Annotated in this window: 51 protein-coding genes and 1 tRNA gene; 33 read left to right on the top strand and 19 right to left on the bottom strand. The window is 65.9% G+C overall.

Annotation, left to right across the window (positions count from 1 at the left end; genetic code table 11):
- Nucleotides 1-263: 263 nt before the first annotated feature.
- Complete coding sequence (locus VNQ78_RS12770; protein WP_325690286.1) at nucleotides 264-782, top strand: DUF4177 domain-containing protein; 519 nt, start codon at nucleotides 264-266, stop codon at nucleotides 780-782.
- Between the two features lie 73 nt (nucleotides 783-855).
- On the opposite strand, the gene VNQ78_RS12765 is transcribed toward VNQ78_RS12770, so the two are convergent.
- On the bottom strand, nucleotides 856-1,071 hold the full coding sequence (locus tag VNQ78_RS12765) for a SlyX family protein (RefSeq protein ID WP_325690284.1): 216 nt from the start codon (nucleotides 1,069-1,071) through the stop codon (nucleotides 856-858).
- A gap of 48 nt (nucleotides 1,072-1,119) precedes the next feature.
- On the opposite strand from VNQ78_RS12765, the gene hisS reads away from it, so the two are divergent.
- The 4 genes from hisS to VNQ78_RS12745 are packed head-to-tail and all read left to right on the top strand — an operon-like array spanning nucleotide 1,120 to nucleotide 4,764.
- Nucleotides 1,120-2,604 (top strand): histidine--tRNA ligase, encoded by a 1,485-nt coding sequence (gene hisS, locus VNQ78_RS12760; RefSeq protein WP_325690282.1) that lies wholly within the window; start codon nucleotides 1,120-1,122, stop codon nucleotides 2,602-2,604.
- Nucleotides 2,601-3,668: an ATP phosphoribosyltransferase regulatory subunit gene (locus VNQ78_RS12755; RefSeq protein ID WP_325690281.1), complete on the top strand. Its 1,068-nt coding sequence runs from the start codon at nucleotides 2,601-2,603 to the stop codon at nucleotides 3,666-3,668. The genes hisS and VNQ78_RS12755 overlap by 4 nt, the downstream gene beginning before the upstream one ends.
- Complete coding sequence (gene hisG / locus VNQ78_RS12750) at nucleotides 3,665-4,342, top strand: ATP phosphoribosyltransferase (protein WP_325690279.1); 678 nt, start codon at nucleotides 3,665-3,667, stop codon at nucleotides 4,340-4,342. The genes VNQ78_RS12755 and hisG overlap by 4 nt, the downstream gene beginning before the upstream one ends.
- A gap of 53 nt (nucleotides 4,343-4,395) precedes the next feature.
- Nucleotides 4,396-4,764, top strand: coding sequence for a hypothetical protein (locus VNQ78_RS12745; RefSeq protein WP_325690277.1), 369 nt, complete (start codon nucleotides 4,396-4,398; stop codon nucleotides 4,762-4,764).
- 57 nt (nucleotides 4,765-4,821) lie between these two features.
- Here VNQ78_RS12745 and ftsY read toward each other — a convergent pair whose 3' ends face one another.
- Complete coding sequence (ftsY, locus tag VNQ78_RS12740) at nucleotides 4,822-5,892, bottom strand: signal recognition particle-docking protein FtsY (RefSeq protein ID WP_325690275.1); 1,071 nt, start codon at nucleotides 5,890-5,892, stop codon at nucleotides 4,822-4,824.
- Nucleotides 5,893-6,027: 135 nt separating this feature from the next.
- Nucleotides 6,028-6,957: a class I fructose-bisphosphate aldolase gene (locus VNQ78_RS12735; RefSeq protein ID WP_325690274.1), complete on the bottom strand. Its 930-nt coding sequence runs from the start codon at nucleotides 6,955-6,957 to the stop codon at nucleotides 6,028-6,030.
- A 203-nt stretch (nucleotides 6,958-7,160) separates the two neighbouring features.
- On the opposite strand from VNQ78_RS12735, the gene VNQ78_RS12730 reads away from it, so the two are divergent.
- Nucleotides 7,161-7,343 (top strand): hypothetical protein, encoded by a 183-nt coding sequence (locus VNQ78_RS12730; protein ID WP_325690272.1) that lies wholly within the window; start codon nucleotides 7,161-7,163, stop codon nucleotides 7,341-7,343.
- Between the two features lie 47 nt (nucleotides 7,344-7,390).
- Here VNQ78_RS12730 and VNQ78_RS12725 read toward each other — a convergent pair whose 3' ends face one another.
- Nucleotides 7,391-8,587 (bottom strand): phosphoglycerate kinase, encoded by a 1,197-nt coding sequence (locus VNQ78_RS12725; protein WP_325690270.1) that lies wholly within the window; start codon nucleotides 8,585-8,587, stop codon nucleotides 7,391-7,393.
- Nucleotides 8,588-8,750: 163 nt separating this feature from the next.
- On the opposite strand from VNQ78_RS12725, the gene VNQ78_RS12720 reads away from it, so the two are divergent.
- From VNQ78_RS12720 to VNQ78_RS12705, 4 genes are all read left to right on the top strand, one after another.
- Nucleotides 8,751-9,260 carry a peptidylprolyl isomerase gene (locus tag VNQ78_RS12720; RefSeq protein ID WP_325690268.1) on the top strand — a complete coding sequence of 170 codons (510 nt, stop codon included), beginning with the start codon at nucleotides 8,751-8,753 and terminating at the stop codon, nucleotides 9,258-9,260.
- A complete protein-coding gene (locus VNQ78_RS12715) occupies nucleotides 9,250-9,843 on the top strand; it encodes a peptidylprolyl isomerase (RefSeq protein ID WP_325690266.1) in 594 nt (197 codons plus the stop codon). Before VNQ78_RS12720 ends, VNQ78_RS12715 begins: the two co-directional genes overlap by 11 nt.
- Before the next feature lie 71 nt (nucleotides 9,844-9,914).
- Nucleotides 9,915-10,370 (top strand): YaiI/YqxD family protein, encoded by a 456-nt coding sequence (locus VNQ78_RS12710; protein ID WP_325690264.1) that lies wholly within the window; start codon nucleotides 9,915-9,917, stop codon nucleotides 10,368-10,370.
- Between the two features lie 48 nt (nucleotides 10,371-10,418).
- Entirely contained in the window at nucleotides 10,419-10,988 is a 570-nt protein-coding gene (locus VNQ78_RS12705) for a DUF2585 domain-containing protein (protein ID WP_325690262.1), read from the top strand.
- 2 nt (nucleotides 10,989-10,990) lie between these two features.
- On the opposite strand, the gene VNQ78_RS12700 is transcribed toward VNQ78_RS12705, so the two are convergent.
- Both VNQ78_RS12700 and tyrS read right to left on the bottom strand, forming a co-directional pair.
- Nucleotides 10,991-11,407: a GFA family protein gene (locus VNQ78_RS12700; protein ID WP_325690260.1), complete on the bottom strand. Its 417-nt coding sequence runs from the start codon at nucleotides 11,405-11,407 to the stop codon at nucleotides 10,991-10,993.
- A gap of 51 nt (nucleotides 11,408-11,458) precedes the next feature.
- Nucleotides 11,459-12,703 carry a tyrosine--tRNA ligase gene (gene tyrS, locus VNQ78_RS12695; RefSeq protein WP_325690258.1) on the bottom strand — a complete coding sequence of 415 codons (1,245 nt, stop codon included), beginning with the start codon at nucleotides 12,701-12,703 and terminating at the stop codon, nucleotides 11,459-11,461.
- 56 nt (nucleotides 12,704-12,759) lie between these two features.
- On the opposite strand from tyrS, the gene VNQ78_RS12690 reads away from it, so the two are divergent.
- The 9 genes from VNQ78_RS12690 to VNQ78_RS12650 all read left to right on the top strand — a co-directional run bounded on the left by VNQ78_RS12690 (nucleotide 12,760) and on the right by VNQ78_RS12650 (nucleotide 19,082).
- Complete coding sequence (locus tag VNQ78_RS12690; RefSeq protein WP_325690257.1) at nucleotides 12,760-13,881, top strand: anhydro-N-acetylmuramic acid kinase; 1,122 nt, start codon at nucleotides 12,760-12,762, stop codon at nucleotides 13,879-13,881.
- Nucleotides 13,882-14,045: 164 nt separating this feature from the next.
- Nucleotides 14,046-14,834 (top strand): PRC-barrel domain-containing protein, encoded by a 789-nt coding sequence (locus VNQ78_RS12685; RefSeq protein WP_325690255.1) that lies wholly within the window; start codon nucleotides 14,046-14,048, stop codon nucleotides 14,832-14,834.
- Nucleotides 14,835-15,006: 172 nt separating this feature from the next.
- Nucleotides 15,007-15,083 (top strand) — tRNA-Asp (locus tag VNQ78_RS12680).
- 184 nt (nucleotides 15,084-15,267) lie between these two features.
- Nucleotides 15,268-15,741, top strand: a complete 474-nt coding sequence (locus tag VNQ78_RS12675; RefSeq protein WP_325690290.1) for an SspB family protein — start codon at nucleotides 15,268-15,270, stop codon at nucleotides 15,739-15,741.
- A 64-nt stretch (nucleotides 15,742-15,805) separates the two neighbouring features.
- Complete coding sequence (locus VNQ78_RS12670) at nucleotides 15,806-16,360, top strand: methyltransferase type 12 (protein ID WP_325690253.1); 555 nt, start codon at nucleotides 15,806-15,808, stop codon at nucleotides 16,358-16,360.
- A gap of 83 nt (nucleotides 16,361-16,443) precedes the next feature.
- Nucleotides 16,444-17,838 (top strand): class II fumarate hydratase, encoded by a 1,395-nt coding sequence (gene fumC / locus VNQ78_RS12665; protein ID WP_325690251.1) that lies wholly within the window; start codon nucleotides 16,444-16,446, stop codon nucleotides 17,836-17,838.
- Between the two features lies 1 nt (nucleotide 17,839).
- The gene (locus VNQ78_RS12660) at nucleotides 17,840-18,034 is read left to right on the top strand and encodes a DUF4169 family protein (protein ID WP_325690249.1); all 195 of its coding nucleotides are present in this window, start codon (nucleotides 17,840-17,842) and stop codon (nucleotides 18,032-18,034) included.
- Complete coding sequence (locus VNQ78_RS12655; RefSeq protein WP_325690247.1) at nucleotides 18,027-18,275, top strand: ribbon-helix-helix domain-containing protein; 249 nt, start codon at nucleotides 18,027-18,029, stop codon at nucleotides 18,273-18,275. The genes VNQ78_RS12660 and VNQ78_RS12655 overlap by 8 nt, the downstream gene beginning before the upstream one ends.
- Before the next feature lie 66 nt (nucleotides 18,276-18,341).
- On the top strand, nucleotides 18,342-19,082 hold the full coding sequence (locus VNQ78_RS12650) for a YebC/PmpR family DNA-binding transcriptional regulator (protein ID WP_325690245.1): 741 nt from the start codon (nucleotides 18,342-18,344) through the stop codon (nucleotides 19,080-19,082).
- A 39-nt stretch (nucleotides 19,083-19,121) separates the two neighbouring features.
- Here the strand turns inward: VNQ78_RS12650 and VNQ78_RS12645 are convergent, their stop codons facing one another.
- Nucleotides 19,122-19,982, bottom strand: a complete 861-nt coding sequence (locus VNQ78_RS12645; RefSeq protein WP_325690243.1) for a LysR family transcriptional regulator ArgP — start codon at nucleotides 19,980-19,982, stop codon at nucleotides 19,122-19,124.
- 87 nt (nucleotides 19,983-20,069) lie between these two features.
- Between VNQ78_RS12645 and VNQ78_RS12640 the strand changes: the two genes are divergently transcribed.
- Both VNQ78_RS12640 and VNQ78_RS12635 read left to right on the top strand, forming a co-directional pair.
- Nucleotides 20,070-20,666, top strand: a complete 597-nt coding sequence (locus VNQ78_RS12640) for a LysE/ArgO family amino acid transporter (protein WP_325690241.1) — start codon at nucleotides 20,070-20,072, stop codon at nucleotides 20,664-20,666.
- 39 nt (nucleotides 20,667-20,705) lie between these two features.
- Nucleotides 20,706-21,620, top strand: coding sequence for a DMT family transporter (locus tag VNQ78_RS12635; RefSeq protein ID WP_325690240.1), 915 nt, complete (start codon nucleotides 20,706-20,708; stop codon nucleotides 21,618-21,620).
- On the opposite strand, the gene VNQ78_RS12630 is transcribed toward VNQ78_RS12635, so the two are convergent.
- The 4 genes from VNQ78_RS12630 to choX all read right to left on the bottom strand — a co-directional run bounded on the left by VNQ78_RS12630 (nucleotide 21,617) and on the right by choX (nucleotide 25,185).
- Nucleotides 21,617-21,832 carry a hypothetical protein gene (locus VNQ78_RS12630; RefSeq protein WP_325690237.1) on the bottom strand — a complete coding sequence of 72 codons (216 nt, stop codon included), beginning with the start codon at nucleotides 21,830-21,832 and terminating at the stop codon, nucleotides 21,617-21,619. The two genes, VNQ78_RS12635 and VNQ78_RS12630, sit on opposite strands and share 4 nt — an antisense overlap.
- 342 nt (nucleotides 21,833-22,174) lie before the next feature.
- Nucleotides 22,175-23,215 carry a choline ABC transporter ATP-binding protein gene (gene choV / locus VNQ78_RS12625; protein WP_325690235.1) on the bottom strand — a complete coding sequence of 347 codons (1,041 nt, stop codon included), beginning with the start codon at nucleotides 23,213-23,215 and terminating at the stop codon, nucleotides 22,175-22,177.
- Nucleotides 23,208-24,059 (bottom strand): choline ABC transporter permease subunit, encoded by an 852-nt coding sequence (choW, locus tag VNQ78_RS12620; protein ID WP_325690233.1) that lies wholly within the window; start codon nucleotides 24,057-24,059, stop codon nucleotides 23,208-23,210. The genes choV and choW overlap by 8 nt, the downstream gene beginning before the upstream one ends.
- A 172-nt stretch (nucleotides 24,060-24,231) precedes the next feature.
- On the bottom strand, nucleotides 24,232-25,185 hold the full coding sequence (gene choX / locus VNQ78_RS12615; protein WP_325690231.1) for a choline ABC transporter substrate-binding protein: 954 nt from the start codon (nucleotides 25,183-25,185) through the stop codon (nucleotides 24,232-24,234).
- Between the two features lie 118 nt (nucleotides 25,186-25,303).
- Here choX and betI point away from each other — a divergent pair, with 118 nt between their 5' ends.
- The 3 genes from betI (at nucleotide 25,304) to betA (ending at nucleotide 29,034) form a co-directional block, all read left to right on the top strand.
- Nucleotides 25,304-25,873, top strand: coding sequence for a choline-binding transcriptional repressor BetI (gene betI / locus VNQ78_RS12610; protein ID WP_325690228.1), 570 nt, complete (start codon nucleotides 25,304-25,306; stop codon nucleotides 25,871-25,873).
- Nucleotides 25,870-27,315 carry a betaine-aldehyde dehydrogenase gene (gene betB, locus VNQ78_RS12605; RefSeq protein WP_325690226.1) on the top strand — a complete coding sequence of 482 codons (1,446 nt, stop codon included), beginning with the start codon at nucleotides 25,870-25,872 and terminating at the stop codon, nucleotides 27,313-27,315. Before betI ends, betB begins: the two co-directional genes overlap by 4 nt.
- A gap of 66 nt (nucleotides 27,316-27,381) precedes the next feature.
- Nucleotides 27,382-29,034 (top strand): choline dehydrogenase, encoded by a 1,653-nt coding sequence (betA, locus tag VNQ78_RS12600; RefSeq protein ID WP_325690224.1) that lies wholly within the window; start codon nucleotides 27,382-27,384, stop codon nucleotides 29,032-29,034.
- Nucleotides 29,035-29,037: 3 nt separating this feature from the next.
- Here betA and VNQ78_RS12595 read toward each other — a convergent pair whose 3' ends face one another.
- A complete protein-coding gene (locus VNQ78_RS12595; RefSeq protein ID WP_325690222.1) occupies nucleotides 29,038-29,559 on the bottom strand; it encodes a DUF177 domain-containing protein in 522 nt (173 codons plus the stop codon).
- Nucleotides 29,560-29,672: 113 nt separating this feature from the next.
- Here VNQ78_RS12595 and VNQ78_RS12590 point away from each other — a divergent pair, with 113 nt between their 5' ends.
- Nucleotides 29,673-30,128, top strand: a complete 456-nt coding sequence (locus VNQ78_RS12590; RefSeq protein WP_325690220.1) for an outer membrane protein assembly factor BamE — start codon at nucleotides 29,673-29,675, stop codon at nucleotides 30,126-30,128.
- 32 nt (nucleotides 30,129-30,160) lie between these two features.
- Here the strand turns inward: VNQ78_RS12590 and msrB are convergent, their stop codons facing one another.
- A complete protein-coding gene (gene msrB, locus VNQ78_RS12585) occupies nucleotides 30,161-30,553 on the bottom strand; it encodes a peptide-methionine (R)-S-oxide reductase MsrB (RefSeq protein ID WP_325690218.1) in 393 nt (130 codons plus the stop codon).
- A gap of 111 nt (nucleotides 30,554-30,664) precedes the next feature.
- Between msrB and VNQ78_RS12580 the strand changes: the two genes are divergently transcribed.
- The 3 genes from VNQ78_RS12580 (at nucleotide 30,665) to rnd (ending at nucleotide 33,899) form a co-directional block, all read left to right on the top strand.
- Entirely contained in the window at nucleotides 30,665-31,423 is a 759-nt protein-coding gene (locus VNQ78_RS12580) for a GNAT family N-acetyltransferase (protein ID WP_325690216.1), read from the top strand.
- Between the two features lie 44 nt (nucleotides 31,424-31,467).
- Nucleotides 31,468-32,598 carry a tRNA guanosine(34) transglycosylase Tgt gene (tgt, locus tag VNQ78_RS12575; protein ID WP_325690214.1) on the top strand — a complete coding sequence of 377 codons (1,131 nt, stop codon included), beginning with the start codon at nucleotides 31,468-31,470 and terminating at the stop codon, nucleotides 32,596-32,598.
- Nucleotides 32,599-32,726: 128 nt separating this feature from the next.
- Nucleotides 32,727-33,899, top strand: coding sequence for a ribonuclease D (rnd, locus tag VNQ78_RS12570; protein ID WP_325690288.1), 1,173 nt, complete (start codon nucleotides 32,727-32,729; stop codon nucleotides 33,897-33,899).
- On the opposite strand, the gene VNQ78_RS12565 is transcribed toward rnd, so the two are convergent.
- From VNQ78_RS12565 to hisA, 4 genes are read right to left on the bottom strand one after another with little or no spacing between them, the layout of a single operon-like run.
- Nucleotides 33,896-34,381 carry an MgtC/SapB family protein gene (locus tag VNQ78_RS12565; protein ID WP_325690212.1) on the bottom strand — a complete coding sequence of 162 codons (486 nt, stop codon included), beginning with the start codon at nucleotides 34,379-34,381 and terminating at the stop codon, nucleotides 33,896-33,898. The two genes, rnd and VNQ78_RS12565, sit on opposite strands and share 4 nt — an antisense overlap.
- A 4-nt stretch (nucleotides 34,382-34,385) precedes the next feature.
- The gene (locus VNQ78_RS12560; protein WP_325690210.1) at nucleotides 34,386-34,697 is read right to left on the bottom strand and encodes a phosphoribosyl-ATP diphosphatase; all 312 of its coding nucleotides are present in this window, start codon (nucleotides 34,695-34,697) and stop codon (nucleotides 34,386-34,388) included.
- Nucleotides 34,694-35,455: an imidazole glycerol phosphate synthase subunit HisF gene (gene hisF / locus VNQ78_RS12555; RefSeq protein WP_325690208.1), complete on the bottom strand. Its 762-nt coding sequence runs from the start codon at nucleotides 35,453-35,455 to the stop codon at nucleotides 34,694-34,696. Before hisF ends, VNQ78_RS12560 begins: the two co-directional genes overlap by 4 nt.
- A gap of 10 nt (nucleotides 35,456-35,465) precedes the next feature.
- Nucleotides 35,466-36,182, bottom strand: a complete 717-nt coding sequence (gene hisA / locus VNQ78_RS12550) for a 1-(5-phosphoribosyl)-5-[(5-phosphoribosylamino)methylideneamino]imidazole-4-carboxamide isomerase (RefSeq protein WP_325690206.1) — start codon at nucleotides 36,180-36,182, stop codon at nucleotides 35,466-35,468.
- 168 nt (nucleotides 36,183-36,350) lie between these two features.
- Between hisA and VNQ78_RS12545 the strand changes: the two genes are divergently transcribed.
- Entirely contained in the window at nucleotides 36,351-36,737 is a 387-nt protein-coding gene (locus tag VNQ78_RS12545; protein WP_325690204.1) for a DUF2147 domain-containing protein, read from the top strand.
- Between the two features lie 68 nt (nucleotides 36,738-36,805).
- On the opposite strand, the gene hisH is transcribed toward VNQ78_RS12545, so the two are convergent.
- The gene (hisH, locus tag VNQ78_RS12540; protein ID WP_325690202.1) at nucleotides 36,806-37,435 is read right to left on the bottom strand and encodes an imidazole glycerol phosphate synthase subunit HisH; all 630 of its coding nucleotides are present in this window, start codon (nucleotides 37,433-37,435) and stop codon (nucleotides 36,806-36,808) included.
- Entirely contained in the window at nucleotides 37,435-38,022 is a 588-nt protein-coding gene (gene hisB / locus VNQ78_RS12535) for an imidazoleglycerol-phosphate dehydratase HisB (protein ID WP_325690200.1), read from the bottom strand. The genes hisH and hisB overlap by 1 nt, the downstream gene beginning before the upstream one ends.
- Nucleotides 38,023-38,232: 210 nt before the next feature.
- Here hisB and VNQ78_RS12530 point away from each other — a divergent pair, with 210 nt between their 5' ends.
- The 4 genes from VNQ78_RS12530 to VNQ78_RS12515 all read left to right on the top strand — a co-directional run.
- A complete protein-coding gene (locus tag VNQ78_RS12530) occupies nucleotides 38,233-38,856 on the top strand; it encodes a hypothetical protein (protein ID WP_325690198.1) in 624 nt (207 codons plus the stop codon).
- Nucleotides 38,857-38,859: 3 nt separating this feature from the next.
- Nucleotides 38,860-39,222 (top strand): cell division protein ZapA, encoded by a 363-nt coding sequence (locus tag VNQ78_RS12525; RefSeq protein ID WP_325690196.1) that lies wholly within the window; start codon nucleotides 38,860-38,862, stop codon nucleotides 39,220-39,222.
- A 269-nt stretch (nucleotides 39,223-39,491) separates the two neighbouring features.
- Nucleotides 39,492-40,637 (top strand): sulfate ABC transporter substrate-binding protein, encoded by a 1,146-nt coding sequence (locus tag VNQ78_RS12520; RefSeq protein WP_325690194.1) that lies wholly within the window; start codon nucleotides 39,492-39,494, stop codon nucleotides 40,635-40,637.
- A 4-nt stretch (nucleotides 40,638-40,641) separates the two neighbouring features.
- Nucleotides 40,642-41,140, top strand: a 499-nt coding sequence (locus VNQ78_RS12515) for an ABC transporter permease (RefSeq protein WP_414694065.1), incomplete at its 3' end; no start/stop codon positions are given.

Here is a 41,140-nt window from a genome sequence, read left to right as displayed (position 1 = left end):
GCCGTGGCTCTTGGGAAAGAAGGGCCTTAGCCGCTCCATCTGCGCCTCGCTCAGCCAGAAAAAATTGCCCATCGGTCAGTTCTCCTTGCGGAGCCTGAAACACGCCAAAGGCACGAAATCAATGGGTCTGGAGCCTAGCCTTTCCCCGGTTTCCCGACGAACAGGGCCGCCACGCCCCGCGCCGCCGCACCTTCGCCTCACCGGCCCCGCTTTTCTTGCGCGCATATCTCGCCTAACCTCTGGCACAAAGGAAAGGCCAGACGATGAGCAGCTACGAATACACCGTCATCCCCGCACCGGGGCGCGCAGAAAAATCGAAAGGCGCCAAGGCCGGGATCGAACGCTTTGCCGCCACGCTCGGCGACGTGCTGAACACGATGGCCCGCGACGGCTGGGAATATGTCCGGGCCGAGGTGCTGCCGGCCGAGGAACGCTCGGGCCTGACCAGCCGCACGACCATCTATCACAACCTCCTGATCTTCCGCCGCCCGACGGGGCCGGTGCCGCTCCGCGAACCCACCCCGGCCGCCGCCAACGCCGCGCCCGAGGCTCCGCCCGCCGCTCCGGCCCCGGTGACCGCGCCGGCGCCCGAGCCTGCGATGCAGGAACGTCCCGCTCAGGTGGTGGTCGATCTTCCGGCCGATGCGCCGGTCCGCGCGCCCTTCAGCCAGCCGATGCGGTCGAATGCGCGCCCCACGCCCGCCCGCGTCACCGAACCGCCGCTCAGCGCCCCCGAAATTTCCGCACCAGCGGGCCCCCGGCTCGGCCCGGCCAGCCGCTGACGGCTTCACTGTTTCCGAAATACCCCGGGGTGAGCCCCCGGCACGGGGGCGAGGGGCAGCGCCCCTCCCTCCGTCACCAATGCGGCGGACGCTGATCGGCCAGGGGAATCGTCCCGCCCTCGGCTTCGCGCTCGGCCTCCCGCTCCATCAGCATGTCGAGGCGTCGCATGATGCGCGCGATCTCGCCTTCCTGCCGCGCGACGATGCCGGACAGGTCCTCCGCGATGCGCGTCAGATGCGCCACCGCTTCCTCGAGCCGCTCGGTTCTCTCCAGCGCCTGCTTGTCCATGCATCCTCCATCCGTTAGACCCCCGCATGGAAAAGCCCGAGGCGTACCATGGCGAAAGATCAGAAAAAGCAACCCCGACCCAAGGCAGAGACGCCCAAGGGGTTCCGCGACTATTTCGGCGCGGATGTGACCGAGCGCAAGCAGATGCTCGACCACATCGCCGAGGTCTATCATCGTTACGGCTTCGAGCCACTGGAAACCAGCGCGGTCGAGACCGTCGAGGCGCTGGGGAAATTCCTGCCCGATGTGGACCGCCCCAATGCCGGCGTCTTCGCCTGGCAGGAGGCCGAAGTCCCGGGCGGCGGGGCAGGCGACTGGCTCGCGCTGCGCTATGACCTGACCGCACCGCTCGCCCGCGTCGCGGCGCAATTCCGAAACGACCTGCCATCCCCCTATCGCCGCTATGCGATGGGCCCGGTCTGGCGCAACGAGAAACCCGGTCCCGGCCGTTTCCGCCAGTTCTACCAATGCGACGCCGATACGGTGGGCAGCGCCTCGGTCGCGGCCGATGCCGAGATCTGCGGGATGCTCGCGGCGGCGCTCGAACATGCCGGCATCCAGCGCGGCGATTATCTGATCCGCATCAACAACCGCAAGGTTCTGAACGGCATCCTCGAGGCGATGGGGGTCGAGCCGGGCAAGCCTGCGGATGACGTCCTGCGCACCATCGACAAGTTCGACAAGGTCGGCGAGGCAGGCGTGCGCCAGCTCCTGACCACCGGCCGCAAGGACGAATCCGGGGCCGAGATCGAGGGCGTCGGCCTCTCGCCCGAACAGGCCGATCCGGTCATCGCCTTCCTGACCTCGAAGGGCGCGGACAATGCCGCGACGCTTTCGAACCTGCGCGCGGCGGTGGGGGCATCCGCGACCGGCGCCGAGGGCGTCGAGGAACTGGCGCAGATCTCGGACATGCTCGCCGCGATGGGCGTGGGCGAGGATCGGGCAGTCATCGACCCCTCGATCGTGCGCGGCCTTGGCTATTACACCGGCCCGGTCTTCGAGGCCGAGCTGACCTTCGAGATCCTCGACGAAAAGGGCCGCAAGCGGCAATTCGGAAGCGTCGCCGGCGGCGGGCGCTATGACGGGCTGGTCGAACGCTTCACCGGCCAGAAGGTGCCCGCGACCGGCGTTTCGATCGGCGTCGACCGCCTCCTGGCCGCGCTCCGCGCCAAGGGCCTGATGGGCGGCGAGGATCAGGGCCCCGTCGTCGTCACCGTCATGGACCGCGACCGGATGCCCGACTATTACGCCATGGCGGCCGAACTCCGCGCCGCCGGCATCCGGGCCGAGGTCTATCTGGGTAACCCCAAGAATTTCGGCAACCAGCTCAAATATGCCGACAAGCGCAACTCGCCCATCGCCATCATCCAGGGCGGCGACGAGGCGGCGCGCGGCGTGGTTCAGGTCAAGGATCTGGTCCTTGGCGCGAAAATCGCGGCTGAGGCCAGCCACGAGGAATGGAAGGCCCAGCCCGCCCAGACCGAGGTGGCGCGCGGCGACCTCGTCGCCGAAGTCCGGCGTATCCTCGGATGAGCAAGCGCGAGAAACAGGCAATTGGCCAGCGGATCCTCAGCGCCTTCCGCGAGGCGGGGGCCGAGGAGGTCGCGCCCGACATCCTGCTGCCGGCCGAGACGCTTCTGGACCTTTATGGCGAGGACATCCGCGCCCGCGCCTATGTCACCCAGGATCCGATCCGGGGCGAGGTGGTGCTGCGTCCCGATTTCACGGTTCCCGTCGTCCAGATGCATATGGAGAACGGCGCCGAGCCGGCGCGCTATTGCTATCTGGGCGAGGTCTTCCGCAAGCAGGACCACGGTGAAACCCAGCCCGAGCATCCGCGCGACAACGAATATCTTCAGGCCGGGTTCGAGCTTTTCGCCCGCGATCCCGATGCCGATGCCGAGGTCTTCGCGCTTTTCCACCGCATCCTCGCGCCCCTGAACCTTCAGGCGAGCATGGGCGACATGGACCTGCTGATGGATGCGGTGCGCGCGCTGCCGCTTTCGGGCGCGCGCCGCGCGGCGCTTCTCCACCATATCTGGCGGCCGAAACGCTTCACCCGGCTGCTGCGGCGCTTCAGCGCCCCCGCAGCCGCCCGCGATTTCGAACCAACGGAAGCACCGTGGACCGGGCTTCGCTCGCGGGACGAGATGCAGGCGCGGCTCGACCGGCTGCGCGCCGATGCCGCCGAGGTTCCGCTGGCCCCGCAATGGGTCGATCGTCTCGACCGGCTCTTCGCCGTCAATGCCGCCGCGCCCGAGGCTCTGGCGGAACTGCGCCGGCTCGCGGCCGAGATCCCCGACATCACCGAGGCCGTCGACCGGCTGGAACGCAACCTTGCCGACCTGTCCCGTCGCGGCGTCGATGTCGCTTCCATCCGTTTCGACGCGAGCCACGGCCGCCACACGATGGAATATTACGACGGGATGACTTTCAGCTTTGCCGCGCCGGGCAGGGCGGACTGGCCCCCGGTCGCCTCAGGCGGGCGCTATGACGCGCTGGCCGCGATGCTTGGCCAATCGCGCGGCCGCTCGATCCCGGCGGTGGGCGGCATCATCCGCCCCGGCCTGATCCACGAACTCGGGGGGCTCCAATGATCCGGCTCGGCGTGCCGTCCAAGGGACGGCTCATGGAGCAATGCTTCGAATGGTTCGCCGAACGCGGCGTGCGCCTCTCGCGCGCGGGGTCGGAACGGGAATATGCGGGTTCGGTCGAGGGCGCGGGCGATGTCGCGCTGGTCCTGCTCTCGGCGGGCGAGATCCCGCGCGAACTCAAATCCGGGCGCATCCATCTGGGCGTCACCGGCACCGACCTGATCCGCGAAAAGCTCTCGGGCTGGCGGAGCCATGTCGAGGAAGTGGTTCCGATGGGCTTCGGCCATGCCGACCTGATCCTCGCGGTGCCGGCCTGCTGGATCGATTGCGACGACCTTGACGACCTTGCCACCATCGCGCGGGACTTCCGGGCCGAGCATGGCTTCCGCTTGCGCATCGCGACCAAGTATCACCGGCTGGTCCGGGCCTGGCTCTCGGAGGCGGAAGTGGCCGATTATCAACTCGTCGACAGCCAGGGTGCGACCGAGGGGACGGTGGCCAATCTGACCGCCGATGCGATCGCCGACATCACCTCCTCGGGCGAGACGCTGCGCGCCAATCACCTGAAGATCATCGGAGGGGAGCCGATCCTGCGTTCGCAGGCGACGCTCTTGCGTTCGATCGCGGCTGGGGACGAGGACGAGGTGCGGGCCTTCATCCGGCAATTGGGGTTCTAGAAACCCGCCGCCGCCTTGCGACGTTGGGCTTGTCTCAGAATGGGAGAAAGTCCATGCGCCTGCCGATCCTTCTGGCAGTTCTTGCCGCCAGCCCCGCCTATGCCTCTTCCGAGGACGCGTGGGAGGAGTTCCGCGCCGCTGTCGAGACCGCCTGCACCGCGCTTGCCCCCGCGGAAGGGGAAACCGCGATCGAGGTGAATCCCTTCGGCTCGGAAAGCTACGGGGCGGCGCTGCTGATCACCACGCTGCCCGATGGTGGGGCCGATCGCTATGTCTGTATCTATGACAAGAAGGCCGGAAAGGCAGAGCTGACAGCGCCCTTCACCCCGCCGCAGGACGTCTCCATGCCAGCAGCCGAAGCCTCCGGCAATGTGGCACCGGAAACGACGACGAAGACGGATTCGCATTTGGTGAAACCCTGAGGGCGATGCCGGTTGCGCCGTCGCGAATGGGTATTTGAAAAACGGTGAATGGGCGGGCTATTCGCCCAATCCCACCAGAGCGCGGGCGAAATCGCGGGCGTCGAACGCGTCGAGATCGTCGATCTGTTCTCCGACGCCGATCGCGTGGATGGGCAGGCCAAATCGGTCGGCGAGCGCGACGAGGACGCCGCCCCGCGCGGTGCCGTCAAGCTTCGTCATCACGAGGCCGGAGACATCGGCCAGTTTCTGGAAGGTCTCGACCTGGTTCAGCGCGTTCTGACCGGTCGTCGCATCGAGGACCAGAAGCGTGTTATGGGGCGCCGAAGGGTCGCGCTTGCGGATGACGCGAACGATCTTCGCCAGCTCTTCCATGAGATCCTGGCGGTTCTGCAGGCGGCCGGCGGTGTCGATCATCAGAAGATCGGCGCCCTCGGCCTCGGCCCGGGCCATGGCGTCGAAAGCGAGGCTCGCCGGATCAGAGCCCTCGGGCGCGGTCATGACCGGCACCCCGGCGCGCTGGCCCCAGATCTGCAACTGCTCGACCGCGGCGGCGCGGAACGTGTCGCCGGCGGCAATCACCACGCGCTTGCCTGCCGACTTGAACTGGCTGGCGAGCTTGCCGATCGTCGTCGTCTTGCCCGCGCCATTGACGCCGACGACCAGCACGACCTGCGGGCGCTTGGGATAGAGGGGCAGGGGTTTTGCAACCGGTGTCATGATCCGCGCGATCTCGTCCGCAAGCAGTTCCTTCAACTCCGTTGCCGAGACGCGGCGGCCCATCCGGCCCTCGGCAAGATTGGCGGTGACGCGCAGCGATGTCTCGACCCCCATATCGGCCTGGATCAGCATCTCCTCGAGATCTTCCAGCATCGCGTCGTCCAGTTCGCGGCGCGGCTCGTCACTGCCGCCGCGACCGAATAACCGGCCCAGCATCCCGGGGCGCAGAGCAGGATCAGGCGTCGCCGGAGCCTCGGGCTGAGGCTCAGGGGCGGCTGGCGCGGCAGGGGCAGGGCGAGTTACCTCCTCCCCGGCCGTCGTCCCCCCCTCCGCGACGATATCGTTCAACCCCTCGTCGATCTTCGACGAGGACCGCGTCAGCCGGTCGCGCAGCTTCGAGAAAAACGACATGCACCCATCCTTCATTCTTTGGCGCAGAACCTAGGGCTTATCGCCCCAAAGGAAAAGGGCGCCCGGTGGACGCCCCCTCTTCACTGTTTCGGAAAATACCCCGGGGTGTGGGGCAGAGCCCCACGAACCGCGCAATCAGGCCTTGCCGAGGTAGATGTCGACCAGCTTGTTCAGCATCTCCAGCGCATCCTCGCGCGAACGCTGGAAGCTGTTGCGGCCGATGATCGAGCCATTGCCGCCGCCATCGCGGATCGCGCGGGCGTCGTCATAGACGGCATCCGCACCCTTGGCCGCGCCACCCGAGAAGACGACGATGCGGCGACCGTTGAACGACGCCTGCATGCAATGCTCGACACGCTTCGCCTGGGTCGAGATGTCGATCTTCTTCTCCTCATAGACCTTCTTCGCTTCGGGCAGCATCAGGTGGTCGGTCGAGAGTTTGATCTTGATGATATGAGCGCCGATCAGGGCCGCGATCTGGGCGGCATAGGCTGCGATGTCGATCGCGGTCTCGCCGTCCTTGGTGATCGCCTCGCCGCGCGGATAGGACCAGATGACGGTCGCGACGCCCTTGGCGGCGGCTTCCTTGCGCATCTCGACGATCTCTTCGAACATGTCGAGCGCCATGTCCGAACCCGGATAGATGGTGAAGCCGATCGCGGCGCAGCCAAGGCGCAGCGCGTCATCGACCGAGGCGGTGATGGCCTGGTTCTTGCCGGCGGTGTCCGACATCAGCGAATTGGCCGAGTTCACCTTGAGGATGGTCGGGATCTGGCCGGCAAAGGTGTCGGCGCCTGCCTCGATCATGCCCAAGGGCGCGGCATAGGCGTTCAGGCCCGCGTCGATCGCCAGTTGGTAGTGGTAATGGGGGTCATAGCCCGCCGGGTTCGGAGCGAAGCTGCGCGCCGGACCGTGCTCGAAGCCCTGGTCCACGGGCAGGATGATCATCTTGCCGGTACCCGCAAGCTTGCCGGTCATCAGCATGCGCGCCAGTTGCGCTTTCACGCCGGGGGTCTCGCCTTCGTAATTGGCGAGGATCTTGCGGACAGTATCGGTCATCTGCATCTGAAACTCCAATCCAGTTCGGGCGTGACTTAACAAAACCACCAGCAAGGGCAATTCGGATTGCGCTAACACGTCCCTGACTTTTCAGTGCCTAAGCGGAGAACCTTACAGTTGGGAGAAATTGTGCCGATTGGGACGGCAATAGCGGAACCGGTTCGGCGGAAAGGCGTTTCCGGTGATGGCATCAAGGTGTGGAAAGACCCATGGCCAATGAAGACCCCGACAGCATTCCCGACCAGTTCCGGCACAACCGGCCGTTCTTTCTGGTATTCGCGCTGGCTTTCGTGATCGCGGCAGGGACATTCATGTATATCCTGTTCCGCGATACCGAGGCGCGCGACATCGAACGCAACCTGCCCGTCGCGGCGGCCCCCGCGACGAGCTAGGCGGGAATGAAAAAGGGGGCCTCGCGGCCCCCTCGATCCCGTCGCGATCAGCGCTTTTGCAGCGCCGCGACGCCGGGCAGTTCTTTGCCTTCCATCCATTCGAGGAAAGCGCCGCCCGCCGTCGAGATGAAGGTGAAGTCGCCCGAGACGCCCGCCTTGTTCAGCGCCGCCACCGTATCACCGCCACCCGCGACCGAGATCAGCTTGGCCTCGCGGGTCAGCTTCGCGGCCTCGCGCGCGGCGTCATTGGTCGCGGTATCGAAGGGCGCGATCTCGAAGGCGCCGAGCGGGCCGTTCCAGATCAGCGTGCGCGACTGGCCGAAGACCTCGCAGATCTTCTCGACCGTGGCGGGACCGGCATCGAGGATCATCGCATCGGGCGGGCAGGCATCGGCGGCGACGGTCTCGTTCTCGGCCCCGGCCTTGAACTCGCGCGCGACGACGACGTCGACCGGCAGATGGATGGTGCAGCCCGCGCCGCTGGCCTTGGCCATGATCTCGCGCGCGGTGTCGGCCATGTCGCGTTCGGCCAGCGACTTGCCGACCTCGATCCCTTGAGCGACCAGGAAGGTATTCGCCATGCCGCCGCCGATGATCAGATGGTCGACCTTGCTGATGAGATTGCCGAGCAGGTCGAGCTTGGTCGAGACCTTGGCCCCGCCGACCACTGCCGTGACCGGGCGCTGCGGGTTGCCGAGGGCGGCGTCGAGGGCCTTCAGTTCGGCCTCCATCAGGCGACCGGCCGCGGCGGGCAGCAGCCGCGCGATGCCCTCGGTCGAGGCATGGGCGCGATGCGCGGCCGAGAAGGCGTCATTCACATAGGCTTGCCCCAGCGCCGCAATCGAGGCGGCGAAGGTCGGGTCGTTCGCTTCCTCGCCCGGATAGAAGCGGGTGTTCTCGAGCAGCAGCACATCGCCGGGCTTGAGGTCGGCGACCGCGCGCTTGGCGACGCCGCCGATGGCTTCCTCGGAGAATTTCACCGGCTGGCCCAAAGCCTTTTCCAGCGCCGGCAGCACGACCTTCAGGCTCATGCTTTCGACGCGCTGGCCTTTCGGGCGGTCGAAATGGGCCAGCAGGACCGGGATCCCGCCCTTGGCCTGGATGTCCTTGATCGTGGGGACGATCTTTTCGATCCGGGTCGCATCGGTCACCACGCCATTCTCGACGGGGACGTTCAGGTCCACGCGGGTCAGGACCACCTTGCCGTCAAGGTCGAGGTCGTCGATCGTGTTGAAATCCGTCATGCTTGTCCCTTTCATTGCTCCGTTCGCGCAGCCGTGGGCGTTGTCACGCAACTTGACATTTTCGTCAACCTGCACCGGCGGTGGACCGCTGGGCAATGGTGGCGTTGAACGAACCGGCCGAAATGCTTATGCCTTTTCCCGAGCCATCAGAAGGAGACCCCCCATGGCCGAGATCAAGGATCCGGAAAACACGGTGATCATCGAGCTGAAGGACGGCCCGGTCGTGATCGAACTGCTGTCTGACGTCGCCCCGAAGCATGTCGAGCGGATGAAGGAACTGGCCCGCGCCGGAAAATACGACAATGTCGCCTTCCACCGCGTGATCGAGGGCTTCATGGCCCAGACCGGCGATGTCGAGCATGCCAACATGGAAAACAACTACAATCCGGGCCGTGCCGGCACGGGCGGTTCGGACCTGCCGGATCTTCCGGCCGAGTTCTCGCGCCTGCCGCATGACCGCGGCACGCTGGGCGCGGCGCGGTCGATGAACCCGAACTCGGCCAACAGCCAGTTCTTCATCAACTTCAAGGACAACCATTTCCTGAACGGTCAATACACGGTCTATGGCCGCGTGATCGAGGGCATGGAGCATGTCGACAAGATCGCCCGGGGCGAGCCGCCGGCGAATCCCGACCGCATGATCTCGGTCAAGGTGGCGGCTGATGTTCAGTAAGGTTCTGGTTCCGGCGCTTCTGCTTGCCGCAGGCGCCGCCCATGCCGAGGGCCTGCCGGGCGTCAGCGACGGTCCCGGCCCGAATCTGGTGATCGAGGTCGCGGATGCGACCGGCGCCGCCAAGGGCAAGATCGTGCTGGACCTTTACACCGACAAGGCTCCGAAGCATGTCGAGCGGCTGGTGACGCTGGCGAAATCCGGCACCTATGACGGTGTGGTCTTCCACCGCGTCATCGACGGTTTCATGGCCCAGACTGGCGACGTGGAATTCGGCAAGCACGGCGCGGATACGGCGCGCGCCGGCATGGGCGGCTCGTCCATGCCGGACCTCGCGGCCGAGTTCAACGATGTGAGCTTCCAGCGCGGCACGGTCGGCATGGCCCGCGCGCAGGATCCGAACAGCGCCAACAGCCAGTTCTTCATCGACCTCGCCCCGGCCGAGTTCCTCGACGGGCAATATACCGTCGTGGGCCAGCTGGTCGAAGGCTGGGAGGTGCTGAACGCGATCAAGAAGGGCGACCCCGCCGCCAACGGTTCGGTGGTCGAGCCGGACTACATGGTCAAGGTGACCGTGCAGGAGTGATCCTGCCGCCCCCGCGAAATCTGGGAAGCCCCGCCCGCGCGGGGCTTCTTGCTTGCAGCAGAGGAATGCCCATGACCACGCTTTACGTCGATGCAGATGCCTGCCCGGTCAAGGCCGAGGCCGAGCGCGTCGCCACCCGGCTGCGCCTGCCGATGGTGCTGGTCTGCAATGGCGGGTTGCGCCCGTCCCCAAATCCTTTCGTCTCGCTGGTGATCGTCCCCGAAGGCCCGGATGTCGCCGACAAGTGGATCGCCGAGCATTGCGGGCCGGGCGATGTGGTGGTGACGACCGACATTCCGCTGGCCGATCGCTGCCTGAAGGCCGGCGCGCAGGTCGTCCAGCCGAATGGCGAAGTGCTGACGCTGGCGAATATCGGCGGGCGCCTTGCCACGCGCGACCTGATGCAGGACATCCGCGCGGCGGATCCCTTCCATCAGGGCAAAGGCGGCGGCTTCACCAAGGCGGACCGCGCGCAGTTCCTGCAATCCCTCGACCGTGTGATGGTGGCGGCACAGCGCATCGGCTGAACCTGCGCAGGTTATGGACAGCGTGGCCCGAACATGGTCTGTCGGGCCATGAACCAGCGCCGCCTCGCCCCTTATCTGGCCACCGCCCTCATCATCGCCGCCGCCGCGGCGTGGCTGCTCTGGATCGGGCGAGAGCCGATCTGCAAATGCGGCTACGTCAAGCTCTGGCATGGCGAGACGATGAGTTCCGAGAACTCGCAGCATCTCACCGACTGCTATACGCCCTCGCATATCATCCACGGCATCCTGTTCTATGCCGGGCTGTGGCTGGTGGCGCGGCGGCTGCCCTTCGGCTGGCGGCTGGCGATTGCCACGCTGGTTGAGGCGGCATGGGAGATCGTCGAGAATTCCGATGCCGTGATCGAGCGCTATCGCGCGGTGACGATCTCGCTGGATTACTTCGGCGACAGCGTGATCAACTCGGTCTCGGACATTCTGGCGATGGTGCTGGGCTTCTTCCTCGCCTCGCGCCTGCCGATCTGGGCCTCGGTCGCGATCGTGGTCGGGTTCGAGCTGCTCACGACATGGCTGATCCGCGACGGGCTCACGCTGAACGTGCTGATGCTGGTCTGGCCGCTCGACGCCGTGCGCGACTGGCAGGCCGCGCTGGGGCAATAGGTTCAGGCGCGGGTAAAGCGCAGCATTCCCGCGATCCCCGAGGGGCCGTCCGAGGGGTGGTGGACCCCGTCGGTCACGACGACCTCGGCAAAGTCGAAGGGGCTTTTCCCCTCGATACAGGCGACATTGATGCCGAATTGCGTCGGATCGGAGCGGCGCTGGTGATGCGTGTAGATGCCGCAGGTCCGGCAGAAATAATGCTTCGCCGCCCCGGTGTTGAACTGATAGAGCGAAAGGTTCTCCTCGCCCGCGGTGATCTCCAGATCGCCGATGCGCGCGGTGACGGCGACCGCGCCGCGCATGGCGCAGAACGAACAGTCGCAGCGGCGCGCCGTGTTGAAGCCGTCCGCCAGCCGCACGCGGAAACGCACGGCCCCGCAATGGCACGCGGCATCGAGCGGGGCGTTATCGTCAGTCATCTTGCGGTCCTTCCATGAGGAAAAGGCCGGGGGATCGCCCCGGCCTTCCGATCATCCGATCTGCACCATGCGGTGCTTCTTCTTGCCGACCGAGACCTTCAGCCCGTCCCCGATCAGCCCCGCATCGACGGCAAGCTGCGGATCGCTGACGGCTTCGTTGTTGAGCCGCAGCCCACCCTCGGCGATCAGGCGCTTGGCCTCTTTCCCCGAAGGCGCGATGCCGGTCTGAACCAGAAGCTGCACGACCGACAGACCCGCGCCAAGCGCATCGGCGCTGATCGTCGCGACCTCCAGATCGCCACCGGCGCCGCCCTGCTCGAAGACCTCGCGGGCGGTCGCCTCGGCGCTGGCGGCGGCTTCCGCGCCGTGCAGCAGCGTCGTGACCTCATTCGCGAGGATGATCTTGGCCGCGTTGATCTCGGACCCCTGCAGCGCGCCCAGACGGTCGCATTCATCCACCGGCAGATCGGTATAGAGCTTCAGGAACCGCCCGACATCGGCATCGGTCGAGTTGCGCCAGAACTGCCAGAACTCATAGGGAGAAAGCATCGCGCCGTTCAGCCAGACCGCGCCGCCCGCCGACTTGCCCATCTTGCGCCCGTCCGAGGTGGTCAGCAGCGGCGAGGTCAGGCCCCAGATCTCGCTGTCGAGAACCCGCCGGGTCAGGTCGATGCCGTTGACGATATTGCCCCATTGGTCCGAGCCGCCCATCTGCAACCGGCAGTCGTAGCGGCGGTAGAGTTCGAGGAAGTCGTAGGCCTGCAGGATCATGTAGTTGAACTCAAGGAAGCTCAACGATTGCTCGCGATCCAGCCGGGACTTCACCGATTCAAACGACAGCATCCGGTTGACCGAGAAATGCCGCCCGATGTCGCGCAGGAAATCGAGGTAGTTCAGGTTGTCGAGCCATTCGGCATTGTTGAGCATCTTCGCCTTGCCCTCGCCGTAATCGAGGTAGCGGGCAAAGACCTGTCCCATCCCGTCGATATTCGACTGGATGGCATCCGGGGTCAGCAGCGGGCGTTCCTCGCTGCGGAAGCTGGGGTCGCCCACCTTGGTCGTGCCGCCGCCCATCAGCGTGATCGGGCGGTTACCGGTCTTCTGGAACCAGCGCAGCATCATGATGTTCAGGAGGTGCCCGACATGCAGGCTGGCTGCGGTCGCGTCATAACCGATATATGCCGTGATCGGTCCGTTGATCAGCGCCTCGTCCAGCGCCTGCAGGTCAGTGCAGTCCGCCAGATAGCCGCGCTCGATCATGACATGGAGAAAGTCCGATTTGGCATGGTAGGTCATGAGCTTTTCCTTTCGAATGGCGCGGATATACCGGGCAATGGGGCAAAGGGAAAGCGATGACAGCGGACGGAACCATTCGCGCATTGGGGATGATGTCGGGAACCTCGCTGGACGGGGTGGATGCCGCGATGATCGAAACCGATGGCAGCCGCATCGCGGATTTCGGCCGCAGCGCCTATCGCGCCTATTCCGGCAATGAATCGGCGATGCTTCATGCCGCGCTGGGGCAATGGCCCGGCGGGCCGGACGTGGCCGAGGCGGCGGAGCTTTCGGTCGCGGCCCATGCCGCGCTGGCCGAAACCTTCCCCGAGGCGGAACTGGTCGGCTATCACGGCCAGACGCTGGCCCATGACCCGCAGGGGCGGGGCACGCATCAGGCCGGCGACGGCGCGGCGCTGGCGCAAAGGCTGGGGCGGCCGGTGGTCTGGGATTTCCGGTCCGAGGATGTGCGGCAAGGGGGCGAGGGCGCGCCGCTTGCGCCCTTCTTCCATTGGGCCTGCGCCGAATGGGCGATAGGGCAGGGGTTTCTGCCACCCGAGCCGGTGGCCTTCCTGAACCTCGGCGGGGTCGGAAACCTCACCTGGGTCGATCCCGCAGCCAGCGCGCCCGAAGCGCACGGCGCGTGCATCGCCTTTGACACCGGCCCCGCCAATGCGCCGCTGAACGACCTGATGCGGCTTCGTCGCGGCAGCGTCCGCGACGAGGGCGGCGCGCTGGCCTTGCAGGGGCAGCCGGACGAGGGGGTGCTGGCGCGTTACCTCGCCCATCCGCATTTCGCGCGGCCGGTGCCGAAATCCTTGGATCGCGATGCCTTCCCCGGCCTGCTGACCGAGGTCGCGGCGCTGGGCGACGCCGGTGCCGCCGCGACGCTGACCCATGCCGCCGCCGCTGCGGTGGCTGCGGGCATCGCGCTTTTGCCGGCCCTGCCGGCGCGGGTTCTGGTCTGCGGCGGTGGGCGGCACAACCGGGCGATGATGGATGCGCTGGCGCATCGCCTGCCGGTTCCGGTGGCGGCGGTCGAGGAGGCCGGGCTTGATGGCGACATGCTGGAGGCGCAGGCCTTCGGCTGGCTCGCCGTGCGGGTGCTGCGCGGGCTTCCGACCTCGGGGCCGGGCACGACCGGGGCACCGGGGCCGGTCTGCGGCGGACGGATCAGCCATCCCCGCCTTCGTTTTTAGCGGGCGGCTGGAAGAGGATTTGCGGCAATCCCTTGTTGATCCTACTTTTTCGTGATCGGAATTACTGAAGTTGTCGCGGAACGATGACGGAATTCGCGGCGTTTCAATGCCATCGGACGGCAAGGGCCGTTCCCCAGAAACGACAACCGGAAAGGACATCGTCCATGAAACCTCTTGTCATCGCCGCGACTGCGCTTGCCCTCGTCGCACCGGCCTATGCGCAGACCACCCCCGCCGAGACCGAGCAGCCGCCTGCCGCGACCGCCCCCGCCGCTCCATCGGCCGAGGAAGCTGCCGACATGGCTGAGAGCGCGGCCGAAAGCGCCGCTGAAGCGGCCGAGACCGCTGCCGACGAGGCCGGGGCCGCCGCCGCCGATGCCGCGGGTGACGCGGCCGCTGCCGCGGATACCGCCGCCGATGCCGCGGCAACCGCCGCCGACGATGCGGCGACCGCCGCGCAGGGCATGTCCGAGGACGCGGCCGAAGAAGCGGCCGACGCGGCGGACAGCGCCGAATCCGCCGCCTCGAGCGCGGCTGACGCCGCCGCCGATGCCGCCGGGAAGGCCCCGGTCGCGCCGCCGGACGTCAATCCGCCGATGATCTCGGAAGCGGATCCGGGGGTCCTCGGCTCATGGGTGACGAGCCGCCGGATCTGGACCACGAACGAGCCGTCCTCGACCGAGTGGAGCCAGCCCGAGTCGCTGGAGGAGCGCCCGGCCGAGTGGCAGGACATCGCCAAGGTCAACGATATCGTGCTGGACGATTCGGGGCAGGTCGTGGGCTATATCGCCGATATCGGCGGCTTCCTTGGCATCGGGGCCAAGAAGGTGCTGCTGGGCGTCGATGCGATCCACATGATTTCGGTCGGAAACGACACCTTCTTCGCCACCAACTACACCAAGGAAGAATTGCAGGCCCTGCCGGATTTCGACGAGAAGACCGTCCGCAGGTAATGCCCGCACGGGTCGGATCAGCGAATGCGGGGGGTGCCGGGAGGCGCCCCCTTTTTCCTGCCGGAGGGAATTTCGCGCGGGCGTGATTTTTCCTGAAACTTGCCCTTGACGCGCCACTCCCCCATGCGTAAACCGCCCGCACTCCAGAGGCGATCTGGGGAAAGTGTTCTGCGCGGTTGTAGCTCAGTTGGTTAGAGTACCGGCCTGTCACGCCGGGGGTCGCGGGTTCGAGCCCCGTCAACCGCGCCATCATCCTTTTCAATTCATCTTTGTGAAGCCTCCCGCCCGGCGGGCGCGATGGTGATTCCGGCGCTGTCGCATGGGTATTTATGAAACGGTGAAACGCTGCCGGATCGCGCCGGGGGCGGACCGCAGGGGGCTTTTCATCGGGACGCAATTCCCTATGCTGACCCAGAACGAAGGGGGAAGGCCAATGGCGCGTGGAATAGATTACGGCGGGATGATGCATCGGGCCATGCAACGGCTGATTGCTGATGTCCTGCAGGCCGTGGCTGATGAAGGGCTTCCGGGCGATCATCATTTCTTCATCACCTTCGATACGCGCGATTCGGATGTCGAGATGGCGGACTGGCTGCGCGAGCGTTATCCCGAGGAGATGACGATCGTGATCCAGCACTGGTTCGACAATCTGGAGATTCGGCCGGACGGTTTCGCGATCACGCTGAATTTCGGCAATTCGCCCGAGCCGCTTTATGTCCCCTTCGACGCCGTCCGCACCTTTGTCGACCCTTCCGTCGAGTTCGGCCTGCGCTTCGAGAACCAGCCCGATTCCGATGAGGATGACGAGGAAGAGGACGAGGAGGACGGGATCGAGGATGACGACGGCGGCGACGATGCCCCGAAGGGCGGCGCCGAGGTCGTCAGCCTCGACAAGTGGCGCAAATAGGGGCGTCACGCCCCTGTCACGCAGGAATAATAGAGGCGGTGTCGCGCAATAGCCGGAGGCCGCCTTGTCCGATCTGTCGCTGTTCCTCTCGCAGTTCCTTCGCCGTCCATCCGAAATCCGCGCCGTAGCGCCCACCGGCCGCGCCACCGCCCGCGAAATGGCCCGGCTGGTCATGCCCGGCATGGAGGCCGTGGCCGAAATCGGCGCCGGCACCGGCACGATCACCGAGGCGATCCTTGGCCGTGGATTGCCCCCCGAGCGGCTGGAGCTTTACGAGCTGAACGCCGCCTTCTGCGACAGGTTGCGCCAGCGGTTTCCACGCGCGCGGGTGCATAATCTGTCCGCGCAGGAGATGGTCAATGTCGGTCGCCGGGATCTGGATGCCGTGATCTCGGGCGTGCCGACCCTGCCGATGCCCGACGCGCTGCAATCGGCGATCGTCGGTGCGGCGCTGGCGATGATGAAGCCGGGCGCGCCCTTCGTGCAGATCACCTATGGCCCCGTCGCGCCCCTCTCTGAGGCGGTTCGGGCGCAGTTCGGGCTTGGCCATGTCAGGAGTCGGCGGATCTGGGCGAACCTGCCGCCGGCGCGGGTCTATGTGTTCCGGCAGGAGCCGTGACTGCTGCGGCATACATTCGCATACCATTTGCGAATCCGACGCCGCGGCGATAGAACCCCCGCAAAACCGCGAGGGAATATGACATGACCAATACCCGCACCGAGACCGACAGCTTCGGCCCGCTGGAAGTTCCTGCCGACAAGTACTGGGGCGCGCAGACCCAGCGTTCGATCATGAACTTCCCGATCGGCTGGGAAAAGCAGCCCGTCCCGATGATCCGCGCGCTTGGCATCATCAAGCAGGCGGCGGCACAGGTGAACATGGCGACCGGCAATCTGGACGCCACGATCGGCAAGGCGATGGTCGAGGCGGCCTCGGAAGTCGCGGCCGGCAAGTTCGACGACAACTTCCCGCTGGTGGTCTGGCAGACCGGCTCGGGCACCCAGTCGAACATGAACGCGAACGAGGTCATCTCGAACCGCGCCATCGAGATTCTGGGCGGCGTCATGGGCTCGAAGAAGCCGGTCCATCCGAATGACCATGTGAACATGGGCCAGTCCTCGAACGACACCTTCCCGACCGCGATGCATGTGGCGATCGCCATGCAGGCGCGCGACGTGCTGCTGCCGGGGCTGGAGAAGCTGCGCGCGGCGCTGGCCGCGAAAGCGGAAGAGTTCAAGGATATCATCAAGATCGGCCGCACCCATACGCAGGATGCGACGCCGCTGACCTTGGGTCAGGAATTCGGCGGCTATGCCCATCAGGTCCAGAAGGGCATCGAGCGCGTCAACCTGGCGCTGGCGGATATCTATGAGTTGGCGCAGGGCGGCACCGCCGTCGGCACCGGGCTGAACACCAAGAAGGGCTGGGACACGGCGATTGCGGCCGAGATCGCCAAGATCTCGGGCCTGCCTTTCGTCACTGCGCCCAACAAGTTCGAGGCGCTGGCCGCGCATGACGCGATGGTCTTCTTCTCGGGCGCGCTGAAAACCGTGGCGGCCTCGCTCTTCAAGATCGCCAATGACATGCGGCTGCTGGGCTCGGGCCCGCGCTCGGGTCTGGGCGAGCTGATCCTGCCGGAGAACGAGCCGGGCTCCTCGATCATGCCGGGCAAGGTGAACCCGACGCAGGCCGAGGCGCTGACCATGGTTTGCGCCCATGTCATGGGGAACGACGCGGCCGTGGGCTTTGCCGGTTCTCAGGGTCATTTCGAGCTGAACGTCTATAACCCGATGATGTCCTATAACGTGCTGCAATCCATGCAGCTTCTGGGCGATGCCGCGGGTTCCTTCACCGACAACATGGTCGTCGGCACGCAGGCGAACCTGCCCCGCATCGACAAGCTGATGAAGGAATCGCTGATGCTGGTCACGGCGCTGGCGCCGACCATCGGCTATGATAACGCGACCAAGGTGGCCAAGACCGCGCATAAGAACGGCACCACGCTGCGCGAGGAGGCGATTGCGCTTGGCTTCGTCGATGGCGAGACCTTCGACCGCGTCGTCCGCCCCGAGCAGATGGTCGGGCCGGAGGACTGATTTGACCGGCAACGGGAAAATCATCAATCTGCGGGCGGCGCGCAAAAGCGCCGCCCGTGACGCCGCCCGCAGGCAGGGCGACGAAAACGCGGCGAAATTCGGCCGCAGCAAGGCCCAGAAGCAGGTCGAGGAGACCGACCGCGACCGGGCCGCGCGGCATCTGGACCAGCACCGGCGCGAGGATGGCGATGCCTGATTTGCCCGCGATGTCGCCTCCGGTGAAAAGATCCGTCACCATTGGCGGGCATCGCACCTCGGTCAGTCTCGAGGATGCCTTCTGGCGGGAATTACGCAACATTGCGCGGGCGCGCGAGGAAACCGTCGCCGCGCTGATTGCCGTCATCGACAGCAAGCGGCCCCCGGAGGTCGGTCTGGCCACCGCCTTGCGGCTTTATGTCCTCTCCGAGGTGCTCCGGCGCGGGGCCGATCGGGCGTAGTGCTTGCGGCGGCGGGGCTGGATGACTAAAAGCCAGCAACAATCCGCAGCAGATATGGGTAGAACCATGGCAGGCCATTCCAAATGGGCCAACATCCAGCACCGGAAGGGCAAGCAGGACAAGCTCCGCTCCAAGCTGTTCTCGAAGCTGGCCAAAGAAATCACCGTCGCCGCGAAGATGGGCGATCCCGATCCCGACAAGAACCCGCGCCTGCGCCTTGCGGTGAAGGAAGCCAAGTCGAGCTCGGTCCCGAAGGACGTGATCGACCGTGCGATCAAGAAATCGCAGGGCGGCGATGCCGAGAACTATGACGAGATCCGCTATGAGGGCTATGGCCCGAATGGCATCGCGATCATCGTCGAGGCGATGACCGACAACCGCAACCGCACCGCCTCGAACGTGCGCAGCTATTTCGCCAAGCATGGCGGCGATCTGGGCCAGACCGGCTCGGTCAGCTTCATGTTCGACCGCAAGGGCGAGATCATGTATGCGGCGAGCGCCGGCGACGCGGATACGGTGATGATGGCCGCGCTGGAAGCCGGCGCCGAGGATGTCGAGAGCGACGAGGACGGCCACTGGATCTATACGTCGGACACCGATCTGGCAGAGGTTTCGAGCGCGCTGGAAGCGAGCCTGGGCGAGTCCGAGCACGCGAAGCTGATCTGGAAGCCGCAGGCTCCGACCGAGATCGACCTCGAGACCGCCACGAAGCTGATGAAGCTGCTGGATGCGCTGGAGGAAGATGACGACGTCCAGAACGTCACCGGGAATTTCGACATTCCCGAGGATGTCGCAGCCCAGCTTTGATATTCCGCCTCCGGCGGGGGTATTTGGGAAACAGTGAAATCAGGGTCGCAGTTCTGCTGCGGCCCTTTTTCTTATCGCCGCGGTCAGCGGTGCGAGCGCCGGGCGCAGGGCGCGCTGGACATGCCAGAAGAGCGGGACGTCGAGGGGCAGGGGATCGAGAAGGGCGAGCCGGCCGGAAGCGATGGCGGGGCTGGCCATCACCTCGGGGATCATGCCCCAGCCGAGACCCAGTTCGACGACCCGCGCGAAGGGTTCGGAGGCCGGGACGCGATGGCCGTGGAGATGCAGGCGCCGGCCTGTGAGCATGGCCGCCCAGCGGGACTGGGCGGCGTCCTTGCTGTTGAAGATGACGGCGGGCGCGGCCTCGAGTGCTGCGGCGTCGAGGCCCGTGGCGAAATGGCGGTGCAGAAATTCCGGCGTGGCGCAGGCGAGGTAGCGCATGTGTCCGAGCGGCAATACGTCCGAGCCCGGCACCGCGGCGCGGTCGGAGGAGATCGCGGCCGAGACCTCGCCCTTGCCCAGCCAGTCGCGGGCATGGTCCTGGTCATCGACGACGAGATCGAAGATCGCGTCGAGCGCGGTCATCGCCGGGGGAAACCATGTCGCGAGGCTGTCGGCATTCACAGCGATGCGCAGGATGGCGGGCGGGGCATCCGCTGTCCCGTCGAGATTGCGTTCGAGGAGCCGCACCTGATCGAGATGCTGCATCAGGCGCATGCCGCGCGGCGTGCCCTGGGCCGGGGGGCCGCGATGGATCAGCACCTCTCCCATGCGCTCCTCGAGGCCCTTGATCCGCTGGGAGATGGCGGAGGGGGTAACGCCGAGCGCGGCCGCAGCCGCCTCGAAAGAGCCGCGGCGGATGATTTCGGACAGGGCGGCGAGGGCAGGATAGTCGAGCATAAGGATAACTTAATCTGGATCAGATTTATGAATTTGCCTTAATCATGGCGGTTGTTGCAAGAAGCATCCCGCAAGGAGATGTTGAGAATGCAAAGCTATATGGCGGGTTTGGGAACCGGGTTGTCGCTGATCGTCGCGATCGGGGCGCAGAATGCGTTCGTGCTGAAGCAGGGGCTGATCGGGCGGCATGTCTTTGCCACCTGCGCCTTCTGCGCGTTGTCGGATGCGCTGCTGATCACCCTAGGCGTGGCCGGGGCGGGGACGATCGCGCTGCATGCGCCGGGGTTTCTGGCGGCGATGCGCTGGGGCGGCGTGATCTTCCTGCTGGTCTATGGCGCGCGCGCCATGCGGCAGGCTTTGCGCGGCGGATCTGCGCTCGAGGCCGGGGCGGGTGCCACGGGCCTTGCCGCGACGCTCGCTGTCATTGCGGCGTTGACCTGGCTCAACCCCCATGTCTGGCTGGATACGGTCGTCCTCCTCGGCGCGATCTCGACCGGGTTCGAGAACAAGGCGGGCTTCGCCGCGGGGGCGATCAGCGGTTCGGTCCTGTTCTTCTTCGGCCTTGGCTATGGCGCGCGCCTGCTGGCTCCGGTCTTTGCGCGGCCCATCGCCTGGCGGGTGCTGGACGTGGCTGTGGCGCTGGTGATGTGGTCGATCGCTCTTGGCCTTGTCCTCAACGGGTGAAGGCTTGCGCCGGGCAAGGCAAATCGTCATGTCTAGGGCATGATCTCTGTCGCGACCTCGACCCGCCGTGACCTGACCGGCATTTTCTGGATGCTCGTCACCGGCCTTTGCTTCGTGGCGGTGAACGGCACCGTGCGCTGGCTGGGGCAAGCATTGCCGGCGGCGGAGGGGGCGTTCATCCGTTTCGCCATCGGCCTCGTCTTTCTGTTGCCTGCGCTGGTGCCGGCGCTGCGGCGCGGGTTCTCGCCTCGGATCTGGGGGCTTTTCGCGATGCGGGGGGCGCTGCATACCGTGGCGGTGATCCTGTGGTTCTTCGCCATGGCCCGGATCACTGTGGCCGAGGTGACGGCGATCGGCTTCATGAATCCGATCGTGGTGACGGTGGGGGCGGCGCTGCTGTTGGGTGAGCGGATCTCGTGGCGGCGCGCGACGGCCATCCTTTTCGCGCTGCTGGGGGCGATGATCGTGCTGCGCCCCGGCCTGCGCGTGCTGGAGCCGGGGCATCTCGCGCAGCTTGGCGCCTCGGTCACCTTTGGGGCCTCTTATCTTGTCGCGAAGCGCCTGTCGGACGAGGTGCCGGCCAGCGTGGTGGTGGCGATGATGTCGCTGACGGTCTGTATCGGGCTGGCGCCCTTTGCGGCGATGAACTGGGTCGCGCCGAGCCTTGGGCAATGCGCGGTCTTGGCCTGCACGGCGCTTTTCGCGACGGCGGGGCATTATACGATGACGCGGGCCTTCGCGGCCGCGCCCCTGACGGTGACGCAGCCCGTGGTTTTCCTGCAGCTGATCTGGGCCAGCCTGCTGGGCGCGCTGGTCTTTGCCGAGCCGATCGACATCTGGGTGCTGATCGGCGGCGCGGTGATGATCGGGGCGATCTGCTATATCACCTGGCGCGAGTCGCGGTTGCGGCGGGGCCTTGTCACCCCGCCGCCTGACGCCCTGAAGGACGGCTAGAACAGGTTCCGCCCGCTGCGTCGCGGCGGCTCAAGCCCGATGTCGCGCAGCAGATGGTCGGAGAGTCCCGATACCGGCGGAGGGCGGTTCTTTCCCCGCCGCAGCGCCGCACGCAGCAGCGCGAAGCTGACCCGCAGCAGGCCGTGATCCTCGATCAGTTCGTTCAGTGGTGCGCGGAGATCCCGCGCCGGACGCAGTGAAATGGTACGCATTGGAGGATGTCCGCCGCCCGCGAATGCGGAACGGCCCCTATGTTGGAAAAGGATAAGGTGATGACGCGACCCGCCGCGCGTCAGCGCGGTCGGCAGGCGTCACGGATGATCGGTGAAATGCCCGCTCGGGCGGTTCAGATCGCGTTCCGGTCCTGACGCCAGTTGCGTCGATGGCGTCGAACGACGCCGGAATGGGCGGCCGGAATGGCGGTGATGTCGGTCATGCCAGTGCCCTTTCCTGTTGAGGGTTCGAAACAGGGGATTGATAGGCAGGGATCCTGATTCGAAGCAAGCCCGTTTCGCATCGGGGGCGAAACGGGCCAGCATGCGTGGCGCGGCGGATCAGACCTCGGACGCGCCGCCGCGTGGTCCCTGCGAGATAAGGCGCTGCATGATGCTTTGCTGGGTGACGCGCCCGCCGCCGGCGAGGGGCAGGATCTCGGCCCCGGTCTCGGTCATGATGCGCATGACCTCGCGGATCGGCATTTCGCGGTCGATGGGCGTGCCGGGGGCGCCTTCGGCTTCGGCCATGTCCTCGGCGGTCAGGACGCCCAAAGGGTTCATGTGGGTCACGAAATCCTCGACATAGGCATTGGCCGGATTGGCGATGATCTCGCGCGCGGTGCCGATCTGGACGATGCGCCCGCCCTCCATCAGGGCGATGCGGTTGCCGATGCGGAACGCCTCGTCGAGGTCATGGCTGACGAAGATGATCGTGCGCTTGGCCGCCTTCTGAAGCTCCAGCAATTCATCCTGAAGCCGGTTGCGGATCAGCGGGTCCAAAGCCGAGAAGGGTTCGTCCATCAGGAGGATCGGCGCCTCGGTCGCGAAGGCGCGGGCAAGACCGACGCGCTGCTGCATCCCGCCCGAGAGGTCGCCGACCTTGCGATCCGCCCAGTCGGCAAGGCCCACGGTCTCAAGCTGCGCCTCGACCCGCCTTTCACGCTCGGCTGCGGGAATGCCGGCGAGTTCGAGGCCAAGCCCGACATTCTCGCGCACCGTCCGCCAGGGCAGCAGCCCGAATTGCTGGAAGACCATCGCGACGCGGCTGCGGCGCAGGCGGCGCAGCTCGGCCTCGCCGGCTTTGGTGACCGAGGCCATGTGGTCGCCGTCCCAGATCCTGACCTCGCCCCGGCAAACCGCGTTGAGGCCGTTCACCGCGCGCAAGAGGGTCGATTTGCCCGAGCCGGAGAGGCCCATCAGCACCAGGATCTCGCCCTCGCGTACCGAGAGCGAGCAGTTATGGACCCCCAGAACCTGCCCGGTCTCGGCCTTGATCGCGGCGCGGGCCTGCCCCTTGTCCATCAGGGGCAGCGCGGCCTCGGGATCGTCCCCGAAGACGATGTTCACATTGTCGAATTCGACGGCAATCCGGTCAGTCATCGTGTTTCCCCACCCGCAGCATCCGGTCGAGCATGATGGCCACCACCACGATGATGAAGCCGCTTTCGAAGCCAAGCGCGGTGTTGACGCTGTTCAGCGCCCGCACCACCGGGACGCCAAGCCCCGAGGCGCCGACCAGCGCCGCGATGACGACCATCGAGAGCGACAGCATGATGGTCTGGTTCAGCCCCGCCATGATCTGCGGCGTGGCCGAGGGCAGTTCGACCTTCCACAAAAGCTGGCGCGGGGTGGCGCCAAAGGCGGTCGCGGCCTCGACCAGCGCCTTGGGGGCCGAGCTGATGCCAAGATGCGTGAGGCGGATCGGCGCAGGCAGGACGAAGATCACGGTGGCGATCAGTCCCGGCACGACGCCGATCCCGAAGAACACGATGGCCGGGATCAGATAGACGAAGGTGGGCAAGGTCTGCATCAGGTCGAGGACGGGCCGCATCCAGGCATAGAGCCGGGGGCGGTGCGCCGCCGCGATGCCGATGGGCACGCCGATCGCCATGCAGACCACGCAGGCGGCCAGAACCAGCGTCAGCGATTGCATCGTCTCGTCCCAGTAGCCCTGGTTCAGGATGAAGAGGAAGCCGAGCCCGATCAGCAGGCAGGTCTTGACGCTGCGCTGAAGCGCCCAGGTCAGCGCCACCATCAGCAGCGTGAAGATCAGGGGATGGGGAAATTCCAGAATGCCGAGGATGCCGTTGATGAGCCAGTCGAGGCCCTTGGAGATCGCGTTGAACACGAATGCGGCATGGGCGTTCAGCCAGTCGAAGATGGCTTTCGCGGTCTTGCCGACCGGGATCTTGGTCCCGGTCAAAAGCTCGGTCAGTTGGTCCATGCGTCCTTTTCTTTCTGCCGTTCGGGATGCCCGGCCGTCCGCAGGAGCCATTGCTCACGCAGGGCGGGGGAACGTCGGTTCGGCGCAAAGGCCGGGCCCCGGCAAAGGTGGATCAAGGCGCCAGAAGCGCAATGGGGAACGGGCAGAGGTGTCACCATCTGCCCGCCCGTCCTCACTCCGAAAGCGCCTTGTCGAGCGCGGCTGCGGCATCGCCGCCATCGAAGGTGGTGACGCCCTCCAGCCAGGGCTTCGCGGCCTCGGGATTGGCCTTGAGCCACTCTTTCGCGGCATCGGCCGGATCAGCGCCGTCGTTCAGGATCTTGCCCATGACCTCGTTTTCCATCGTCAGCGTGAATTCGAGGTTCTGGAGGAACTTGCCGATATTCGGGCATTCCGTCGCAAGGCCCGTCCGCACGTTGGTATCGACGCGCGCGCCGCCGAAATCGGGGCCGAAGATGTCGTCGCCGCCAGCCAGATAGGTCATCTTGAACTGGGTGTTCATCGGATGGGGCTCCCAGCCGAGGAAGACGACAGGCTGGCCCGCGCCATCCGCCCGGGCGACCTGCGCCAGCATCCCTTGTTCCGAGCTTTCGACGATCTCGAAGGTGCCGAGGTCGAACTTGTTGTCCGCGACCATCTCCAGCAGCAGGCGGTTGCCGTCATTGCCGGGTTCGATCCCGTAAATCTTGCCGTCGAGCGCATCCTTTTGCGCGGCGATCTTGGCGAAGTCGTCGATGCCGAGCTTGGCGCCCGCCTCGTTGGTGGCGAGGGTGTATTTCGCGCCGGTCAGGTTCGTGCGCAGCGTCTCGACTGTGCCCGAGTCGCGATAGGGTTTGATGTCGGCTTCCTGGCTGGGCATCCAGTTGCCGAGGAAGATGTCGACATCGCCCTTGGCCATCGCGGTATAGGTCACCGGCAGCGACAGGATCTTGGTCTCGGTCTGGTAGCCGAGCGCCTGCAGCACGGTCGAGGCCAGAGCGGTCGTCGAGGTGATGTCGGTCCAGCCCACATCGGAAAAGACCTGACTGCGGCATTCGGCAGGTTCCGCCGCGAATGCGGCCCCGGCACCCGAAATCGTCGCAACGCAACCGGCGGCGAGGATTGCGGCTGTGCGGCAAAATGTCATCTTAACTTCTCCCTGAATCTTGTCCGTTTGCCCTAGTTAGGCTTTTTTTGATTGACGAGTCAATTAAAGCGCGGCTAGCTCCGTTCCGATCGAGCCGTCAACGAGGCGAGTGCCCTTCATGCCCAAACTTGGCGCAGAGCCTATCCGAAAGGCTGCATTAATCAACGCTACCATCGCAACGATCGGCCGCGCCGGATCGCTCGATGTCACGGTTGCGCAGATCGCGCGCGAGGCTGGAATGTCCACGGCCCTTGCCCATCATTATTTCGGCTCGAAAGAGCGGATCTTTCTGGCAGCAATGCGGCATATCCTGTCGCTCTATAGCGAGACAACCTCTCGCGAGCTGAAAAACGTCGATGGGCCGAAATCGCGGCTGCTGGCCGTGATCCGCGCGAGCTTCGACAAGCCGAATTTCGACCGCGAAACGGTTGCCGCCTGGCTTAACTTCTACGCATTAGCGCTAGTCGATCCCGAGGCCGCGCGCCTCTTGCGGGTCTATCACCACAGGCTGCGCTCGAACCTGCTGGTGGCGCTGCGCCCGCTGGTCGGTGCCGAGGCCGAGGCAACGGCCCGCACGCTTGGCGCGTTGATCGACGGCGTCTACCTGCGCGCGGCGCTTTCGGATGAGACCGATGCCGATGCGGCCGAGCGCCTGACCCTCGACTATCTTGAAAAGGTCCTGCCATGAGCCATGATGCCCAGCCCGCCGCCAGCCTCTATCTCAACGGTGCCCCGGTCGAGGGGCAGGGGCCGGCGCTGGATGTCCTTTATCCCTATACCGGCGAGGTGATCGCCCGGCTGCGCGAGGCGAGCCCGGCGCAGGTCGCCGAGGCGACCGCCGCCGCCGCCGCCGCGCAACCCGCCTGGGCGGCACTGCGTCCCGTCGAGCGCGGTCGCGTCCTGATCCGCGCCGCGCAGATCATCCGCGAGCGGGGCGAGGAGCTTGCCCGCCTCGAGACGCTGGATACCGGCAAGCCGATCCAGGAGACGCGGGTGGCCGACTGGCCCTCGGGCGCGGATGCGCTGGAATTCTTCGGCGGGCTGGCCCCGACCGTGACAGGCCAGACGATCCCGCTGGGCGGCGATTTCGTCTATACGATCCGCGAGGCGCTGGGCGTTTGTGCGGGCATCGGCGCCTGGAACTATCCGAGCCAGATCGCCTGCTGGAAGGCCGCGCCCGCGCTTGCCATGGGCAATGCCATGGTCTTCAAGCCCAGCGAGGAGACGCCGCTGGGCGCGCTGAAGCTGGCCGAAATCCTGACCGAAGCCGGGTTGCCGCCGGGCATCTTCAACGTCGTGCAGGGCAGGGGCGCGGTCGGCGCGGCGCTGGTTTCCGACCCGCTGGTCGCCAAGGTCTCGCTGACCGGCTCGGTCGCGACCGGGCAGAAGGTCTATTCGGCGGCGGCCGAAGGGATGCGGCATGTGACGATGGAACTGGGCGGCAAGTCGCCCTTGATCGTCTTTGACGATGCCAGCCTCGAGGATGCGGTGGGCGCGGCGATTCTGGCGAATTTCTATTCCTCGGGGCAGATCTGTTCGAACGGGACGCGGGTTTTCGTCCAGCAGGGGATCCTGCCCGCCTTCCTCGAGCGGCTGGCCGAGCGGTCCCGGGCGGTCCGCATCGGCGATCCGCTGGACGAGGCGACGCAGCACGGGCCGATCGTCAGCGCAAGCCAGCTTGCAAAAATCAGGGACGCGATCCAGCGCGGCGAGGCCGAGGGCGCGCGGCTGGTCTGCGGTGGTCCGGGCGAGGGCGCCTTCGTGCCGCCCACCGTTTTTGCCGGTGTCACTGACGGGATGTGGATCGCGCGCGAGGAAATCTTTGGCCCGGTGATGTCGGTCCTTGCCTTCGAGACCGAGGCCGAGGCCGTTACCCGCGCCAATGCCACGCCCTATGGTCTCGCGGCGGGGGTCTTTACCCGTGACCTTGCGCGCGGGCATCGCGTGGCGGCGGCGCTGCAGGCGGGCACGACCTGGATCAATGCCTATAACCTCACCCCGGTCGAGGCGCCCTTTGGCGGGGTCAAGATGTCCGGGATCGGCCGTGAGAATTCGGCAGCCGCGATCGAGCATTATTCGCAGTTGAAATCGGTCTATGTCGGCATGGGGGCGGTCGATGCGCCCTATTGACCGGCCTTGCGATGCCTGCGCGGTCAGCGTGGGTATTTGGGAAACGGTGAAAACGGGAGCGGGGAGATGATCCCGGACTATGTCATCGTCGGCGCGGGTTCGGCCGGCTGCGCGCTGGCCTATCGGCTGGTCATGGCGGGGAAGCGCGTCGATCTGATCGAATATGGCGGCTCGGATGTCGGGCCGTTCATCCAGATGCCCGCGGCGCTCAGCTATCCGATGAACATGCGCCGCTATGACTGGGGCTTCTCGTCCGAGCCGGAGGCGCATCTGGGCGGGCGGCGGCTGGTGACGCCGCGGGGCAAGGTGGTCGGCGGCTCGTCCTCGATCAACGGCATGGTCTTCGTGCGCGGCCATGCGCGGGATTTCGACCATTGGGCCGAGGCGGGGGCGCAAGGCTGGGCCTATGCCGACGTGCTGCCCTATTTCAAGCGGATGGAGACCTCGCATGGCGCGGTCAGCGATTATCGCGGCAGCGAGGGGCCGCTGCATGTCACCCGTGGCTCGCGCAAGAATCCGCTGTTCAACGCCTTCATCCGGGCGGGGCGCGAGGCCGGCTATCCGGTGACGGATGACTATAACGGCGCAAGGCAGGAAGGCTTCGGCGCGATGGAGGCGACGATCTGGGAGGGGCGGCGCTGGTCGGCCGCCAATGCCTATCTGCGTCCGGCGCAGGAAACCGGACGGCTGCGGTTGCGCCGCGGGCTGGCGCAGCGGGTCGTTTTCGAGGACGGTCGCGCGGTCGGGGTCGAGGTAAAAAATACGCGCGGCGTCAATGTGTTCCGCGCGAAACATGAGGTGGTGCTTTCGGCAAGCTCGATCAATACGCCGAAGCTGCTGATGCTGTCGGGGATCGGCCCGGCCGCGCATCTGGCCGAGCATGGGATCGAGGTCCGGGCCGATCGTCCGGGGGTGGGGTCGAACCTGCAGGACCACCTCGAGATCTATATGCAATATACCGCGACCCAGCCGATCACGGTTTACAAGCACTGGAATCTTTGGGGCAAGGGCTCGATCGGGGCGCAATGGATGGCGACGGGGACAGGGCTTGGCGCGTCGAACCAGTTCGAGAGCTGCGGTTTCATCCGGTCGCGCGCGGGGGTCGAGTATCCCGACATCCAGTATCATTTCCTGCCGCTTGCCGTGCGTTATGACGGCAAGGCCGCGGCTGAGGGACATGGCTTTCAGGTTCATGTCGGCCCGATGCGGTCGAAATCGCGCGGCACGGTGCGGCTGAAATCGGCCGATCCGAAGGAAGCGCCCGAGATTCGCTTCAACTACATGTCGGAGCCCGACGACTGGGCCGATTTCCGCGCCTGCGTCCGGCTGACGCGCGAGATCTTCGACCAGCCCGCTTTTGCCGCCTATAAGGGGCACGAGATCCAGCCCGGCATGGGCGCGGTTTCGGATGCGGAGATCGACGCCTTCATCCGCGAACATGCGGAATCGGCCTTTCACCCGTGCGGCACCGCGCGGATCGGGCGCGTGAGCGATCCGATGGCGGTGGTCGATCCCGAATTGCGGGTGATCGGGGTCGAGGGGCTGAGGGTTGCCGACAGCTCGGTCTTTCCGCGCATCACCAACGGGAACCTCAACGCCCCCTCGATCATGACCGGCGAGAAGGCTGCCGATCATCTGCTGGGGCAGGGGATGCTGGCGCCCCTGAACCTCGGGCCGAAGATCGGGGCGCATTGGCAGGAATTGCAGCGCGAATCCTGAAGATCAGTTCTCGGTCTTTTTCATCAGATCGGCGAGGCCGGCGAAGGGTTTGCGCGTTTCCTCCGCCGGCTCGTCCTCGGGGGCGTCCAGCGCCGCGCCCTCGGCCCGGGGATAGAGAGGCAGGGCGAGGGACAGGGCCTCGATCATCATCGCCTCGATGTCGATGACCTGGCCAAGGGGCTCAAGCTCGTCATCGCCCATCTCGACCTCGTCCCCCTCGGGGGTGGTGACGTGAGGCGAGAAGATCCGGTGGACCTCTTCGGAGATCGAGGTCTTGACCGGGGCGAGCGTCACGACGCAGGGTTGCACGACCTTGGCCGAAAGCCGGGCCGCAACCTCCCACGCGTCGTGGGGCGCGGGACGGATCTCTCCGCCGAAGCGCAGGGCGGGCAGGGCGCTGAGGTCCAGTTCGGTCGCGATGGCGGCGCGGGCCGCTGCATCGGGGGCCAATTCGAAGGCCGTGGCATGGCGGGGATTGAGTTGCGCCACGCGAAAACGGTTCTGGTTGCGGGCGGGTTCAGTCATGGTAGGGGCCTTTCCGGCGCGGTCGCTGCCGTTTGGGATATTCTTGAGCGCGGGGCATGAGTTTGCTAAGTCGGTCGCGCGGCGTCAACAGGCGCGTAAGGGACAGGTGAGAGATGAAGATTTCCCGGCGGCAGATCATGGCCTTCGCGTTGACTGTTCCAGTTATGCTCTCTGCCTGCGCCCCGATCCATCGAAATCACGGCTATGTGCCGCCCGAGCATGACCTTGCGCAGGTGGTGGTCGGCAAGACCACCCAGTCCGAGCTGGAGGGCCTGATCGGCCGGCCAAGCTCGCAAGGGCTGCTGACCGGATCGGCCTGGTATTACGTCGGTTCGCGCTGGGAGACCTTTGGCGCCCGCGAGCCGCGCGAGATCGAGCGGCAGGTGGTGGCGATCAGCTTTACCGAAGGCGGCACCGTCTCGAATGTCGAGCGTTTCGGGCTTGAGCGCGGGCAGGTCGTCGTGTTGTCGCGGCGCGTCACCGAATCCGGTGTGGCCAGTGTCAGCATCGTTCGTCAGCTGATGGGCAATGTCGGCCGCGTCTCGGCCGAGGACATCCTGCGGGATTGACGATAAAAGGGCGCCCGCGGGGGCGCCCTTCCTCAAGCGGCGTCAGGAACGAAGCGAAGCGCGACGCCGTTGATGCAATAGCGCAACCCGGTGGGCGGGGGGCCGTCGGGAAAGACATGGCCCAGATGCGCGTCGCAGCGGTGGCAGCGCACCTCGGTCCGGGTCATGCCGTGGCTGGAGTCCCGATGCTCGTCGATGGCGCCGCCGGGGCGCGAGAAGCTGGGCCAGCCGCAGAAGCTTTCGAACTTGGCATCGCCGTCGAAAAGGCGCGCGCCGCAGCATACGCATTCATAATGGCCCGGCCCTTTCGGGAAGCCGGGATGCGAGAAGGGACGCTCGGTTCCGGCAAGCCGCGTCACGCGATAGGCCTCCGGGTCAAGCTCGGCCTGCCACTCCGCATCGGATTTGATCACGCGATCGGTCATCTTTGTCCTTCATAATGTTGCGCCCATGTTACAAGATAGGTGCAGGGAGGACAGGAACAAGACGGGCTGCGGTCGTCCGCACTCGTCTTCCGAAGGTTGGGCAGGAGTGCCATGATGGCATTGCGCAAAGGCCGTTACGAAGTTCTTGTTGCCGATGGCCCCGAGGATATCCGTGAAGCGCAGCGCCTGCGCTGGCTGTGCTTTGTCGGGCAGCGCACAGGCATGTCGCCTGCATCCGATTCGGTCGATGCCGACGATTACGACCGGCGCTGCAGCCATGTGCTGATTCGCGACGCGGCGACGCGGCAGCTGGTCGCCTGCTTCCGCATGCTGACCCTCGCCGGAGGGGAGGAGATAGGCGACAGCTATTCCGCGCGCTTCTACAACCTCTCGCGACTGCGCGATTTCGACGGGAAGATGGTCGAGATCGGCCGCTTCTGCATCCATCCCGAAAGGCAGGATCCCGACATCCTGCGCCTCGCCTGGGGGGCGCTGGCGCGGCATGTGGATCAGGAGCGGGTCGAGATGCTTTTCGGCTGCTCAAGCTTCATGGGCACCGATACGCAAGGCTATGAGGACGCGTTCGCGATGCTGCGAGAGCGTCACCTTGCGCCCAAGCGCTGGCTACCACGGGTGAAGGCGCCGAATGTCTTCCGCTTTGCCCGTGCGCTGAGATTGCGGCAGGCCGATCCGCGCCGCGCAATGGCGGCGATGCCGCCCCTGCTGCGCTCCTATCTCGCGATGGGGGGCTGGGTCAGCGACCATGCGGTGGTGGACAAGCAGTTGGGCACGCTGCACGTCTTTACCGGGCTGGAGGTCCGCGCGATTCCCCCCGCACGGGCGAAACTGCTGCGCGCGGCAGGCGCATAAGCCGCCTTTGCATTGGCCGCGCAAACCGCCTATGACGCCCGGCCATGAGCGACAGATTCCAGTTTTCCGTATCGGCCACCGACGGCCGTGCCCGCACCGGCGTGATCCAGACCCCGAGAGGCGAGATCCGCACCCCCGCCTTCATGCCCGTCGGCACTGCCGCCACGGTCAAGGCGATGCTGCCCGAATCGGTCCGCGCGACCGGGGCGGATATTCTGCTGGGCAATACCTATCACCTGATGCTGCGCCCCGGCGCCGAGCGGGTGGCGCGGCTGGGCGGACTTCACAAGTTCATGAACTGGGAACGTCCCATCCTGACCGATTCGGGCGGGTTCCAGGTGATGAGCCTGTCGAGCCTGCGCAAGCTGACCGAGGAGGGCGTGACCTTCGCCAGCCATGTCGATGGCTCGCGCCATTTCCTGTCGCCGGAAACCAGCATGGAGATCCAGCGCCTGCTCGGCTCGGACATCGTCATGGCCTTTGACGAATGCCCGGCTTTGCCCGCGACGGACGAGGTTGTCGCCATTTCGATGCGCATGTCGATGCGGTGGGCGCAGCGGTCGCGCGACGCCTTTGGCGACCGGCCGGGCCATGCGCTTTTCGGCATCATGCAGGGCGGGGTGAACCGCGAGCTGCGCGAGGAATCGGCCGAGGCGTTGAAGGCCATCGGCTTTGACGGCTACGCTATCGGCGGCCTTGCCGTGGGCGAGGGGCAGGAGGCGATGTTCGGCGTTCTCGACCATGCCCCCGGCTTCCTGCCCGAGGACAAGCCGCGCTATCTGATGGGCGTCGGCAAGCCCGACGACATCGTGGGCGCCGTGGTTCGCGGCGTCGACATGATGGATTGCGTCCTTCCTTCGCGCTCGGGTCGGACGGGGCAGGCATGGACCCGCCGCGGACAGGTCAATATCAAGAACGCCCGCCATGCCGACGATCCGCGCCCGCTGGACGAGCATTGCACCTGCCCGGCCTGCACCGGCTATTCCCGCGCCTATCTGCACCATGTCTTCCGGGCCGGAGAGATGATCTCGGGGATGCTCCTGACCTGGCACAACCTGCATTACTTCCAGGAGTTGATGGGCGGCCTGCGGGCGGCCATCGCCCAAGGCGAACTTGCCGCTTTCGTCGCCGGGTTCGAGGCAGAACGGGCACAGGGTGACATAGAACCGTTGTGAATCGTCACGTCGTGCCTTGATTTTCCTCATTCACTGTTGGAAGGCCGTTAGGAAGATTCGGCGGATGCCCCGCCCACGACCGAAAGAAGTACATGCCCGCCAGCCCAAAGACCGTCCGCCAGGAAGACATCCACACGATCACGACCACGGCCGAACTGGCCGAGTTCTGCGAGTTGGCGAAGGCGCAGCCCTATGTGACGCTCGACACCGAGTTCCTGCGTGAGCGGACCTATTACTCCAAGCTCTGCCTGATCCAGGCGGCGCTGCCCCCTGCCTCGGGGGTCAAGTCCGAGGGTGGGCCTGCGGTGCTGATCGACCCCCTCGCAGGGGATCTCTCGCTCGAACCGCTCTATGACCTTTTCCGCCATAGCGGGACGGTCAAGGTGTTCCATGCCGCGCGCCAGGACCTTGAGATCTTCTTCCACGATACCGGCGTGCTGCCCGATCCGCTGTTCGACACCCAGATCGCCGCCATGGTCTGCGGCTTTGGCGAGCAGGTGGGCTATGAGACGCTGGTGAAGAAGATCGCGCGCCAGCCGCTCGACAAGTCCTCGCGCTTCACCGACTGGTCGATCCGGCCGCTTTCGGATGCGCAGGCTCAATACGCGCTGGCCGATGTGACGCATCTGCGCGCGATCTACGAATTTCTCTCGGACCAGCTCAACAAGACCGGCCGCGCTCCCTGGCTTGCGGAGGAGGTCGCGGTCCTTCTGAACCCCGAGACCTATATCACCCGTCCCGACGAAGCATGGCAGCGCATCCGCACGCGCTCGGGTTCGCCCCGGTTCCTTGCCGTGGTGCGCGAGCTTGCCCGCTTCCGTGAGACCTATGCGCAGGAACGCGATATTCCCCGCGCCCGCGTCTACAAGGACGACGCGCTGATCGAGCTTGCCTCGACGAAGCCCCTGACCGAGGCGGATCTGGGCAAATCCCGCCTGCTGCTGCGCGATGCGCGCCGCGGCGAGATCGCGAATGGCATCCTTGCTGCGGTGAAGGCCGGGATCGAGGCCAAGGATCTGCCGAAGCCCGCCCCGGATGAGCCGGGCCGCCCCGGCAATGCGGCGCTCTCAGAACTCCTGCGCGTGCTGCTAAAGGCCAAGTCGGATGAGGCGGGCGTCGCCCCGCGCCTGATCGCCTCGGCCTCCGATCTCGATGCCTTGGCCTCGGGTGTGCGCGACCTTGCGGCGCTTCACGGCTGGCGGGCCGAGGTCTTTGGCCGCGACGCCCTGCGCCTCGCCGCGGGCGAGATCGCGCTTTCCGCGCATAACGGCTCGGTCAAGGTGGTTCCGGTCGCCGGCTAGTCGTCGCTGCGGGCGACCGGCGTGACCAGCACCCGCACGAGGTAAAGCACGACCATCGCCATTGCCGTCGCGATCATCGCCAGCCTGAGGTCGCCCGTGCCGCAGCAAAGGCCGATCGCGCCGCAAAGCCACATCGACGCGCCCGTGGTGATCCCCCGCACATTGCCGCGATTGATGACGATCGAACCGGCAGCGAGGAAGGCCACGCCCGCCGTCACCGCCTCGATCAGGCGCAAGGGATCGGTGCGCTGCTGCTCCTCGTTGACGTTCGAGAAATCGACCAGTTCCAGCGCGACCAGCGTGAAGCAGGCCGCAGCCAGCGCGATCAGCATATGGGTGCGCAACCCCGCCGCGCGGTGCTTGGCCTCGCGCTCCCAGCCGATGATCCCGCCCAGCATGACCGCCATGACAAGGCGCAGGGTCACGACCGGCGCCGGCAGGCTCATCGGACGCTGGAATTCCGCGGCCAGTTGTTCGAGCATCGTGTCACTTCCGTGAAGCTTTTTCCTCGATGCCCGAACGCCCCTCGCGGCGATCCAGTTCATTTTCGACATCAGCAAGGGTGATGTCGCGGGCAGCCAGCATGACCAACAGATGGTAAAGCGTATCGGCGGCCTCAGCGACCAGCCTGTCGCGATCACCTTTCACCGCCTCGATGATGGCCTCGACCGCCTCCTCGCCGAATTTCTCGGCGCATTTCTCGGGGCCTTTCGACAGTAGCTTGGCGGTCCAGCTCGTCTCGGGATCGGCACCCTTACGGGCCTCGATCGTCTTGGCAAGGCGCTGCAATCCGCTCATGTCAGCCTCACGGGGATGCCGGCGGCGGCCATGTGTTCCTTGGCCTCGCGCACGGTGAAGGTTCCGAAATGGAAGATCGAGGCGGCAAGCACCGCCGAGGCATGGCCCTCGATCACGCCCTCGGCCAGATGCTCCAGCGCGCCGACCCCGCCCGAGGCGATGACCGGCACGTTGACCGCATCGGCGACGGCGCGGGTCAGCGGGATGTTGAAGCCCGACTTGGTGCCATCGCGGTCCATGCTGGTTAGCAGGATCTCGCCCGCGCCCTTGGCGGTGACGGTGCGGGCGAACTCGACGGCGTCGATGCCGGTCGGCTTTCTGCCGCCATGGGTGAAGATTTCCCAGCGTCCGGGCGCCACGGTCTTGGCGTCGATGGCGCAGACGATGCACTGGCTGCCGAAACGGTCGGCGGCCTCGGCGATGACGTTCGGGTCCGCCACCGCGGCCGAGTTGAAGCTGACCTTGTCCGCCCCGGCCAGCAGCAGGTCGCGCACGTCCTTGTGGCTGCGCACGCCCCCGCCCACGGTCAGCGGCACGAAGCAGGCCTCGGCCGTTCGGGTGACAAGGTCGAACATCGTCCCGCGGTTTTCATGCGTGGCATGGATGTCGAGGAAACAGATCTCGTCCGCGCCGGCCGCGTCATAGGCGCGCGCCGCCTCGACCGGATCGCCCGCATCGACCAGATCGACGAAATTCACCCCCTTGACGACCCGGCCATCGGCCACGTCGAGGCAAGGGATCACCCGCGTCTTCAGCATCTCACCCCCTTCATGCCAGCGCGCGCAGCGCCTCGCCCAGATTGATCGCGCCATCGTAAAGCGCCCGGCCCGAGATCGCACCCGCAATCACCCGCGCATCGCGCAGCGCCAGCAGGTCCTGCATCGAGCTCACCCCGCCCGAAGCGATGACCGGGATGTTCACCGCGCGGGCAAGCGCCTCGGTCGCGCTGATGTTCGGCCCCTGCATCGCGCCGTCGCGGTCGATATCGGTATAGATGATCGCGGCGACGCCGGCATCTTCGAACTGGCGGGCAAGGTCGGTCGCCAGCACATCGGTCTCCTCGGCCCAGCCCCGTGTCGCGACACGGCCGCCGCGGGCGTCGATGCCAACGGCGATCTTGCCCGGGAATGCCAGCGCTGCCTCGCGCACCAGCGACGGGTTCTCGACCGCGACGGTGCCCAGGATCACGCGGGCAAGCCCGCGTTCCAGCCAGCGCTCGATGGTCTCCATGTCGCGGATGCCGCCGCCAAGCTGGGCAGGGATCTCCACCGCGGCAAGGATCGCCTCGACCGCCTCGGCATTCACCGGATGGCCGGCAAAGGCCCCGTTCAGGTCGACGAGGTGCAGCCATTCCGCGCCGGCATCGGCAAAGGCACTGGCCTGGGCGGCGGGATCGGTGCCGAAGACGGTCGCGGCCTCCATGTCGCCGCGCAGCAGGCGCACGCAATTCCCGTCCTTGAGGTCGATGGCGGGATAAAGGATCATGGGTCTCTCCTGTAATTGGCGTCCCTTTGCCACAGCGGCGCGCCAATCGGAAGGGGCAGGGGGGCCGCGCCGGCGCATGGGTGCTGAACGCCACGTCAGGCTTGATCGCCTCCGTGACGCCGTCCGAAGCTCCACCCATGGCCGAGACGGCCCAAGGGAGGATACCAAATGAAATCAGCGCTACTCGCCGCGCTGCTGCTGGCCGGCGTGACCGCCGCGCAGGCCCAGGGCATCGACGGCACGTTCCAGACCCAGCCGAACGATCAGGGCCAGATCGGCATGGTCCAGTTCTACGATTGCGGCGGCAAGTATTGCGGCAAGCTGGTCCGCTCCTTCGACACTTCGGGGAAGGAGATCCCTTCGAAGAATGTCGGCAGGAACATCGTCGCTGACATGACCGATCAGGGCAACGGCAAATTCGGCGGCGGCACGATCTGGGATCCCGGCTCGGACAAGACCTACAAATCCAAGATGCAACTCGACGGCAAGACGCTCGATGTCTCGGGCTGCGTCGCGGTCTTCTGCAAGACCCAAAAATGGACCCGCGCCCGCTGACAGGCCCCCGATCTTCACTGTTTCCCAAATACCCCGGTGGTCCGGGGGCAGCGCCCCCGGCTTCTCTTTCAGGGTTTCCAGCGCAGGAAATTCGCGATCAGGCGCAGCCCCACGGCCTGCGATTTCTCGGGATGAAACTGCGTGCCGACGATGTTCTCGCGTCCGACGACGGCCGTGACCGGCCCGCCGTAATCGACGGTGGCCAAAAGATGCGCGGGATCGCGCACCCGGAACTGCCAGCCATGCACGAAATAGGCGTGGTCCCCGGTCTCGATCCCGTCAAGGACAGGATGGGGGCGCAGCACCTCGAGGTCGTTCCAGCCCATATGCGGCACCTTGAGGCCCGGCCCCGAGATGGCGTCGATCTCGCCGCCGATCCAGCCCAGCCCCTCGGTGTCGCGATATTCATGCCCGATCTCGGCCAGCATCTGCATGCCGACGCAGATCCCCAGAAACGGCGTCCCGCGCGTCAGGACCGCATCCTGCAGCACCTCTACCATGCCCGGCACGGCGTCGAGCGCCGCACGGCAGGCCGGGAATGCGCCGTCGCCCGGCAGCACGATCCGGTCGGCGCGGCGCACCACCTCGGGGTCGCTGGTCACGAGCGTTTCGGCCCCGACATCGCGGCCCATCAGCGCGATCGCCTTCTCGGCCGAATGCAGGTTGCCGCTGTCGTAATCGACCAGCGCGACGCGCATCACAGCGCCCCCTTGGTCGAGGGCAGCACGCCCTCCATGCGCGGGTCCGGCTCGACCGCTTCGCGCAGGGCGCGGGCGACGGATTTGAAGGCGGCCTCGGCAATGTGATGCGCGTTCAACCCGTGCAGGCAATCCACATGCAGCGTGATCCCGCCATGGGTCGAAAGCGCCTGAAAGAACTCCCGCACCAGTTCGGTATCGAAGCTGCCGATTTTCTGGGCCGGGAAATCGACGTTCCAGACCAGATAGGGCCGCGCGGAAAGGTCAAGCGCCGTGCGGACCAGCGCGTCGTCCATCGCAAGGTGGAAGCTGCCATAGCGGCGGATGCCCCGCTTGTCGCCAAGCGCCTCGGTCAATGCGCGGCCGATCGCGATGCCGCTATCCTCGACCGTGTGGTGGTCGTCGATATGCAGATCGCCCTTGGCCCGCACGCGAAGGTCGATCAGTGAATGCCGCGCAAGCTGGTCCAGCATGTGATCGAAGAAGCCAACGCCCGTCTGGTTGTCGTATTTGCCGGTGCCGTCGAGGTTCAGTTCGACCTCGATCTGCGTCTCGGCCGTGTCGCGGGTGATGGTTGCGCGGCGCATCGTTGTCTCCGTTGGGGATCCATGGCCTTATAGGCAACCTCGCATCGACTGAAAAGTCGCGAACCCGTCCGCCGGCGAAGGGGGCGCCATGGGCATGAATGCGCGGACGCGGGCAAGGATTGCGTCGCCGTCCTTGTCATGTGGGCCGAGCGATGCGAAAAAGTCACAAACCTGTGCATTGGACGCGCGACCCGAAAGGAATACCGGCCGATGAATAATGACCTGAATGCCAGCGAAAAGCGGTTGATCGCCGCATTGGACCGTCTCGACGGCTTCATCGACCGGATGGCGGTGACAAGGGCTGCGGCCGGATCCGCCACCGAGGGCGATCCTCGCCCGGAAAACCGGGATATTTCCGATGATCTGTCGATGCTTGTCGATGAACAGGCCGAGCAGCTGGCCGAGCTTGAGGCGCGCCTTGTCGCCACTGACGAGCGCCTGAACGCGGCCGGGGACGAGATCGCCCGCCTTGCCGCCGCGAACGAGGCGCTGGCCAGCGCCAATCGCGAGTTGATCGCCTCGCAGCCCGACTCGCCCTCAGATGAGATCCGCCGCGCGCTTCAGGCCGAGATCGATTCGCTGCGCGCCACCCGTGCGGCCGAGGCGGGCCAGATGGCCGAGGTCGCCGATACGCTCGACCGCATGTTGGGCGAGGCCCCCCCGCGCCAGCAGGCCGAAGCCCCGGCCGCCGAACCCGCAGGCGCCCCGGCGGTGGTCGAGACGCCGATGCCGCTGGATGTCTCGGCAAATCCGCCGGAGGATCTGGATCTGGGGGGCGATGCCGATGCCGACCGGCGCGAGGCGGAACCCGCAACCGACGAGAACAGGGGCTGAGACATGGCAGAGGTCGAGTTCACCATCGGGCACAAATCCTACACCCTGAGCTGTCAGGCGGGCGAGGAACGCCTGCTGAAGCGGGCGGCGGCCCTCCTCGATACCGAGGCGCAGGCGATCATCGGTCAGGCCGGGCGCATGCCCGAGCCGCGCCTGCTGCTGCTTGCGGGGCTGATGCTGGCCGATCGCACCTCCTCCTTCGAGGACCGGGCGATCGCCGCTGAACGCGAGCTGGCAAGGCTCAGGAACAATCCCCAGCGGGTCGAGGTGCCGATCGTTCCGCCAAGCCTCATGGAAGGGATGGCCGAGCTTGCCGCCCGCGCCGAGGCCCTCGCCCAGAAGGCCGAGGATCAGCTGGAGCAATAGACCCCGGATCCGTCGCGATCTTCGAGGCCGCGCCCGCAGGGGCGCGGCTTTTTGCGTCCAAATTGCCCTGCGATTCTGGCTTGAACGTGTGAATCCGCAGCGTATTTCCGCCGCGAATGCCACAGAAATACCATATAACTAATTGAAAACACTTAATATTAAAAACGATAGGTTTATTCGTCTTTTTTCTTGAAATTAACGACTAACCCTGTCGTAATTGCCGATATGGGCTGCTGCCCGAAGCGATACGATAACGAGGTAATGTCACCATGATCCGTACCATTCGCGTCAACGACACCCAATTGGCACATGGCCGCGTCGTCCGCCGCCACCTTGATGGTCGCATGACGATCGTGGACGGGACCAAGCGCCTGACCGGCTATCCGCTGCGCCCCGGCTTTCTCGGGCGCTGCCTCGGGGCGAGCGCACGCAGGGCCTTCGCGGTGATGATGGCGGTCGGCGGTCTCGCGCTGCTTTCCGGCGCGGCAGAGGCCGACAATTCGCTGCTGAACGTGAGCTATGACCCCACGCGCGAGCTTTATCGCGATGTGAACGAAGCCTTCGCCGCGAAATGGGAGGCCGAGGGCAACAAGGCACCCACCATCGAGACCTCGCATGGCGGCTCGGGCGCGCAGGCGCGCTCGGTGATCGACGGGCTGAAGGCGCAGGTCGTGACGCTGGCCCTGGCCTCCGACATCGACAAGATCGCCGAAAAGGGGCTGCTGCCCGAGGATTGGCAGGCCAAGCTTCCGCATAACTCCTCGCCCTATACCTCCACCATCGTCTTCCTCGTGCGCGAGGGGAATCCCAAGGGGATCAAGGATTGGGACGATCTGGTGAAGGACGGGATCGAGGTCATCACCCCGAATCCCAAGACCTCGGGCGGGGCGCGCTGGAACTATCTGGCCGCATGGGCCTGGGCGCAGAAGAACGGGCAGGATCCGAAGGAATTCGTCGCCCAGCTCTTCAAGCATGTGCCGGTGCTGGACAGCGGCGCGCGCGGCTCGACCACGACCTTCACCCAGCGTGAGATCGGCGATGTGCTGCTTGCCTGGGAGAACGAGGCCTATCTGGCCCTGAACGAGATGGGCGAGGATCAGTTCGATATCGTGGTGCCCTCGGTTTCGATTCTGGCCGAGCCGCCGGTCGCGCTGGTCGAGAAGAACATCGCCGATGACGAGCAGAGGAAGCTGGCCGAGGGCTATCTGAACTTCCTCTACTCGCCCGAGGGTCAGGCACTGGCCTTCAAGCACTACTATCGTGCCTGGGACGAAAGCGCCGCGAACCCCGAGGACGTGAAGCGTTTCCCGAAACTGGATCTGGTGACGATCGCCGATTTTGGCGGCTGGAAGAAAGCCCAGCCCGAGCATTTCGGTGATGGGGGCGTATTCGACCAGATCTATACGGGGATGTAAGCCGATGGCGCTTGCGCTTCTCCGCACGCAGAAATCCCCCATGCCGGGCTTCGGGCTCGGCATGGGAATTACGCTGACCATGCTGTCGCTGATCGTGATCCTGCCGATCGGCGCATTGCTGGCCAAGGGGATCAGCTATGGCCCGGCCGAGGTCTGGACCGCGATCAACACGCCGCGCGTCTGGGCGGCGCTTTACCTGTCCTTCCGGCTGGCCTTCCTTGCCGCCGTGTTCAACCTGATCTTCGGCACATTGCTGGCCTGGGTGCTGGCGCGCTATGATTTTCCGGGCCGGCGCGTCGTCGACGCGCTCGTCGATCTGCCCTTTGCCCTGCCGACCGCCGTGGCCGGCATCGCGCTGACCGCGCTTTACGCCCCGAACGGGGTTTTCGGCAGCATCGCCAAGTCGATGGGCCAGAAGATCGCCTATACCGAATGGGGCATCCTGATCGCACTGATCTTCGTGGGCCTGCCCTTTGTCACCCGCACGGTCCAGCCGGTCATCG

The sequence above is a fragment of the Paracoccus sp. (in: a-proteobacteria) genome, from assembly GCF_035556475.1.
Taxonomy (GTDB): Bacteria; Pseudomonadota; Alphaproteobacteria; order Rhodobacterales; family Rhodobacteraceae; genus Paracoccus.
This window is presented reverse-complemented; position numbering and strand designations above follow the sequence as displayed.

What these genes read in the sequence shown, in the direction of transcription:
- tyrS (WP_325690258.1), bottom strand. Translation starts at nt 12,703, where the DNA reads ATGACCTACCATGCCAAATCGGACTTTCTCCATGTCATGATCGAGCGC.
- VNQ78_RS12720 (WP_325690268.1), top strand. Translation starts at nt 8,751, where the DNA reads ATGGCCGAGATCAAGGATCCGGAAAACACGGTGATCATCGAGCTGAAG.
- VNQ78_RS12595 (WP_325690222.1), bottom strand. Translation starts at nt 29,559, where the DNA reads ATGACTGAACCCGCCCGCAACCAGAACCGTTTTCGCGTGGCGCAACTC.
- msrB (WP_325690218.1), bottom strand. Translation starts at nt 30,553, where the DNA reads ATGACCGATCGCGTGATCAAATCCGATGCGGAGTGGCAGGCCGAGCTT.
- VNQ78_RS12755 (WP_325690281.1), top strand. Translation starts at nt 2,601, where the DNA reads ATGAGCAAGCGCGAGAAACAGGCAATTGGCCAGCGGATCCTCAGCGCC.
- choV (WP_325690235.1), bottom strand. Translation starts at nt 23,215, where the DNA reads ATGACTGACCGGATTGCCGTCGAATTCGACAATGTGAACATCGTCTTC.
- VNQ78_RS12560 (WP_325690210.1), bottom strand. Translation starts at nt 34,697, where the DNA reads ATGAGCGGATTGCAGCGCCTTGCCAAGACGATCGAGGCCCGTAAGGGT.
- fumC (WP_325690251.1), top strand. Translation starts at nt 16,444, where the DNA reads ATGACCAATACCCGCACCGAGACCGACAGCTTCGGCCCGCTGGAAGTT.
- VNQ78_RS12645 (WP_325690243.1), bottom strand. Translation starts at nt 19,982, where the DNA reads ATGCTCGACTATCCTGCCCTCGCCGCCCTGTCCGAAATCATCCGCCGC.
- VNQ78_RS12630 (WP_325690237.1), bottom strand. Translation starts at nt 21,832, where the DNA reads ATGCGTACCATTTCACTGCGTCCGGCGCGGGATCTCCGCGCACCACTG.
- betI (WP_325690228.1), top strand. Translation starts at nt 25,304, where the DNA reads ATGCCCAAACTTGGCGCAGAGCCTATCCGAAAGGCTGCATTAATCAAC.
- VNQ78_RS12565 (WP_325690212.1), bottom strand. Translation starts at nt 34,381, where the DNA reads ATGCTCGAACAACTGGCCGCGGAATTCCAGCGTCCGATGAGCCTGCCG.
- VNQ78_RS12705 (WP_325690262.1), top strand. Translation starts at nt 10,419, where the DNA reads ATGAACCAGCGCCGCCTCGCCCCTTATCTGGCCACCGCCCTCATCATC.
- VNQ78_RS12765 (WP_325690284.1), bottom strand. Translation starts at nt 1,071, where the DNA reads ATGGACAAGCAGGCGCTGGAGAGAACCGAGCGGCTCGAGGAAGCGGTG.
- hisB (WP_325690200.1), bottom strand. Translation starts at nt 38,022, where the DNA reads ATGCGCCGCGCAACCATCACCCGCGACACGGCCGAGACGCAGATCGAG.
- betB (WP_325690226.1), top strand. Translation starts at nt 25,870, where the DNA reads ATGAGCCATGATGCCCAGCCCGCCGCCAGCCTCTATCTCAACGGTGCC.
- VNQ78_RS12715 (WP_325690266.1), top strand. Translation starts at nt 9,250, where the DNA reads ATGTTCAGTAAGGTTCTGGTTCCGGCGCTTCTGCTTGCCGCAGGCGCC.
- VNQ78_RS12730 (WP_325690272.1), top strand. Translation starts at nt 7,161, where the DNA reads ATGGCCAATGAAGACCCCGACAGCATTCCCGACCAGTTCCGGCACAAC.
- ftsY (WP_325690275.1), bottom strand. Translation starts at nt 5,892, where the DNA reads ATGTCGTTTTTCTCGAAGCTGCGCGACCGGCTGACGCGGTCCTCGTCG.
- tgt (WP_325690214.1), top strand. Translation starts at nt 31,468, where the DNA reads ATGAGCGACAGATTCCAGTTTTCCGTATCGGCCACCGACGGCCGTGCC.
- hisH (WP_325690202.1), bottom strand. Translation starts at nt 37,435, where the DNA reads ATGCGCGTCGCGCTGGTCGATTACGACAGCGGCAACCTGCATTCGGCC.
- VNQ78_RS12745 (WP_325690277.1), top strand. Translation starts at nt 4,396, where the DNA reads ATGCGCCTGCCGATCCTTCTGGCAGTTCTTGCCGCCAGCCCCGCCTAT.
- VNQ78_RS12530 (WP_325690198.1), top strand. Translation starts at nt 38,233, where the DNA reads ATGAATAATGACCTGAATGCCAGCGAAAAGCGGTTGATCGCCGCATTG.
- VNQ78_RS12580 (WP_325690216.1), top strand. Translation starts at nt 30,665, where the DNA reads ATGATGGCATTGCGCAAAGGCCGTTACGAAGTTCTTGTTGCCGATGGC.
- VNQ78_RS12545 (WP_325690204.1), top strand. Translation starts at nt 36,351, where the DNA reads ATGAAATCAGCGCTACTCGCCGCGCTGCTGCTGGCCGGCGTGACCGCC.
- VNQ78_RS12770 (WP_325690286.1), top strand. Translation starts at nt 264, where the DNA reads ATGAGCAGCTACGAATACACCGTCATCCCCGCACCGGGGCGCGCAGAA.
- VNQ78_RS12710 (WP_325690264.1), top strand. Translation starts at nt 9,915, where the DNA reads ATGACCACGCTTTACGTCGATGCAGATGCCTGCCCGGTCAAGGCCGAG.
- VNQ78_RS12725 (WP_325690270.1), bottom strand. Translation starts at nt 8,587, where the DNA reads ATGACGGATTTCAACACGATCGACGACCTCGACCTTGACGGCAAGGTG.
- VNQ78_RS12650 (WP_325690245.1), top strand. Translation starts at nt 18,342, where the DNA reads ATGGCAGGCCATTCCAAATGGGCCAACATCCAGCACCGGAAGGGCAAG.
- VNQ78_RS12590 (WP_325690220.1), top strand. Translation starts at nt 29,673, where the DNA reads ATGAAGATTTCCCGGCGGCAGATCATGGCCTTCGCGTTGACTGTTCCA.
- VNQ78_RS12640 (WP_325690241.1), top strand. Translation starts at nt 20,070, where the DNA reads ATGCAAAGCTATATGGCGGGTTTGGGAACCGGGTTGTCGCTGATCGTC.
- VNQ78_RS12690 (WP_325690257.1), top strand. Translation starts at nt 12,760, where the DNA reads ATGACAGCGGACGGAACCATTCGCGCATTGGGGATGATGTCGGGAACC.
- VNQ78_RS12700 (WP_325690260.1), bottom strand. Translation starts at nt 11,407, where the DNA reads ATGACTGACGATAACGCCCCGCTCGATGCCGCGTGCCATTGCGGGGCC.
- hisF (WP_325690208.1), bottom strand. Translation starts at nt 35,455, where the DNA reads ATGCTGAAGACGCGGGTGATCCCTTGCCTCGACGTGGCCGATGGCCGG.
- VNQ78_RS12635 (WP_325690240.1), top strand. Translation starts at nt 20,706, where the DNA reads ATGATCTCTGTCGCGACCTCGACCCGCCGTGACCTGACCGGCATTTTC.
- hisA (WP_325690206.1), bottom strand. Translation starts at nt 36,182, where the DNA reads ATGATCCTTTATCCCGCCATCGACCTCAAGGACGGGAATTGCGTGCGC.
- choW (WP_325690233.1), bottom strand. Translation starts at nt 24,059, where the DNA reads ATGGACCAACTGACCGAGCTTTTGACCGGGACCAAGATCCCGGTCGGC.
- VNQ78_RS12675 (WP_325690290.1), top strand. Translation starts at nt 15,268, where the DNA reads ATGGCGCGTGGAATAGATTACGGCGGGATGATGCATCGGGCCATGCAA.
- choX (WP_325690231.1), bottom strand. Translation starts at nt 25,185, where the DNA reads ATGACATTTTGCCGCACAGCCGCAATCCTCGCCGCCGGTTGCGTTGCG.
- VNQ78_RS12525 (WP_325690196.1), top strand. Translation starts at nt 38,860, where the DNA reads ATGGCAGAGGTCGAGTTCACCATCGGGCACAAATCCTACACCCTGAGC.
- VNQ78_RS12520 (WP_325690194.1), top strand. Translation starts at nt 39,492, where the DNA reads ATGATCCGTACCATTCGCGTCAACGACACCCAATTGGCACATGGCCGC.
- betA (WP_325690224.1), top strand. Translation starts at nt 27,382, where the DNA reads ATGATCCCGGACTATGTCATCGTCGGCGCGGGTTCGGCCGGCTGCGCG.
- VNQ78_RS12685 (WP_325690255.1), top strand. Translation starts at nt 14,046, where the DNA reads ATGAAACCTCTTGTCATCGCCGCGACTGCGCTTGCCCTCGTCGCACCG.
- VNQ78_RS12735 (WP_325690274.1), bottom strand. Translation starts at nt 6,957, where the DNA reads ATGCAGATGACCGATACTGTCCGCAAGATCCTCGCCAATTACGAAGGC.
- hisS (WP_325690282.1), top strand. Translation starts at nt 1,120, where the DNA reads ATGGCGAAAGATCAGAAAAAGCAACCCCGACCCAAGGCAGAGACGCCC.
- hisG (WP_325690279.1), top strand. Translation starts at nt 3,665, where the DNA reads ATGATCCGGCTCGGCGTGCCGTCCAAGGGACGGCTCATGGAGCAATGC.
- VNQ78_RS12655 (WP_325690247.1), top strand. Translation starts at nt 18,027, where the DNA reads ATGCCTGATTTGCCCGCGATGTCGCCTCCGGTGAAAAGATCCGTCACC.